This is a genomic window from Blastococcus aurantiacus (assembly GCF_900102425.1).
Classification (GTDB): domain Bacteria; phylum Actinomycetota; class Actinomycetes; order Mycobacteriales; family Geodermatophilaceae; genus Blastococcus; species Blastococcus aurantiacus.
Map to the genome: position 1 here is coordinate 505,986 of NZ_FNBT01000002.1, position 54,949 is coordinate 560,934.

General features: G+C 74.6%; 56 protein-coding genes and 3 tRNA genes (2 of these 59 only partly in view). 16 read left to right on the forward strand and 43 right to left on the reverse strand.

All coding sequences use genetic code 11. The features are described 5' to 3' along the window. From BLS70_RS05925 to BLS70_RS05975, 11 genes are all read right to left on the reverse strand, one after another. Positions 1-1,107, reverse strand: partial view of a glycosyltransferase gene (locus BLS70_RS05925; protein ID WP_091764696.1) — the 5' portion only. 93 nt of this gene lie to the left of the window's left edge; 1,107 of the gene's 1,200 nt are visible here — the first part of the coding sequence; its start codon is at positions 1,105-1,107; its stop codon lies off the left edge, out of view. Positions 1,108-1,112: 5 nt separating this feature from the next. Next, positions 1,113-1,841: a hypothetical protein gene (locus tag BLS70_RS05930; protein ID WP_091764697.1), complete on the reverse strand. Its 729-nt coding sequence runs from the start codon at positions 1,839-1,841 to the stop codon at positions 1,113-1,115. After that, entirely contained in the window at positions 1,838-2,584 is a 747-nt protein-coding gene (locus BLS70_RS05935; protein WP_091764698.1) for a CDP-alcohol phosphatidyltransferase family protein, read from the reverse strand. The genes BLS70_RS05930 and BLS70_RS05935 overlap by 4 nt, the downstream gene beginning before the upstream one ends. Continuing rightward, positions 2,581-3,810, reverse strand: a complete 1,230-nt coding sequence (locus BLS70_RS05940) for a DUF1972 domain-containing protein (protein WP_091764699.1) — start codon at positions 3,808-3,810, stop codon at positions 2,581-2,583. The genes BLS70_RS05935 and BLS70_RS05940 overlap by 4 nt, the downstream gene beginning before the upstream one ends. Before the next feature lie 150 nt (positions 3,811-3,960). Beyond that, positions 3,961-5,457 carry a sugar transferase gene (locus tag BLS70_RS05945; RefSeq protein WP_091764700.1) on the reverse strand — a complete coding sequence of 499 codons (1,497 nt, stop codon included), beginning with the start codon at positions 5,455-5,457 and terminating at the stop codon, positions 3,961-3,963. A gap of 196 nt (positions 5,458-5,653) precedes the next feature. Next, a complete protein-coding gene (pth, locus tag BLS70_RS05950; RefSeq protein WP_369406216.1) occupies positions 5,654-6,313 on the reverse strand; it encodes an aminoacyl-tRNA hydrolase in 660 nt (219 codons plus the stop codon). After that, positions 6,310-7,023 (reverse strand): 50S ribosomal protein L25/general stress protein Ctc, encoded by a 714-nt coding sequence (locus tag BLS70_RS05955; RefSeq protein WP_091764702.1) that lies wholly within the window; start codon positions 7,021-7,023, stop codon positions 6,310-6,312. Before BLS70_RS05955 ends, pth begins: the two co-directional genes overlap by 4 nt. 129 nt (positions 7,024-7,152) lie before the next feature. Next, positions 7,153-8,181: an adenylyl-sulfate kinase gene (gene cysC, locus BLS70_RS05960; RefSeq protein ID WP_255362257.1), complete on the reverse strand. Its 1,029-nt coding sequence runs from the start codon at positions 8,179-8,181 to the stop codon at positions 7,153-7,155. 33 nt (positions 8,182-8,214) lie between these two features. Beyond that, complete coding sequence (locus BLS70_RS05965) at positions 8,215-9,195, reverse strand: ribose-phosphate diphosphokinase (protein ID WP_091764703.1); 981 nt, start codon at positions 9,193-9,195, stop codon at positions 8,215-8,217. Beyond that, entirely contained in the window at positions 9,192-10,709 is a 1,518-nt protein-coding gene (gene glmU, locus BLS70_RS05970; RefSeq protein ID WP_091764704.1) for a bifunctional UDP-N-acetylglucosamine diphosphorylase/glucosamine-1-phosphate N-acetyltransferase GlmU, read from the reverse strand. Before glmU ends, BLS70_RS05965 begins: the two co-directional genes overlap by 4 nt. 29 nt (positions 10,710-10,738) lie before the next feature. Next, a tRNA-Gln gene (locus BLS70_RS05975) sits at positions 10,739-10,811 on the reverse strand. 237 nt (positions 10,812-11,048) lie between these two features. Between BLS70_RS05975 and BLS70_RS05980 the strand changes: the two genes are divergently transcribed. Both BLS70_RS05980 and BLS70_RS05985 read left to right on the forward strand, forming a co-directional pair. Next, positions 11,049-12,032, forward strand: a complete 984-nt coding sequence (locus tag BLS70_RS05980) for an acyl-CoA desaturase (RefSeq protein WP_091764705.1) — start codon at positions 11,049-11,051, stop codon at positions 12,030-12,032. A gap of 53 nt (positions 12,033-12,085) precedes the next feature. Continuing rightward, positions 12,086-12,694 carry a TetR/AcrR family transcriptional regulator gene (locus BLS70_RS05985; RefSeq protein ID WP_091764880.1) on the forward strand — a complete coding sequence of 203 codons (609 nt, stop codon included), beginning with the start codon at positions 12,086-12,088 and terminating at the stop codon, positions 12,692-12,694. 7 nt (positions 12,695-12,701) lie between these two features. On the opposite strand, the gene BLS70_RS05990 is transcribed toward BLS70_RS05985, so the two are convergent. The 7 genes from BLS70_RS05990 to BLS70_RS06020 form a co-directional block, all read right to left on the reverse strand. Continuing rightward, positions 12,702-13,628, reverse strand: coding sequence for a 4-(cytidine 5'-diphospho)-2-C-methyl-D-erythritol kinase (locus BLS70_RS05990; RefSeq protein ID WP_176946302.1), 927 nt, complete (start codon positions 13,626-13,628; stop codon positions 12,702-12,704). After that, positions 13,625-14,524 (reverse strand): 16S rRNA (adenine(1518)-N(6)/adenine(1519)-N(6))-dimethyltransferase RsmA, encoded by a 900-nt coding sequence (gene rsmA, locus BLS70_RS05995; protein ID WP_218122297.1) that lies wholly within the window; start codon positions 14,522-14,524, stop codon positions 13,625-13,627. Before rsmA ends, BLS70_RS05990 begins: the two co-directional genes overlap by 4 nt. Further along, a complete protein-coding gene (locus tag BLS70_RS06000; RefSeq protein ID WP_091764707.1) occupies positions 14,485-15,582 on the reverse strand; it encodes a resuscitation-promoting factor in 1,098 nt (365 codons plus the stop codon). The genes rsmA and BLS70_RS06000 overlap by 40 nt, the downstream gene beginning before the upstream one ends. Positions 15,583-15,885: 303 nt before the next feature. Further along, positions 15,886-16,725, reverse strand: coding sequence for a hypothetical protein (locus BLS70_RS06005; RefSeq protein ID WP_091764708.1), 840 nt, complete (start codon positions 16,723-16,725; stop codon positions 15,886-15,888). Positions 16,726-16,780: 55 nt separating this feature from the next. Continuing rightward, positions 16,781-17,665 (reverse strand): TatD family hydrolase, encoded by an 885-nt coding sequence (locus tag BLS70_RS06010; protein WP_091764709.1) that lies wholly within the window; start codon positions 17,663-17,665, stop codon positions 16,781-16,783. Then, the gene (metG, locus tag BLS70_RS06015; protein ID WP_091764710.1) at positions 17,662-19,458 is read right to left on the reverse strand and encodes a methionine--tRNA ligase; all 1,797 of its coding nucleotides are present in this window, start codon (positions 19,456-19,458) and stop codon (positions 17,662-17,664) included. Before metG ends, BLS70_RS06010 begins: the two co-directional genes overlap by 4 nt. Positions 19,459-19,507: 49 nt before the next feature. Then, a complete protein-coding gene (locus BLS70_RS06020) occupies positions 19,508-20,173 on the reverse strand; it encodes a hypothetical protein (RefSeq protein ID WP_091764711.1) in 666 nt (221 codons plus the stop codon). A 197-nt stretch (positions 20,174-20,370) separates the two neighbouring features. On the opposite strand from BLS70_RS06020, the gene corA reads away from it, so the two are divergent. Then, the gene (corA, locus tag BLS70_RS06025) at positions 20,371-21,510 is read left to right on the forward strand and encodes a magnesium/cobalt transporter CorA (RefSeq protein WP_255362258.1); all 1,140 of its coding nucleotides are present in this window, start codon (positions 20,371-20,373) and stop codon (positions 21,508-21,510) included. Between the two features lie 85 nt (positions 21,511-21,595). Here the strand turns inward: corA and BLS70_RS06030 are convergent, their stop codons facing one another. Beyond that, on the reverse strand, positions 21,596-22,468 hold the full coding sequence (locus BLS70_RS06030; RefSeq protein ID WP_091764712.1) for a type IV toxin-antitoxin system AbiEi family antitoxin: 873 nt from the start codon (positions 22,466-22,468) through the stop codon (positions 21,596-21,598). Between the two features lie 144 nt (positions 22,469-22,612). After that, a complete protein-coding gene (gene rsmI / locus BLS70_RS06035) occupies positions 22,613-23,452 on the reverse strand; it encodes a 16S rRNA (cytidine(1402)-2'-O)-methyltransferase (RefSeq protein WP_176946304.1) in 840 nt (279 codons plus the stop codon). Between the two features lie 55 nt (positions 23,453-23,507). Here rsmI and BLS70_RS06040 point away from each other — a divergent pair, with 55 nt between their 5' ends. Together BLS70_RS06040 and BLS70_RS06045 are read left to right on the forward strand one after the other, a co-directional pair. Then, complete coding sequence (locus BLS70_RS06040; protein WP_091764713.1) at positions 23,508-25,031, forward strand: dolichyl-phosphate-mannose--protein mannosyltransferase; 1,524 nt, start codon at positions 23,508-23,510, stop codon at positions 25,029-25,031. A 50-nt stretch (positions 25,032-25,081) separates the two neighbouring features. After that, on the forward strand, positions 25,082-25,876 hold the full coding sequence (locus BLS70_RS06045; RefSeq protein WP_091764714.1) for an enoyl-CoA hydratase/isomerase family protein: 795 nt from the start codon (positions 25,082-25,084) through the stop codon (positions 25,874-25,876). Positions 25,877-25,918: 42 nt separating this feature from the next. Here BLS70_RS06045 and BLS70_RS06050 read toward each other — a convergent pair whose 3' ends face one another. The 6 genes from BLS70_RS06050 to BLS70_RS06075 form a co-directional block, all read right to left on the reverse strand. Next, positions 25,919-28,684, reverse strand: a complete 2,766-nt coding sequence (locus tag BLS70_RS06050; RefSeq protein ID WP_091764715.1) for a PQQ-dependent sugar dehydrogenase — start codon at positions 28,682-28,684, stop codon at positions 25,919-25,921. 258 nt (positions 28,685-28,942) lie between these two features. Continuing rightward, a tRNA-Ala gene (locus BLS70_RS06055) sits at positions 28,943-29,016 on the reverse strand. 107 nt (positions 29,017-29,123) lie between these two features. Further along, a complete protein-coding gene (locus tag BLS70_RS06060; protein WP_255362260.1) occupies positions 29,124-29,819 on the reverse strand; it encodes a SepX/GlpR family protein in 696 nt (231 codons plus the stop codon). Positions 29,820-30,008: 189 nt separating this feature from the next. Next, on the reverse strand, positions 30,009-30,626 hold the full coding sequence (locus tag BLS70_RS06065) for a GNAT family N-acetyltransferase (protein WP_091764717.1): 618 nt from the start codon (positions 30,624-30,626) through the stop codon (positions 30,009-30,011). Between the two features lies 1 nt (position 30,627). Further along, on the reverse strand, positions 30,628-32,019 hold the full coding sequence (gene glp, locus BLS70_RS06070) for a molybdotransferase-like divisome protein Glp (protein ID WP_091764884.1): 1,392 nt from the start codon (positions 32,017-32,019) through the stop codon (positions 30,628-30,630). Positions 32,020-32,143: 124 nt separating this feature from the next. Further along, positions 32,144-33,064, reverse strand: coding sequence for a UTP--glucose-1-phosphate uridylyltransferase (locus BLS70_RS06075; protein ID WP_091764718.1), 921 nt, complete (start codon positions 33,062-33,064; stop codon positions 32,144-32,146). 26 nt (positions 33,065-33,090) lie between these two features. Here BLS70_RS06075 and BLS70_RS06080 point away from each other — a divergent pair, with 26 nt between their 5' ends. Both BLS70_RS06080 and BLS70_RS06085 read left to right on the forward strand, forming a co-directional pair. Further along, entirely contained in the window at positions 33,091-33,681 is a 591-nt protein-coding gene (locus tag BLS70_RS06080; protein WP_091764719.1) for a 5-formyltetrahydrofolate cyclo-ligase, read from the forward strand. 86 nt (positions 33,682-33,767) lie between these two features. After that, positions 33,768-35,291, forward strand: coding sequence for a carboxyl transferase domain-containing protein (locus BLS70_RS06085; RefSeq protein ID WP_091764720.1), 1,524 nt, complete (start codon positions 33,768-33,770; stop codon positions 35,289-35,291). Position 35,292: 1 nt separating this feature from the next. On the opposite strand, the gene BLS70_RS06090 is transcribed toward BLS70_RS06085, so the two are convergent. From BLS70_RS06090 to chrA, 3 genes are read right to left on the reverse strand one after another with little or no spacing between them, the layout of a single operon-like run. Then, positions 35,293-35,778: a MarR family winged helix-turn-helix transcriptional regulator gene (locus BLS70_RS06090; protein ID WP_091764721.1), complete on the reverse strand. Its 486-nt coding sequence runs from the start codon at positions 35,776-35,778 to the stop codon at positions 35,293-35,295. A 40-nt stretch (positions 35,779-35,818) separates the two neighbouring features. Beyond that, positions 35,819-36,112, reverse strand: coding sequence for a hypothetical protein (locus tag BLS70_RS06095; protein ID WP_091764722.1), 294 nt, complete (start codon positions 36,110-36,112; stop codon positions 35,819-35,821). Between the two features lie 28 nt (positions 36,113-36,140). Continuing rightward, the gene (gene chrA / locus BLS70_RS06100; protein ID WP_218122298.1) at positions 36,141-37,520 is read right to left on the reverse strand and encodes a chromate efflux transporter; all 1,380 of its coding nucleotides are present in this window, start codon (positions 37,518-37,520) and stop codon (positions 36,141-36,143) included. A gap of 168 nt (positions 37,521-37,688) precedes the next feature. Between chrA and BLS70_RS06105 the strand changes: the two genes are divergently transcribed. The 3 genes from BLS70_RS06105 (at position 37,689) to mscL (ending at position 39,207) form a co-directional block, all read left to right on the forward strand. Beyond that, positions 37,689-38,006 (forward strand): FmdB family zinc ribbon protein, encoded by a 318-nt coding sequence (locus tag BLS70_RS06105; RefSeq protein WP_091764724.1) that lies wholly within the window; start codon positions 37,689-37,691, stop codon positions 38,004-38,006. 91 nt (positions 38,007-38,097) lie between these two features. After that, positions 38,098-38,715 carry a Flp pilus assembly protein CpaB gene (gene cpaB / locus BLS70_RS06110; RefSeq protein WP_091764885.1) on the forward strand — a complete coding sequence of 206 codons (618 nt, stop codon included), beginning with the start codon at positions 38,098-38,100 and terminating at the stop codon, positions 38,713-38,715. 39 nt (positions 38,716-38,754) lie between these two features. Then, positions 38,755-39,207 carry a large conductance mechanosensitive channel protein MscL gene (gene mscL / locus BLS70_RS06115; RefSeq protein WP_218122299.1) on the forward strand — a complete coding sequence of 151 codons (453 nt, stop codon included), beginning with the start codon at positions 38,755-38,757 and terminating at the stop codon, positions 39,205-39,207. Here the strand turns inward: mscL and BLS70_RS06120 are convergent. After that, positions 39,204-39,902: a YbaK/EbsC family protein gene (locus BLS70_RS06120; RefSeq protein ID WP_218122300.1), complete on the reverse strand. Its 699-nt coding sequence runs from the start codon at positions 39,900-39,902 to the stop codon at positions 39,204-39,206. The two genes, mscL and BLS70_RS06120, sit on opposite strands and share 4 nt — an antisense overlap. Positions 39,903-40,019: 117 nt before the next feature. Between BLS70_RS06120 and BLS70_RS06125 the strand changes: the two genes are divergently transcribed. Together BLS70_RS06125 and BLS70_RS06130 are read left to right on the forward strand one after the other, a co-directional pair. Further along, positions 40,020-40,376: a VOC family protein gene (locus tag BLS70_RS06125; RefSeq protein WP_176946305.1), complete on the forward strand. Its 357-nt coding sequence runs from the start codon at positions 40,020-40,022 to the stop codon at positions 40,374-40,376. Further along, positions 40,373-40,780, forward strand: a complete 408-nt coding sequence (locus tag BLS70_RS06130; protein WP_255362261.1) for a PaaI family thioesterase — start codon at positions 40,373-40,375, stop codon at positions 40,778-40,780. The genes BLS70_RS06125 and BLS70_RS06130 overlap by 4 nt, the downstream gene beginning before the upstream one ends. Before the next feature lie 12 nt (positions 40,781-40,792). Here BLS70_RS06130 and BLS70_RS06135 read toward each other — a convergent pair whose 3' ends face one another. The 9 genes from BLS70_RS06135 to BLS70_RS06175 form a co-directional block, all read right to left on the reverse strand. Beyond that, complete coding sequence (locus tag BLS70_RS06135) at positions 40,793-41,695, reverse strand: MSMEG_6728 family protein (RefSeq protein ID WP_091764726.1); 903 nt, start codon at positions 41,693-41,695, stop codon at positions 40,793-40,795. Between the two features lie 31 nt (positions 41,696-41,726). Continuing rightward, the gene (locus BLS70_RS06140) at positions 41,727-42,032 is read right to left on the reverse strand and encodes a biopolymer transporter Tol (protein WP_091764727.1); all 306 of its coding nucleotides are present in this window, start codon (positions 42,030-42,032) and stop codon (positions 41,727-41,729) included. After that, positions 42,029-42,880, reverse strand: coding sequence for an NAD-dependent protein deacetylase (locus tag BLS70_RS06145; RefSeq protein ID WP_176946306.1), 852 nt, complete (start codon positions 42,878-42,880; stop codon positions 42,029-42,031). The genes BLS70_RS06140 and BLS70_RS06145 overlap by 4 nt, the downstream gene beginning before the upstream one ends. Before the next feature lie 38 nt (positions 42,881-42,918). Then, positions 42,919-43,365, reverse strand: a complete 447-nt coding sequence (locus tag BLS70_RS06150; protein WP_091764728.1) for an SRPBCC family protein — start codon at positions 43,363-43,365, stop codon at positions 42,919-42,921. 22 nt (positions 43,366-43,387) lie between these two features. After that, a complete protein-coding gene (locus BLS70_RS06155) occupies positions 43,388-44,401 on the reverse strand; it encodes a hemolysin family protein (protein WP_091764729.1) in 1,014 nt (337 codons plus the stop codon). Continuing rightward, positions 44,398-45,783, reverse strand: coding sequence for a hemolysin family protein (locus BLS70_RS06160; protein WP_255362276.1), 1,386 nt, complete (start codon positions 45,781-45,783; stop codon positions 44,398-44,400). The genes BLS70_RS06155 and BLS70_RS06160 overlap by 4 nt, the downstream gene beginning before the upstream one ends. A gap of 155 nt (positions 45,784-45,938) precedes the next feature. After that, positions 45,939-46,433 (reverse strand): DUF4396 domain-containing protein, encoded by a 495-nt coding sequence (locus BLS70_RS06165; protein ID WP_091764731.1) that lies wholly within the window; start codon positions 46,431-46,433, stop codon positions 45,939-45,941. A gap of 41 nt (positions 46,434-46,474) precedes the next feature. Beyond that, entirely contained in the window at positions 46,475-47,653 is a 1,179-nt protein-coding gene (locus BLS70_RS06170; RefSeq protein ID WP_176946307.1) for a serine hydrolase domain-containing protein, read from the reverse strand. 170 nt (positions 47,654-47,823) lie between these two features. After that, a tRNA-Arg gene (locus BLS70_RS06175) sits at positions 47,824-47,899 on the reverse strand. Between the two features lie 179 nt (positions 47,900-48,078). Between BLS70_RS06175 and BLS70_RS06180 the strand changes: the two genes are divergently transcribed. From BLS70_RS06180 to BLS70_RS06190, 3 genes are read left to right on the forward strand one after another with little or no spacing between them, the layout of a single operon-like run. Further along, positions 48,079-48,399: a GNAT family N-acetyltransferase gene (locus tag BLS70_RS06180; protein WP_091764733.1), complete on the forward strand. Its 321-nt coding sequence runs from the start codon at positions 48,079-48,081 to the stop codon at positions 48,397-48,399. 34 nt (positions 48,400-48,433) lie between these two features. After that, entirely contained in the window at positions 48,434-49,243 is an 810-nt protein-coding gene (locus BLS70_RS06185) for an Fpg/Nei family DNA glycosylase (RefSeq protein WP_091764734.1), read from the forward strand. Between the two features lie 40 nt (positions 49,244-49,283). Continuing rightward, positions 49,284-50,132, forward strand: coding sequence for a glycoside hydrolase family 25 domain-containing protein (locus tag BLS70_RS06190; RefSeq protein ID WP_091764735.1), 849 nt, complete (start codon positions 49,284-49,286; stop codon positions 50,130-50,132). A 22-nt stretch (positions 50,133-50,154) separates the two neighbouring features. Here BLS70_RS06190 and BLS70_RS06195 read toward each other — a convergent pair whose 3' ends face one another. Continuing rightward, positions 50,155-50,463, reverse strand: coding sequence for a putative quinol monooxygenase (locus tag BLS70_RS06195; protein ID WP_091764736.1), 309 nt, complete (start codon positions 50,461-50,463; stop codon positions 50,155-50,157). An 83-nt stretch (positions 50,464-50,546) separates the two neighbouring features. On the opposite strand from BLS70_RS06195, the gene BLS70_RS06200 reads away from it, so the two are divergent. Beyond that, positions 50,547-51,947 (forward strand): FAD-dependent oxidoreductase, encoded by a 1,401-nt coding sequence (locus BLS70_RS06200; RefSeq protein ID WP_091764737.1) that lies wholly within the window; start codon positions 50,547-50,549, stop codon positions 51,945-51,947. 25 nt (positions 51,948-51,972) lie between these two features. Here the strand turns inward: BLS70_RS06200 and BLS70_RS06205 are convergent, their stop codons facing one another. The 3 genes from BLS70_RS06205 to BLS70_RS06215 all read right to left on the reverse strand — a co-directional run. Next, positions 51,973-53,052: an inositol monophosphatase family protein gene (locus BLS70_RS06205; protein WP_255362262.1), complete on the reverse strand. Its 1,080-nt coding sequence runs from the start codon at positions 53,050-53,052 to the stop codon at positions 51,973-51,975. A 52-nt stretch (positions 53,053-53,104) separates the two neighbouring features. Further along, the gene (locus BLS70_RS06210) at positions 53,105-53,965 is read right to left on the reverse strand and encodes a tetratricopeptide repeat protein (protein ID WP_091764739.1); all 861 of its coding nucleotides are present in this window, start codon (positions 53,963-53,965) and stop codon (positions 53,105-53,107) included. 104 nt (positions 53,966-54,069) lie between these two features. Next, positions 54,070-54,949, reverse strand: partial view of a TIGR03557 family F420-dependent LLM class oxidoreductase gene (locus tag BLS70_RS06215; RefSeq protein WP_091764740.1) — the 3' portion only. The gene runs 101 nt beyond the window's last position; 880 of the gene's 981 nt are visible here — the last part of the coding sequence; its start codon lies beyond the right edge, outside the window — the gene reads right to left on this strand; the stop codon is at positions 54,070-54,072.

Here is a 54,949-nt window from a genome sequence, read left to right on the forward strand (position 1 = left end):
GGCGGCGTCCTCGAGCGCGGCCGCGCGCGTCGCCCCCCAGTCGCCGGTCACCGCCTGGACCGCGTCGGCCCACTCCTCGGGGCGCGCCGGGTCGACGGCCCGCACCCCGGCGTACCCGGCGGTGGCCTCCCGCAGCCCGCTGTGGTCGCTCACGACGAGCGGGCGGGCGGCCAGCACGGCCTCGACCGCGGTGTTGCCGAAGGACTCGTCCCCGACCGAGGGCACGAGGACGACGTCGGCGTCGGCCAGGTGCGGCCAGACGTCGCTCCGGAAGCCGACGAAGTCCACGCGGTCGTCCAGGCCGGCGGCCGCGATCGTGGTCCGCAGCTCGGCCTCGAACCACTCGTAGCCGGTGAACACCGACCCGAGGAGGACCAGCCGGGCGTCGACCCCGCGGCGGACGAGCTCGTCGAGCGCCGCGACGGCCACCTGCGGTCCCTTGCGGGGCGAGAGCCGGCCCACGTAGAGCAGGTGCAGCGGTCCGGTCAGCGTCTCCCGGACCGGCCGGAGCACCGGCGGTCCCGGGACGACGTTGTGCACGACCGTGCTGCGTCGCGCGGTCCGCGGGGCGACCTCCGCGAGGACGTCACGGGTGAAGCCGCTGTTGGCCACCACGCGGTGGGCCAGCGCGGGACCGAGCGCCAGGCCGCGCCGCAGCAGCCGGGGCAGGGACTGCTCCGCCTCGTGGACGTGGCACAGCGACCGCCGCCCCGCCACGCGTGCCAGCAGTGGCCACGACGGCAGGGTGAGGGTGTTGACGTAGACGCCGGCGGCGCCGTGCCGGCGGATCAGGCGCAGCGCCGGGACCAGCCCGCGCAGCGCGTCCGCGACCAGCCGCGCCAGGCCGGCCGGCCGGAGCGCGCCGTTGCGCAGGACGGGCATCCGGCACCGCACCACCCGCGCACCCAGCGCCTCGAGCTCCGCCGTCAGCGGACCCGGCCCCGGGAGCGCGACGGTCACGTCGAAGTCGGCGACCAGTGCGGCCACCGACCCGAGCAGGACGCGGTCGGCCCCGTAGAGCTCCGCTCCCGGGTGCACGACCAGGACCGGCGGCCGCGCCGGCCCGGCGCCGCCGGAGCCGCGACCGCGGTGGGAGCTGGCGGACATCGGCGTCAGGCGGCCCGGCCCGTGAACAGCACGCGGGGCGCACCGGCCCGGTAGCCGACGTCGACGGTGACGGTCTCCCGGGCGCCGGACGGGACGCTGAAGACGTAGACCCCCTCGGCCTCCTCGCCCGGGGCGAGCCGGCCGGTGAAGGGCCTCGAGGACGAGTCGTCGAGCGGCGAGGCCGGAGCGGCGTCGGTTCCGTAGGACAGGTTCACGGCCACGCCGTCCAGGGAGATCTCCTGGTCGCCGTCGTTGAGGATGCGCACGGTCACGCGCAGGGCCGGCCCCGCCACGTTGCCCGGCCCCTGGCCGCTGCCCTGGACGGCCTCGATCGCCGGGAGGGTCACCACGGTGCCGTCGCCGACCGGCCCCTGCGCCTCGAGCCCCACGGGCTCCAGCGCCGGGGGCAGCTGGTCGTCGGGTCCGGCGACGGGGGTCTCCGGAGCCGGTGCGGTCGTCGGCGCGGCGGTCCCGGTCGGCGTGGTCCCCGCGTCCGTCGACTCGGCCGTCGACGGTGCCGTCGACGGTGCGCTCGACCCGGCGGCTGCCGGGGTCCGGTCCGTGTCGTCGCCGCGGGTCAGGGCGAGCACGACCACCAGTGCCGCCACGAGCAGGGCCGCGCCGGCCGCGAGGAGGAGGCGGCGCCGGTCCCACCGGGCAGGGGGTGACGGCTCCGGCCGCCCGGCCTCCGGTCCGGATGCGACTCCACTCGTGCGTGCGTCGGTGGAACTCATCGCGGCAACCTCTCCATCTCGCGGAACCACTTGACCGAGGCGAGGACGAGGAACGCCGCCATCGCGAAGAACAGGAACGCGTACACCGACATGAACAGCGCCGGTGCACCGAAGAGGACGAAGACGCAGCAGAGCAGCCCGTAGTCGGTCGGCAGGACCAGCAGCGACCGGGTGACGCTGGCGCGCTCGCCGGTCGCCTGCGCGCGGGTCACCACCCCGTGCTGCGCACGCAGGGCCTCGTTGAGCATGGTGCCGAAGTAGAGCACCGCATCGACGACGGCGTAGCCCAGCGGCACCAGCAGCAGGGTCGTGTCGACGGTCTCGAAGCGGTACATGCCGATGACCACCGCGAGGTGCAGGCTGGAGGACTTCACGGCGTCGACCATGTGGTCGAGCCACTCCCCGGCCGGGGACCCTCCACCCCGCAGGCGGGCCAGCTGCCCGTCCGCGGCATCGAGCGCGTACCCGACGACCAGGCACGCCGCGACCGCGACGGCCATGGGCCACGACGGACGGACGAGGGCCACCAGGCCGATGCCCGTCGCGGTGAAGCCGGCGCTGATCGCCGTCACCGCGTTGGGGGTCAGCCCCGCGTGGAACGCCAGCGCGGCGAAGAGGCGCCCGAGTCTGCGGTTGACGAAGCGGGAGTAGGCGGGCGCACCGACCGCGCCCTTCTGCGCTCCGGCCAGCCGCGCGAGGGTCGCCCGCAGCGTCTCGTCGGCCGGGAGGGTCACCGCGGTCACTGCTGCGCTCCGGGGAACCGGATGACCGAGGCGTCCGCCGCCTCGGCCACCGGCCGCGGTCGGGGCTCCGGGATGCGCAGGGGTGCGGGTGCCGTGGGGTGCATCCGGCGGCCGCTGGGGCGCCGGGTGGGGAAGTCGCGACGGGCCAGGGCCTGCGCGAGCTTCTCGTAGCCGGTGGCCACGGCGTCCCAGTCGTAGTTGGCGGCCAGCTCGCGGGCCCGCCGCCCGGCGGACCGGATCCGCCGCGGCTCGGCCTCGGCGGCCTCGACGAGCGCGGCCACGTCGGCCGGGCTCCCGAAGTAGCGCCCGGCCTCGGCGACGACCTCGCGGTTGAAGTCGCAGTCGAATGCCAGCACCGCCGCGCCGGCGCCGATGGCGCGCAGCAGGGAGGGGTTGGTGCCCCCGACGGAGTGACCGTGCAGGTAGGTGTAGGAGTTCGCGTACAGCTGGTCGAGCTGCACCTGGTCCCAGACCCCGCCGAGGAAGCGGACCCGGCCGTCCGCCGCGGCGTGCACCCGGGCCGTGTACTCGTCGGAGTACGGGGCGGAGCCGACCACGACGAGCGGCTTGGTGGCGGAGCTGCGGGCGTACCCGTCGACGATGAGCTCGACGTGGTTCTCCGGCTCGAAGCGGGCGACCACGAGGTGGTACTGACCGGGCTCCAGCCCCAGCTCGGCCAGCCGGTCGGACCCGGGCTCGATCAGGGGGGCGCCGTAGGTCAGCAGCGTCGTCGGTGCCCCGAACTCGTGCCGGTAGTAGTCGGCGATGCCGACGGCGTCGGCGATGAGCGCGTCCGACCAGCGCACGGCCAGGGACTCGGCTCCGCGGTAGTACCGCTGGCCGACCGGGCCCCACTTGGCGCGCTTCCACTCCAGCCCGTCCACGTGCGTGGCGACGGGGATGCGGGCGGCGCGCAGCATCGGCAGCAGCGGCGAGTTGGCGGCGTTGAACACGAAGGCCGCGTCGGTGCGGTGGGCGAGCAGGTGGCCGACCGACAGCGCCGAGTGGCTCAGCGTCTCCAGCGCCCGCTTGCGGGCGGCGGGCAGGTGGACCAGCTCCATGCCGAGGTGCCGGCCGGGCCGGGCGGCGTCCCCGCGCTCGGTGCGGCAGTAGACGACGACGCGGTGCCCGCGGTCGGCCAGCCGCCGGCCGACCTCCTCGACCGCGGTCTCGAAGCCGCCGTACCGGGCCGGGACGCCCCGCGTCCCCAGCATGGCGATGCGCATCGTCGATCCGTTCGTTCGCTGGTCAGCGACCAGCAGGGCCGCTGCGGCGCGTGGTCACGCACCGCCGATCCAGGATCGCGGCCCGCGGCTCCGAGGGCGCCGTTCCGCCGGACGCCGTCCCCCCTCCGGATGACCTCCGAAAGGGGTGGGTCAGTACGCCCCGGACCGGTTGAGCACGGCCCGCGTGGTCTTCCAGAGGATGAGGAAGTCCAGGGCCAGGGACCAGTTCTCCACGTAGCGGAGGTCGAGCCGGACGGCCTCCTCCCACGGCAGGTCGCTGCGCCCCGAGATCTGCCACAGCCCGGTGAGGCCGGGCTTCACCAGCAGCCGTCGGCTGACCGAGGAGTCGTAGCGCGCCACCTCCGCCGGCAGCGGCGGCCGGGGACCCACGAGCGCCATGGAGCCGCCCAGGACGTTGAACAGCTGCGGCAGCTCGTCGAGGGAGAGCCGGCGCAGCCAGCGGCCGACCGGGGTGACGCGCGGGTCCTCCCGCATCTTGAACAGCAGTCCGTCGGAGATGTTGCCCGCACGGACGGCGTCGAGGCGCTGGTCGGCGTCGACGACCATGCTGCGGAACTTCAGCATCGTGAAGGACCGTCCGTTGATGCCGATCCGCTCCTGGCGGTACAGCGCCGGGCCGCGGCTGCCCAGCCGGACGGCGAGCGCGATGCCCAGCAGGACCGGGGAGAGCACCAGCAGCGCCAGGGCGGCGGCGCACCGGTCGACGGCACCCTTGACCATCCGGCGCCAGCCCTCGAAGCGGGGCTGCTCGACCGAGAGCAGGGGCAGACCCTCGAAGGGCCGGATGTGCAGGCGCGGGCCGGCCACCTCGATCAGACCCGGGGCGACGAGCAGCTCCACGCCGCTGCCCTCCAGGCGCCACGACAGCTGGCGGAGGTACTGCGCCGCCGTCTCGCTGGCGGAGGTGACGGCGATGGTGTCGGCGCCCAGGCGGGCCGCCATCGACACCACGTCGTCCAGCCCCTCGACCGGGACGTCGGCCAGCCCGGCCACCCGGGTCCGGTCGGCGGGGGTGACGCAGAAGCCGACGACGTCCAGACCCGCGTAGTGCTCGCGGCGCAGCCGGTCGGCCAGCTCCATGACCGCACCGCCGCGGCCGACGACGACCACGCGCTTGGTGCAGCGGCCGCGGGCCCGCAGCCGGCGCAGACCGCACCGTGCGGCGTAGCGCCACGCCAGCGTGGTCACCGCCAGGGCGGGGATGCCGACGACGACGAGCGCCCGGCTCAGGTCGAGGTCGGCGGCGTAGGAGACGAAGCCGGCGAGGGCGAGCAGGACCAGACCGGCCCGCCCGACGGTGCGGTACTCGTCGCTGCCGGTGCCGAACATCGGCTCGGTGTAGGCACCGCAACCCCAGAGCAGCAGCGGCCAGGCGACCACGAGGGCGACGGCGGCCCAGAACAGGGACGGCACCGGCGGCAGGCCCTCGGGGCGGGTGACGACGACGAGGGTGCCGACGACCGCGGCGGCGAGCGCCTCGACGACAGCGAGGGTGAGCGCGTAGTTGCGCACCCAGGAGGCGGTGGCCCGGCGGTCGAGCGCGGGGACGCGCTGAGCCTCCTGGCTCCCGCGCGGGACCGGGATCCGGTCCAGCCCCTCACCCACTGCTGCCCTGTCGACCAACATGTCCACTCCCCCGTTACGCAGCGTGTTCGGACCGATACGGGGGATGGAGCTCGAAGGCTCCGAACAGGACGTTCTCCCCCGAGTGCGGTCCTTGCGCAGGAGCAACACTCACAGTCCGTGACCGTCAGGGTCAACACGGAGCGCGACCGTTCACCCTTTCGGGAGGCACCGACGCCCCGCTCACGGAGCGCGACGGTCAGGTGCGGGGGTGGACCTCGTTCTGCGCGGCTTCCAGGCCACGGGCGAGGAGCAGCTCGGTGGCGTCGGCCGCCTCGACGAGGAGCAGGTCCAGCTCCTTGCGCTCGGTCGAGGAGAAGTCCTTGAGCACGTAGTCGGCGGGGTCCTGGCGACCCGGGGGCCTGCCGATCCCCACCCGCACGCGCAGGTAGTCCTTGGTCCCCGTGGAGCGGGTGATCGAGCGCAGGCCGTTGTGCCCGCCCTCGCCGCCTCCGCGCTTGAGCCGCACCACGGCGAAGTCGATGTCGAGCTCGTCGTGCACGACGACGAGGTCGGTGGCGGGCAGCTTGTGGTAGTCCAGCAGCCCGCGGACGGGACCACCCGACTCGTTCATGTAGGTCAGCGGCCGGGCCAGGACGACCCGGCGGCCGGCCAGCCGCCCCTCGCCGCTGACCGCGCGGGAGCGGGCGCCCTTGCCCGGCGAGAGCCGGATGCCGGCCCGCTCGGCGAGCACGTCGAGCACCATCGCGCCGACGTTGTGCCGGTTGCCGGCGTACCCGGGCCCGGGGTTGCCGAGCCCGACGACGAGGAACGGGCCCTCGCCCGGAGCGGACGCCGCGGGGGCGCCGGCAGTGCCGGCGCCCCCGCGGGTCGTGCTGTCGGTCAGCGGATGCCTCAGTTGTCCGCGGACTTCTCGGCCGAGTCCATCGACTCGCCGCTGCCCTGGGCCGACGGCTCGGGGACGACGTCGCCCTCGCCGGTGCCCTCGGCGGCGGAGTCGGACTCCTCGCGCTCGATTCCGGCCTCGGCCTCGGCCTCGGCCAGCTCGGCCTCCAGCGCCTCGGCGGTCGGGGCGCCCAGGAAGCCGATGACCATCGCCTCGGGGTCGGTGATCAGCGTCGAGCCCGAGGGCAGGACGAGGTCACCGGCGGCGATGTTCTGACCGGCGCTGCGCCCGGTGATGTCGACCTCGATGCTGTCGGGCAGCTTCGTGGCGTCGGCCTCGATGGAGACGGTGTTGAGCTGGTGGTTCGGGATCGCGTCGGGGGCCGGCTCGCCCACGATGACGATCGGGACCTCGACGGTGGTCTTCTCGCCGCGACGGACGAGCAGCAGGTCGGCGTGCTTGTGCTGGCGGGTCAGCGGGTCGCGCTGGATGGCCTTGGTCAGCGCGAGCTGCTCGTTGCCGTCCAGGACGATGGTCAGCAGGGCGTTACCGCCACCGTTGCGCAGGGCCGCGGCGAACTCGCGGGCGGGCAGCGACAGGTGGACGACGTCCTGGCCGTGCCCGTAGAGGACGGCGGGGACGCGGCCGGCGCGGCGGGTGCGACGGGCGCTGCCCTTGCCGAACTCGGTGCGGGTCTCGGCCTCGAGACGGAAGTCAGCCACGGTGGTGTGCTCCTAGCGAAGAGGGTCTGCGTGCGTGCCGGCGACCGACCGCAGCGCACCCCGCGGGGGCACACGCACGTCGATCACGGAGCAGTCGGACTGCTCCCTCGCCGGGCAACGGGAGCCAGATTACCCCAGGTGCGCGAGCACCTGACGGGCGCACTCGTCGACGGTGCGGCCGCGCGTCTCGAGGGTCACCTCGGCGTCGACCGGGACCTCGTAGGGGTCGCTGATCCCGGTGAAGGCGGGGATCTCCCCGCGGCGGGCCTTCGCGTACAGGCCCTTGCGGTCGCGTTCCTCGCAGTCGGCCAGGGACGTCGCCACGTGGACGAGCACGAAGCTGCCCGGGCCGGCCTGGCTCTCGGCCTCGTGGCGGACCGCCCCGCGGACCGAGGCGTAGGGCGCGATGGGCGCGCACACCGCGATGCCGCCGTGCTTGGCGATGCGGGCGGCCACCCAGCCGATCCGCTCCACGTTGGTGTCCCGGTCCGCGCGCGAGAAGCCCAGGCCGGCGGACAGGTGGTGGCGGACCTCGTCGCCGTCCAGCAGCGTGACCCCGCGCCCCTCCTCCACCAGGAGCTCGACGACGCGGGCGGCGATCGTCGACTTGCCCGCGCCCGACAGCCCGGTGAAGAACAGCACCCTGCCCGCCGGGGGGCCCTCGGGCCCGGAGCCGACCCGGCTGCCCAGGAGCGTCGCGCCGTAGGCCGCGGCCAGGGACGCCCAGCTGACCTCGGGGGCCGCGGCGGTCACCGGCACGAACACCAGCTCCACCTCCCGGCCGCTGCCGCGCACCGCCGCCCACGCGGCCGCCGCCGCGGACATCGACGCGGAGTCCGCGGGCGCACCCGCGACGGGGACCAGCGCGAGCACGCGCGCGGGGAGTTCCCCGGCGTCGGCCGGCGGGTGCCCGACCCAGGCGACGGGATCCGTCCACCCCCGCCCGGTCAGCCCTGCGGCCACGTCCGCCGGGGACCGCCAGCGCGGGACCTCGACGACGGTGAGCCGACCGTCCTCGCGGACGGCGACGAGCACGCCCTGGGCGTCCTCGTAGGCCTCCGCCGTCGGGAGCCCGGACACGGCCTCGGCCAGCCCGAAGGCGTGACGGGCCAGCGCCGCCACCTCGGCGTCATCGAGGCGGGACCGGGTGTCAGGCACGGGCGGGTGCCGATCGGGGGCGGGTGCCGGTGCTCAGCTGGCGCCGTCGAACAGCGAGGTCACCGAGCCGTCCTCGAAGACCTCCTTGATCGCCCGGGCGAGCAGGGGGGCGATCGACAGGACGGTCAGCTTGTCGAAGCGGCGGTCGTCCTCGATGGGCAGCGTGTTGGTGATGATGACCTCGCTGACCTTGCTGTTCGAGAGCCGCTCGACCGCGGGGCCGGACAGCACGCCGTGCGTGGCGGCGACGATCACGTCGGCCGCACCGGCGTCGAAGAGGGTCTCGGCCGCCTTCACGATCGTGCCGCCGGTGTCGATCATGTCGTCGACCAGGATGCAGACCCGGCCCTCGACCTCGCCGACGACGCGGTTGGCGACGACCTCGTTGGCGACCAGCGGGTCGCGCGTCTTGTGGATGAAGGCCAGCGGGGTGCCGCCGAGCTTGTCGCTCCACCGCTCCGAGACGCGGACCCGCCCGGAGTCCGGCGAGACGACGGTGATGTCGCGGTCGCCCCAGCGCTCCTTGACGTGGTGGATCAGCAGGTCGAGGGCGAAGAGGTGGTCGACCGGGCCGTCGAAGAAGCCCTGGATCTGCGCGGTGTGCAGGTCGACGGTCATCAGCCGGTCGGCGCCGGCGGTCTTGAAGAGGTCGGCGACCAGGCGGGCCGAGATCGGCTCGCGGCCGCGGTGCTTCTTGTCCTGCCTGGCGTAGGGGAAGAACGGCGCGACCACGGTGATCCGCTTGGCCGAGGCTCGCTTGAGCGCGTCGACCATGATCAGCTGCTCCATGAGCCACGTGTTGATCGGCGCGGTGTGGCTCTGCAGCACGAAGGCGTCGCAGCCGCGGACGGACTCCTCGAACCGGACGAACAGCTCGCCGTTGGCGAACTCGTAGGACGCGGTCGGGGTGGGGGTGACCCCCAGGTGCCCGGCGATCTCGGTGGCGAGCTCGGGGTAGGCCCGGCCGGAGAAGAGCATCAGGCTCTTGTTGGTGGTCTGCCGGATGGCGCTCATCGGGTCTGCTGTCCCTCGTCGTCGTCGTGCGCCCCGGTGTTCTCGGGGGCATCCGCCCGCCGCTCGGCGGCTGCGGCGGCCTCCGCGGCGGGAGTACCCGGCCGTCGGCGCCGGACCCAGCCTGCCACATTTCGCTGGGGCCCCCGCGCCACGCCCATGGCGCCCGGCGGGACATCGCTGGTGATCACCGACCCGGCCGCGGTGTAGGCGCCGTCCCCGATGGTGACCGGCGCCACCAGCATCGTGTCCGAGCCGATCCGCGCGTGGTCGCCGATGGTCGTGCGGTGCTTGTCCACCCCGTCGTAGTTGACGAAGACGGTGGCGGCACCGATGTTGGCGCCCCGGCCGATGGTCGCGTCACCGACGTAGGACAGGTGCGGGACCTTGGACCCCTCCCCCACCTCGGCGTTCTTGGTCTCCACGAACGCGCCCACCTTGCTGCCGCGGGCCAGGCGGCTGCCGGGGCGCAGGTAGCTGAACGGCCCGACGGTGGCCTCCGGCCCGATCACCGAGCCGAGGCAGTGCGAGCGGAGCACCGTCGCGCCCGCCTCGACCACGCAGTCGGCGAGGGTGGTGTCGGGCCCGACGACGGCGCCCGCGGCGACGGTGGTCGCGCCCAGCAGCTGGGTGCCCGGGTGCAGGACGGCGTCCGCCTCGGCGCTCGCGGTGACGTCGACCCAGGTGGTCTGCGGGTCGACGACGGTGACGCCGGCGCGCATCAGGTCGTCCAGCACGCGGTCGTTGAGGGTGCGCCGCCGCTCGGCCAGCTCTCGGCGGTCGTTGCAGCCCAGGACGTCGTCGGGGTCGTCGGCGCGCACGGCGGCGGTCGGCGCCCCGCCCTCGACCAGCGGCGCGAGCGCGTCGGTGAGGTACTGCTCCCCCTGCGCGTTGGACGTCCCGAGGCCGGCGAGCACCCGGCGCAGCGTGCCCGCGTTCGCGACGTACACGCCGGCGTTGACCTCGCGGATGGCGCGCTGCTCGTCGGTGGCGTCCCGCTCCTCGACGATGGCCCGGGGGGCACCGCGCTCGTCCCGGACGATGCGGCCCAGACCCGTCGGGTCCTCGACCTCGGCGGTGAGGACGGTGAAGACGCTGCCGGCGGCGTCATGAGCCGCCACGAGCGCGGCCAGCGTGCGGGCGGTCAGCAGCGGCGCATCCCCGTTGACGACGAGGACCGAGCCGTCGAGGTCGGGCACGGCGGCCAGCGCCACCTCGGCCGCGTGGCCCGAGCCCAGCTGCTGCTCCTGCACGACGGCGAGGGCGCCGGGGGCGATCTCGGCGAGATGCGCCTCGACCTGCTCGCGGCCGGCGCCGACGACGACGGCGGTGGTGCCGGCGCTCAGCGGCGCGGCCGCGGCGAGGACGTGCCCGAGCATCGAGCGGCCACCGAGGGTGTGCAGCACCTTCGGCGTCGACGAGCGCATGCGGGTGCCCTGACCAGCGGCCAGGACGACGACGCCGGCGACGGCCGGTTGCCCTGCGGTACGGGACGCGGACGGAACCTGGCTGGCCACGGAACTCCTCGACGGTGACGGCACGACTGCTGGGGGACTCGGACTCGAACCGAGACTGCACGGCTCCAAAGGCCGGCGGGCTGCCGATTACCCCATCCCCCACCCACGGCGTCGGCGGGCGGCGTCGCGGAGGTGCCCGCGCGGGACCGGCACCCGGTGCGAGCCTAAGGGCCGGGCACCGCAGCCGGACAGCACCGGTTACCCCTGCGGGTGCACGCGCACCTCCGCCGTCTCCGTTCGCGGACCTGCCTACGCTGCCGTAGGTTGTGCCCCACGCAGCCCGGAGCACGCCGGTTCAGACCGCGCCCGAGGCCGATTCCACACAGCCCAGGAGTTTCCTTGTCCGCTCCCGCACTCACCCGGCCCACGGCTCCTCCCCGCGCCGAGCCCTACGCCGGGCTCCCGGCCAACGCCATCGGCCGGCGCAAGAGCACCCTCGAGATCGTCACCCTGTACGTGATCGTGCTCGTGCCGTTCATCGCACTGGCCGCCGTCGTCCCCGCGGTGTGGGGCTGGGGCATCTCGTGGCTCGACATCGGCCTGGCCGTCGGCTTCTACTACCTCTCCCTGCTCGGCGTGACCGTGGGCTTCCATCGGCACTTCACGCACGCGTCCTTCAAGAGCAAGCGGCCGCTGCGGCTCGGCCTGGCGATCGCCGGGTCCATGGCCATCCAGGGGCCGGTCAACCAGTGGGTCGCCGACCACCGCCGGCACCACGCCTTCGCCGACCGCGCGGGCGACCCGCACTCCCCGTGGCGCTACGGCACCGACCTGCGCTCGCTGCTCAAGGGCATGTTCCACGCCCACCTGGGCTGGCTGTTCGACCGCCGCAAGACCAACCAGGAGCGGTACGCCCCCGACCTGCTCAAGGACCGCGGTCTGGTCTTCGTCAGCCGGACGTTCGTGGTGTGGGCCTTCCTCAGCCTGGCGATGCCCGCCCTCCTGGGCGGGCTGATCACCGGCAGCTGGGCCGGCGCGTGGTCGGCGTTCTTCTGGGCCGGCCTGGTGCGCGCGGCCCTGCTGCACCACGTCACCTGGTCGATCAACTCCGTCTGCCACGTGGTGGGCAACCGGCCGTTCGTGTCCCGCGACCGCGCGACGAACTTCTGGCCGCTGGCGATCCTCAGCGGCGGCGAGTCCTGGCACAACCTCCACCACGCCGACCCGACGTGTGCCCGGCACGGCGTGCTGCGCGGCCAGATCGACATCAGCGCCCGGGTCATCTGGGTGTTCGAGAAGCTCGGCCTGGCCTCGAACGTCAAGTGGCCCGACCCGGTGCGTCTGGCCGCAAAGCGCCGCGTCGAGGCTCCGGCCGCGTCCTGAAGGAGGACGCCGTCGAGCCGGCTTCCGCGGCACCGCCCCGGCCGCGCGTGCGGATGACCGGTGCCCAACGCCGGCAGCAGCTGCTCGACGTCGCCCGGGAGCTCTTCGGCCGCCGTGGCTTCGAGGCCACCTCGATCGAGGAGATCGCGGCGCACGCCGAGGTCAGCAAGCCGGTGGTCTACGAGCACTTCGGTGGCAAGGAGGGCCTCTACGCCGTCGTCGTCGACCGGGAGATGCAGCGTCTGCTGGGCCGGTTCACCTCGGCGCTGTCGGACCCTGGGCACCCCCGCGAGCTGCTGCAGCGGGCCGCCCTGGTCCTGCTGGAGTACATCGAGTCCGACACCGACGGCTTCCTCGTGCTCACCCGGGACGCGCCGGTCACCAGCGGCGTGGGCAGCTACCCCTCCCTGATCGGCGAGGTCGCCCGCAAGGTCGAGCACATCCTGGGCGACCACTTCGGCGCCCGCGGCTACGACCGGCGGCTGGCGGCGCTGTACAGCCAGGCACTGGTCGGCATGGTGGCGCTCGTGGGCCAGTGGTGGCTGGACACCCGGTCGCCGGACAAGCGGGACGTGGCCGCGCACCTCGTGAACCTGGCCTACAACGGCCTGTCCCACCTCGACGACCGGCCCGGCCTCGTCGAGGGCCCCTCCGGCAGCTGAGTCCAGCTCAGCCCACGAGGCGTGCGCCCGGCACCGGCCCGGAGACGATCCGCAGCGTGCGGAACACGCCCTCGCCGGCGAGCGTCGCGGCCAGCCGCACCGCAGCCGGCCCGTCCTCGGCCAGGGCCGCCACGGTCGGGCCCGAGCCGCTCACCAGGGCACCGAGCGCCCCGGCCCCGGTCGCCGCGCGCAGTGCACGCCCCAGCTCGGGGCGCAGCGCGAGCGCCGGTGCCTGCAGGTCGTTGCCCAGCGCCGCGGCCAGCGCCGCGGCCGGTCCGCTGCGCAGCGCCGCGATCACCGGCTCGGCGGGCAGGAGGTCGCTGCCATCGGGCACCCGGCCCGCCGCCCGGAGCCGGTCGAGCTCGGCGTAGACCGACGGCGTGGACAGACCCTCCCCGGCGAGGCCGAGCACGAGGTGCCACGACGGCCCGGCCAGCACCGGAGTCAGCTGCTCGCCGTGCCCGGTGCCCAGGGCGACGCCGCCGAGCAGGCTGAACGGCACGTCGCTGCCCAGCCGGGCGGCCAGCTCGAGCAGGTCGTCCCGGTCGGCGCGCGTGCCCCACAGCGCGTCCAGCGCCACCAGCGCCGCGGCCGCGTCGGCACTGCCGCCGGCCAGACCCGCCGCGGCCGGGATGGACTTGGCGATCTCCAGGTCCGCGTCCGCCGGCACCCCGGCGTGCTCGGCCAGCAGCTCGGCCGCCCGCCACACCAGGTTGCGGCGGTCCGCCGGCACGACCTCGGCGTCCTCCCCCGTGACGGCGAGGGACAGCCCGTCCCCCGGCCGCGCGGTGACGACGTCGAACAGCGAGACGGCGAGGTAGACCGTGCGGAGCTCGTGGAAGCCGTCGGGGCGCAGCGGGCCCACCGCCAACAGCGCGTTGACCTTCGCGGGCGCCCGGGCGCTCACCGCGTCCGCCGGCGCTTCCGGCCTCACGGCGTCACCGGGTCGGTGGCCGCCAGCCGGGCGAAGTCGGTCACCGACAGCTGCTCGCCGCGGGCGCCCGGGTCGATCCCCGCGGCGCGCAGTCGGACCTCCGCCGCCGCGGGACTGCCCGCCCAGCGGGCCAGGGCCGCGCGCAGGCTCTTGCGCCGCATGCCGAAGGCTGCGTCGACGACCGCGAAGGTGGCCGCGCGGTCCCCTGGCGGCGGGGGCCGCCGGACCAGGCTCACCAGGCCGGAGTCGACGTTCGGCTCGGGCCAGAACACCCGCCGGCCGACGTTGCCCGCCCGGCGGACCTCGCCGTACCAGGCGGCCTTGACCGAGGGGACGCCGTACGCGCCGCCGCCGGGAGGCGCGGCCAGCCGCTCGGCCACCTCCGCCTGCACCAGGATCAGCGCCCGGTCCAGGGTGGGCAGCAGGTCGAGCAGGTGGAGCAGGACGGGCACGGCCACGTTGTAGGGCAGGTTGGCGACCAGCGCGGTGGCCGGTGGCCCCGGCAGCTCGGTGAGACGCAGGGCGTCCGCGGTCACGACGTCGAGCCGGTCGGCCAGGTCGGGACGCCGCTGGGCCACGGTGCGCGGCAGCAGGTCGGCCAGCCGTTGGTCGATCTCGACGGCCACGACCCGGTCGGCGGCGGGCAGCAGCCCCAGCGTCAGCGAGCCGAGCCCCGGGCCGACCTCCAGGACGACGTCGTCGGCCCGGAGCTCCGCCGTCCGCACGATGCGGCGGATCGTGTTCGCGTCGTGCAGGAAGTTCTGCCCGAGGGTCTTGGTGGGTCGCAGGTCGAGCTCTGCGGCCAGCTCGCGGATGACCGCGGGGCCCAGCAGCCCGTCGTCAGCGGACGGTCCGGTCAGCGGGGAAGCCCCAGCTTGCTGGCACAGTGCGGCCACGCGCCGAAGCCGCCGCTCGCGGACCGGACCTTCTCGGCGATCGCGATCTGCTGCTCGCGGCTGTTCTGGTGCGGCAGCCCCTGACCGCCGTAGGCCCGCCACGTGCCGGGGTTGAACTGGAGGCCGCCGTAGTAGCCGTTGCCGGTGTTGATCGACCAGTTGCCGCCGGCCTCGCACTTGGCGAGCCGGTCCCACACGCCGCCGTCGGCCACGGCCGGGGGCGCCGGGCGGGCCTTGGTGCCCACCGCGACCTGCTCGGTGACCGGCTCGCGGCCCACGGTGGTGTCGAGCGTCTCGCGGGCGGTCTCCACGCCGTCGGTGATGGTGACGCGGTAGGTGATGGTCTTCTCGCCGTCGACACCCTCGGTCGTGACGTCCCGGTCGCCGACGAAGGCCTCGGGGTCCTGGGTCTCGACGACCTCGTGCGGCACGGGAACGGTCTCGGTGACCTGGTCGATGCGGACGCGGAACACCTGGATCCGCATGTCCTGCGCCAGCGGCTGCTGCAGGTCGACGCTGGCGTGGTCGACCTCGCCCAGCGCGACGCCCTCCTCGGAGAGCAGGTCACCGGCGGTCGCGGCCGTGGTGGTCACGACCCGCTCCTGGCCGTCGGCGACCAGGACGACGTCCTTCGGGGTGATGACCTCGAGGCTCATGCCGTCCAGCGGGAGGCGCTCGCTGCGGCTGGCCGAGAGCACCAGACCGTCGGCGCGCAGACCGAGTTGGTCGAGGGCCTCGTCGACCGACAGCGCGGTCACGTAGATCTCCTGCTCCACGCCGTCGACGCTCAGCTGCAGCGGACGGGCGCGGGTGAGCACGATGGTGTCGCCGTCGCCGACCGGTTCCTCGGCGGCGGGCAGCAGGACGTCGTGAGCGGCCGGCTCCAGGCCCTCCTCGTCCAGGACCTCGGCGACGGTGTCGGCGTAGGTGCCGATGCGCTGGGCCTGCCCGTCGACGGTGAGGACGACGGACTTCTGGGCGATGAAGAACGCCAGCGTCCCGCCCACGAGTCCGAGCAGGACCAGGGCGAAGAGGCTGAAACGGAGCGAGCGGCGCACGGCACATCCAGGGGTCATGGAACCCGGGCAGGAGGAACGGGCAGGCCGCGAGGACGGCACGCCCGTCGAGGTCTTGCGTTCTCCACCCCGGCTTACGGTCACGACACGATAACGAACACGGTGCGTGGGGCAACGGTGCGAGACGAGTGAAGCAGACGGTCGCCATGTCGCTATGTGGACGCGCCGACACGTGGAGTGACGGCCATGCCGCGGTTCCGGCCGCTGCACCGGACAGGAGACGGTCCGGCCCCGGTGAGCAAGCCCACAGGGTGAACCGGGGTCATCCGGGGCAGCAGACCCCGCTCAGCCCGCCAGCGCCCGCGCGCCGGCGCGCACGGGCTTGACCCAGGTCACGAGGAACACCGCGACGGCCACCCCGGACAGGAGCGCCGAGAAGCCACCCGCGACCAGCGCCACCGGCAGCAGGTCGAAGTGCTCCGTGACCCGGTCGCCCAGGTCGATCCCCGCCGTCAGCAGCAGCACGCCCAGCGGCAGCAGGCCGAGGACGCTCGCGGCGGCGGTGACCAGGTGGGCGGTCCAGGTCCGCAGGGCCTCGTCGACGGGCACGTCGGCCCCCGCGGCCGGCAGCGGCCGCCGGACCGCCCGGACGACGGCCAGTTCCGCCAGCAGCCCCGCGGCCACGGGCACCGCCACCGCCGTCCACCCCACGGCCGCGCTCAGCTCCCCGGCCGACCACGACCAGGCGGCCGCGACGACCGCACCCACGACCACCGCGCGGGCCGTCCACACCAGCCAGCCCGAGACCAGCTCCGCCCGGCGCGGCCGCCGCACCGGCTGGGCCAGGGCCCACCGCGGGCGGGGCCGCGTCACCTCGGCGAGCAGCACACCGGCCAGCAGTCCGAGCGCCAGGACCGGTACCCACAGGAAGACCGACGCCTCCCCCAGCGCCACGACGCTGCCGACGATCCCCGCCAGGCCCAGGAACAGGCCCAGCCGGCGCCAGAGGCGACCGTGCGCGGCCTGCGAAGCCAGCGTGGCCGAGCCCTCCGCCGTCGGCTCGGCGAGCTCCACCGAGCCGCCCGCGACCGCGCGCCGGTCCCCGGCCCGGGCCCATTCGCGACCCAGCAGCACGCCGGGGACGAGCACGGCGATGAACAGCACGACGGCGATCAGACGGCCCACGAGATGAGTGTCCCCTTTTTCCCTGTGCGCCCGGAGGGCTTCGTCCCCGGGACTTCTACCAGGACCCGAAGACCCTCTCGGCGGTCGCGGTGAGGGTGGAGCAGAGCTCTTCCAGGTCCGTTCCCGTCGTCTCGGCGAGGGCTCGGACGGTGTGCGGGACCAGCCGGGAGGCGTTGGGGCGGCCGCGGTGCGGCACGGGGGTCAGGAACGGCGAGTCGGTCTCCACCAGCAGCTGGTCCGGCGGGGTGAGCGCCGCGGCCTCGCGCAGGTACGCGGCGTTGCCGAACGTCAGGGTGCCGGCGAACGAGAGCACGAACCCCCGGGCCACGCAGGACTTGGCGAAGACGGCGTCCCCGGAGAAGCAGTGGAAGACGGTGTGCTCGGGCGCGCCCTCGTCGTCCAGCACGCGGAGGATCTCCTCGTGCGCGTCCCGGTCGTGGATGACCAGGGCGATCCCGTGCTCCTTGGCGATCCGGATGTGCGCGCGGAACGACGCCTCCTGTGCGACCCACCCCTCCGGGCCGGTCCGGAACCGGTCCAGCCCGGTCTCCCCCACCGCCCGCACCCGGGGCAGGGCGGCCAGCCGGTCGATCTCGGCCAGCGCCTCCTCGGTCGCCCGGCCGGCGCCCGCCTCGTTCGGGTGCAGCGCGACGGCGGCGAGCACGCCCGGGTGCCGGGCGGCCAGGGCGGCCGACCAGCGGGACGACGCGACGTCGACACCCACCTGCACCAGCCGGGTCACGTTGACCGCCGCGGCCGCCGCGATCTCGGCGTCCACCGCGGCGTCCGACGCCCACTCGCCGTGCTCGTCGTCGGCCGGCCGCTCCCCCAGGACGATGTCCAGGTGGGTGTGGCTGTCCAGCGCCGGTGCCGGCAGCGGCTCCGGCGACGGCGGCGGCTCGCCCCGCCGGTTCGCGCGGGAGGCGGCCGACCGGCTCATGCCTGGCCGCCCTCGAGACGGGCCAGCTCCTCCTCGACCACGGAGTCGTCGAGCTTCTTGAAGATCGGGGTGGGCGGGCTCAGCGGGCTGCCGGACGGGAGCGGCCGGGACGCCCAGGTCGCCGAGGCGGCGGCGTAGTCGCCGGTGATGATCGGGTACGGCGAACCGTCGTCCAGGTCCTCGGTCTCCACGATCTGCGGGGCCGGGGACCACACGCCCTCGCCCCCGAGCAGCTCGTGCACCTGCTGCGCCGAGTGCGGCAGGAAGGGGGTCAGCAGCGTGTTGCAGTCGCTGATCGCCTGCAGCGCCGTGTGCAGCACGGTGTCCCGGCGGGCCGGGTCCTCCTTGAGCTTCCACGGCGCCTGGTCCGAGAGGTACTTGTTGGCCTCGCCGACCACCCGCATCGCCTCGGTCGCCGCGGCCTTCTGCCGGTTGCGGCCCAGCAGCTCGCCGATCGGCCCGAACGCGGACGACGTCGTCGCCAGCAGCGCGCGGTCGGCGTCGGTCAGCTCACCGGGGGTCGGCACGGCCCCGACGTTCTTCGCGGCCATCGACACCGTCCGGTTGACCAGATTGCCCCAGCCGGCGACGAGCTCGTCGTTGTTGCGGCGCAGGAACTCCGCCCAGGTGAAGTCGGTGTCCTGGTTCTCCGGGCCGGCGACGGCGATGAAGTAGCGCAGCGCATCGGCGTCGTACCGGGCGAGGAAGTCGCGCACGTAGATGACGACCTGTCGGCTGCTGGAGAACTTGCGCCCCTCCATCGTCAGGAACTCGCTGGAGACCACCTCGGTGGGCAGGTTGAGCCGACCGAGCGAGCCCGGGGTGCCGCCCGTGTCGCCCTCGCCGTTGTAGCCGAGCAGCTGGGCGGGCCAGATCTCGGAGTGGAAGACGATGTTGTCCTTGCCCATGAAGTAGTAGGCGTCGGAGTCCGGCGTCTGCCACCACTGGCGCCACGCCTCGGGGTCCCCGGAACGGCGGGCCCACTCGATCGACGCCGACAGGTAGCCCACGACGGCGTCGAACCAGACGTAGATGCGCTTGTCGGGCCGGTCGCGCCAGCCGTCCAGCGGCACGGCCACGCCCCAGTCGATGTCCCGGGTGTAGCTGCGCGGCTTGAGGTCCTCGAGCAGGTTGACGCTGAAGTTCAGGACGTTGGAGCGCCAGTTCTTGCGGGTGGCCAGCCAGTCGCCGAGCGCGCGGGTGAACGCCGGCAGGTCCAGGAAGTAGTGCTCGCTCTCGACGAACTTCGGCGTCTCGCCGTTGATCTTGCTGACCGGGTTGATCAGGTCGGTCGGGTCGAGCTGGTTGCCGCAGTTGTCGCACTGGTCGCCGCGAGCACCGTCGTACCCGCAGATCGGGCAGGTGCCCTCGATGTAGCGGTCGGGCAGCGTGCGGCCGGTCGAGGGGCTGATCGCGCCGAGCGTCGTCTTCGGGAAGACGTAGCCGTTCTTCAGCAGGCCCAGGAAGATCTCCTGGCTGACCGCGGCGTGGTTCGCCGTCGTCGTCCGGGTGAAGAGGTCGTAGCTCAGCCCGAGCGACTGGAGGTCGCCCACGATGATCCGGTTGTTGCGGTCGGCGATCTCCCGGGGCGTCACGCCCTCGGCGTCGGCCGCGACGGTGATGGGGGTGCCGTGCTCGTCGGTGCCGCTCACCATCAGCACCCGGTTGCCGTTCATCCGCTGGAAGCGGCTGAAGACGTCGGAGGGGACTCCGAAACCGGAGACGTGGCCGATGTGCCGCGGGCCGTTGGCGTAGGGCCAGGCGACCGCGGTCAGGATGTGGCGATCACTCACGGCTCAACAGTACGGAGGCCCGTCCACCCGGTTTCCCGGGCTCTCGGGGTCAGGGCTGGTAGACGGTGGTGGAGGCGGTCTCCCCGGTGCGCACCGGGTTCTCGACCGGGCCGAGCAGCGCGACCGCGCCGAGGGCGAGGCCGATGAGGGCCAGGGTCGCCGTGGCCAGCACTCGGTGCGTCGTCGCCGGGTCGGGACGGCGCTCGGCGGGACGGGGACCGGCCGCGACCCAGGCCACCGCCGACGGCGACCCCGCCAGCAGCAGCTTCGCCACCGGCAGCGCGGCGGCGAGCGCGAGGAGGACGGGGAGGGACAGCCCGGACGGCAGCGCGACGGGGGTGGCGGGCAGCAGGACGGCGGCGGCCGCGACCAGGCCGAGTTCGGCGACGGCGACCCCGGTCAGCAGCCGGCGGCCGGAGCCGTCGATCACCGCGGCGCCACCGGCTGCGACCAGGACGATCCAGGCGGCCAGGCCCAGGAGCCCGAGCGCGACGGCCGGGCCGGCCGGACGCGACGGCGCGGTCAGCGCGGCGTCCAGCCCGTGCAGCGCGACGGCGAGGAGGGCGACGGCCTGGACGATCCCGGCCAGCCCGGCGAGGAGGGCGGGTACCGGCGCGTGGCGGAAGGTCGTCCCCGGCGCGACGGTGCGGCGCGAGGGCAGCACGAGGCGCGGTCGCGCGAACGTGTCGCGGACGTCGAAGACGCTGATCGCCAACTGGGGACTCCTGACCGGTGCGGTGCTGTCCCCGATCAGCTCGGCCCGTTCCCGCGCGCGCTGTAGGGCCGCAGCTGCGTTCCACCCGGTCGGGTGAGGTCATCCGGCGCGCAGGCGGGACCCGGCGGTCCTCGTCGGCGTGCGGCGGGCGGGCGCGCCTAGGCTCCGCAGTGGCCCGGACCCGAGGAGATGCCCCGATGAGCAGCGCCGACACGTCGTCCGCACCGTCGACCCCGCCGCTGCCCGACCGCGCCTCGACCGCCCCCGGCCCGGAGAGCACGCGCCCCGGCCCGCGCCCCCGTCCGGCCGGGCGGGAGCCGCGCATGGCCACGCGGAAGGAAGGCGTCGGCGCCGTCGTCGACTGCGCCGTCTACGTCGACGGACGCCGACAGGCGCCGGTCGAGCCGGAGGAGGCGCTGCGGGCCGCCGAGGCGAGCGGGGGCTTCGTGTGGCTCGGGCTGTACGAGCCGACCGAGGAGGAGTTGGGTGCGCTGGCGGAGCAGTACGACCTGCACCCGCTGGCCGTGGAGGACGCCGTCTTCGCCCACCAGCGCCCGAAGCTCGAGCGGTACGACGACGCCCTGTTCATGGTGCTCAAGACCGCGACCTACGTGGAGCACGAGGAGCTCACCGCGAACAGCGAGGTGGTCGACACCGGTGAGGTCATGGTGTTCCTCGGGCCGCACTACGTGATCACCGTGCGGCACGGGCACCACGGCGAGCTGGGCGACCTGCGGCACCGGTTGGAGGAGCAGCGCGACCTGCTGTGCCTGGGCCCCGCCGCCGTCCTCTACGCCGTCGCCGACCTGGTGGTGGACACCTTCGTGGACGTCGCCGGCGCCGTCGAGGACGACGTCGACGAGCTCGAGGCCTCGGTGTTCAGCCCGTCGCGCACCGACGACGTCGGCCGGCTCTACCAGCTCAAGCGCGAGCTCATGTCGCTGCGGCGCGCGGTCTCCCCGCTGGAGGTGCCGCTGCAGAAGCTGGCCGAGCGGGAGATCGACGTCGTGCCGGGTGGGATCCGCTCCTACTTCCGCGACGTGCTGGACCACGCGATCCGGGTGCGCGACCAGGTGGCCGCACAGGACGAACTGCTCACCTCGATCCTGCAGGCGTCGCTGGCGCGCACGCAGATGGCCGACAACGAGGACATGCGGAAGATCTCCGCGTGGGCCGGCATCATCGCCGTCCCCACCGCGATCGCGGGCATCTACGGCATGAACTTCGACCACATGCCCGAGCTGGAGTGGCGCTTCGGCTACCCCATGGTGCTGCTGGTCATCGCGCTGGCCTGCTTCCTGCTGCACCGCGGCTTCAAGCGCAACGGCTGGCTCTGACCCGGGCAGTTGGCCGCCGGGCCCTTTGTGCACGAACTGTCGTCCCGACCGGTCCGACGCAACATCTGGTGCACGAACTGAACCCTCAGCCCGCCAGAGCCGCGCGGACCGTCGCCCGGAGGCGTGCTGGGTCGTGCAGGTCCGCCGCGGTCACGAACACGACGCGCCATCCGGCCTCCTGGAGCCGGTTGAGGCGCCGTCGGTCCTGCGCGAACTGCCCCTTCTCCCCGTGCCAGGCGCCGTCGTACTCGAGCGCGACCTTGAGCTCCGGCCAGGCGAAGTCGACCCGCGCCACGAAGCTGCCCCGATGCCGGATCTCGTACTGGGCCACCGGCTGCGGTAGGCCACCACCGCGGAGGAGCAGCCGCACACGTGTCTCCGGTGGCGACTCGGCGAGCCCGTCGGCCAGGGCGCACACCGCGCGCACCCGCGGGGGCGCTGCCCCGGGTGCCCCGGCACGCTCCCGGAGTGCCTCGAGGTCGATGCCGGTGACCCGGACCAGCCAGTCAGCCGCCACGACGGCGTCGTCCCGCGGCAGTGCACGGGCCAGGCGCAGCACCGTGGCCTCCGGCGTGCTGACCCGCACACCTGCGTGGACGCGGACGTCCGCGTCGAGCAACACGGTCCGACGCACGACCAGACCGGGATGCCGCCGGGGATGGGCGCCGGGCGGAAGCGTGAGCTCGACCTCGTCGCCCACCCCCACCAGGTCGACGCCCCACAGGACAGCCGCGCTGGCGCCGGTCACGACCGCTCCCGGCACGAGAAGCGATGCGGCCGCCCGGGCGCGCAGCCGGTGCGTATCGGGGACCGCCGCCTCCACGTAGACGTCGCGGAAGAGGCGCCGCCAGGCCGGCCCGCGGAGCTGCCCGTGAGTGAGCACGCCGGTGCTGACCGCCCAGCTGCCCAGGAAGATCTGTCCACGCAAGCTGGGCGGGACAGCGTGACGAGCAGGCATCCGGCCACCGTGCTCGTCCGCCCTCGGGCGAGGCCGTCAGCCGTCCACCGAACACGTTTCGTGCACAGATCGTCCCGGTCGCCACCGCGAGACGACCGAATGTGCACCTCCTGCGAGGAGGGCGGGCGGTCAGGTGGGGTGGAGCTAGGAGCCCTTGGCGGCGACGACGGCGTCGTAGACGGCCCGGCGCGGCATGCCGGTGCGCTCGACGACCGCCCGGATCGCGTCCTTGCGGGTCGCTCCGGACGCCTCCTCCGCGGCCACCTCCGCCGCGAGATCCGCCGGCGTGAGCTCCACCGTCCGCTCCGGCGCCCCGCCCACGACCAGCGTGATCTCGCCCTTCACGCCCTCGGCGGCCCACTCCGCCAGCTCGGCCAGCGGGCCACGGCGGATCTCCTCGTAGGTCTTGGTGAGCTCCCGGCACACCGCGGCCTGCCGGTCCGCGCCCAGCACCGCCGCGGCGTCGGCCAGCGCGTCGGCCAGCCGGTGCGGCGACTCGAAGAACACCATCGTCCGCCGCTCGTCGGCCAGCCCGGCGAAGCGCGACCGGCGCTCCCCCGCCTTGCGCGGCAGGAAGCCCTCGAAGCAGAACCGGTCCACCGGCAGCCCGGAGACGGCCAGCGCCGTCGTCACCGCGGACGGTCCGGGCACCGACGTGACGGCGATCCCGGCGTCGATCGCCGCGCGCACCAGCGTGTAGCCCGGGTCGGACACCGAGGGCATGCCGGCGTCGGTGAGCAGCAGCACGGTGGCGCCCTCGGCCAGCGCGCTCATCAGGCCCGGCAGCCGCTGCTGCTCCACCGACTCGTGGAAGGTCACCACCCGGCCGGTGAACGTCACGCCGAGGTCGGAGGCCAGCCGGTGCAGACGGCGGGTGTCCTCGACGGCCAACACGTCGGCGGTCTCCATCACCGAGCGCAGCCGCGGGCCGACGTCCCCGGGCTGCCCCAGGGGCGCCCCGCCCAGCACCAGCCGTCCCGTCACGCGGGGAAGCCTGTCACGCCCGGGGCGGCCGGTTCCGGTCACTACCCTCACCTGCATGGCGGTGCTGGCACCCGAGCAGGAGGAGCGGGAGCCGGACCAGCAGCCTCCCGTGCCGGTCCGCCGCCGGCGGCCCTCCCGCCCGCGCTGGGACCGCACACCCCCGCTGCCCGGCGACACGAGGCTGTCCTGGCTGCTCACCGCCGCGCTCGGGGTGCTGACGCTGGTCAGCCGCCTGGTCGGGATCGGCTACCCGAAGGAGTTGCTGTTCGACGAGGCGTACTACCCGCCCGAGGCGGCGGAGCTGCTGCGCTGGGGATACGAGTACAACCGCGGCTACACCTTCATCGTCCACCCGCCCCTCGGGAAGTGGCTGATCGCCACCGGCCAGGCGGTGTTCGGAAACGACTCCTTCGGCTGGCGGTTCCCCAGCGCGGTGGCGGGCACGATCGCCGTCGTCGTCCTGGTCCGGCTGGCCAGGCGGCTGACCGGCTCGACGTTCCTCGGGCTGGTCGCCGGGCTGCTGCTGGCTCTCGACGGCTTCTCCTTCACCCTCGCGCGCATCGGCCTGCTCGACGTCTTCCTGCAGGTCCTCGTCGTCTCCGCCGTCGCCTGCCTGGTCGTCGACCGCGACCGGGTGCGAGCCCGCATCGGCGCTGCCGGCGAGCGGGCGGCCGAGGGGTTCCGGCTGGGGCCGCGCGGCTGGCGCATCGCCGCCGGGTTCCTGTTCGGCTGCGCGTGCGCGGTGAAGTGGAGCGGCATCTGGTTCCTGGCGTTCTTCGCCATGGCGTCCCTGCTCTGGGACCTCGCCGCCTGGCGGAACGCCGGCGCCCGGCGCCCGACCCGGAAGACCGTCCGCTACTCCCTGCCCGGGGCGGTGTGGGCGCTGGGCGCGGTGCCGGTTCTCACCTACCTCGCCAGCTTCACCGGCTGGTTCCTCGGGGAGACCTCGCAGGGCAAGGCCTGGGCCCAGCAGAACCCGGACACCGCGTTCGCCTTCGTCCCTGACGCGCTGCGCTCGCTGTGGCACCAGCACGCCGAGTGGCTGCGCTTCCACAACGGCCTGTCGACGCCGCACCCGTGGGAGTCGGGCCCCTGGTCGTGGCTGGTCAACGGTCGGCCGATCCTGCTGTGGAACCCGCAGGACATCACCGACGACGCGGGCGAGCCGGTGGTCCGCTACATCCTCATGGTCGGGACGCCGACCCTGTGGTTCCTCTTCGTGCCGGCGATGGCGTGGCTCGTCTGGCGCAGCGTTGCCCGGCTCGACCCGGCCGCGGGGGTGGCGGTCACCGCGCTGGGCGCCGGCTGGGGAACCTGGCTGATCAACACCGACCGGACGATGTTCATCTTCTACCTCGCGCCGGCGCTGCCCTTCCTCGTGCTGGCCGTCACCCTGCTGCTCCAGGACGTGCTCGGCCCACCCGGGGGCAGCCCGCGTCGCACCGTCGGCCTCGCGGCGGTCTGCCTCTACGTGGCCGTCGTCGCGGTCACCTTCGCGTTCTTCTGGCCGGTGCTCACCGGCGAGCCGCTCAGCAACGCGGAGTGGCTGCGCCGGATGTGGTTCCCCTCCTGGTTCTGACCTGCGCGCCTACGGTGACCTGACCAGCGGCACCCGAAGGGACGACGACGATGACCGACGCGCAGCCCCGCCCGCACGTGCTCACCGCGCTCGACGGCGACGTCTGGCGGATCACCCTGGATCGCCCGGAGACGGGCAACGCCCTGACGCCGGCCCTGGCCGCCGAACTGCTCGCCGCCCTCGAGGCGCGGCCGGAGCGCGCCCGGGTCGTGCTGCTGCTCGCCAACGGCCCCCGGTTCTGCGTCGGCGGCGACATCGGCTCCTTCGCCGGGGCCGACGATCCGGGCGCGTTCGTGGGCCGGCTCGCCCACGACTGGCACCGGGTCATCCGCGCCGCCTTGTACAGCCCGGTCCCGGTGGTCGCCGGCGTGCAGGGCGCGGTCGCCGGGGCCGGGGTCGGGCTCATGGGCGCCTGCGACCTGGTGATCTGCGCGCGCACGACGAAGATCCGGCCCGCCTACGGCGCCATCGGCTTCTCCCCCGACGGCGGGACGTCGTGGGCGCTGAGCCGGTCCCTCGGAGCCCCGCGCGCGCTCGACCTCCTGCTCAGCAACGGGGTGCTGACCGCCGCCGAGGCCCACCTCACCGGCCTGGTCGCCCGGCTGGTCGAGGACGAGGACCTGCGGGCCACCGCCGAGTCGGTGGCCGTGGAGATCGCGAACGGCCCCGTCCGCGCGATGGTGCGCACGCGGGCACTGGTGCGCAGGGCGGCCACCCGCACCCTCGAGGAGCAGCTGGACGACGAGGCGCAGCTCATCGCGGAGTCCGCCGCCGATCCGGAGGGCCGGGAGGGTGTGCGGGCCTTCGTCGAGAAGCGGCTCCCGGACTTCCGCAACGCCCGCTGAGCGCACCCGGGGCCGGCCGTCGCCGGCCGGCCCCGGAGCCGCTCAGTAGCGCCGGTCGACCACCCGGCCGGTGGCCGTGGTGAACGTGATGTAGCCACGCTCGAAGTTGACCCGCCGGCCACCTGCGATGCCGAACTCGTCGCTGGTCGGGTAGCCCAGGTACGAGGTCTCCCAGCCGAGCGCGGCCCAGCGGTCACGGATGAGGCCGTGCACCTCGTGCGCCCCCGTCCGCGGCGACCAGTACACCGAGCCGCCCTCGAAGTGGTTGAACCGTCCGATCCGGTCGGGCGTGGGCAGCTCGTTGGTCCTCGGGAAGCCGAGGAAGCCCGCCTCCCAGCGGTGATCGCCCCACTTGGCGTAGATGGCGCCCAGGACGTTGTGCGCCCCGGGGCCGGGCGCCCAGTAGATGCCGCCGTTCTCGAAGGAGTTGAACCGCCCGCGCCCGTTCGGGGTCGGCAGCTCGTCGGTGCGCGGGTACCCGTGGGGGCTGCGCTCGTAGCCCAGGCTCCGCCACACCTTGAAGATCTCACCGTGCACCTCGTGGGCACCGGTCTGCGCCGTCCAGTAGAAGTGCGCATCGTTGCGGGTGAACGCGTTGAGACGACCGCGTCCGTCCGGTGTGCGCATCTCGTCGGTGCGCGGCGCGCCCCAGACGCCCTCGGCCCCGGTGGCGTCGAACGCCCGCAGGATCGCGCCGTGCACCTCCTTCGCGCCGTGCACCGGCGTCCAGTACATGCGTCCGGTGGCGTAGTCACGGGCGCGCAGCGAGGTGTCGCCGCGCTCGGGTGCGACCGGCGCCCCCAGCACGGCGCGCACGGCCGCGTCCGAGGAGTACCGCAGGTCGATGGGGGTCACGTACTCGGCCCGCAGCGTCAGGTCGGCGTCGGGCATGACCAGCTGCCGCTCGCGCGGCTGCCCGTCGCTCCAGCGCGAGAAGCGGGCGACGCCGTCCCCCGCAATCGCGGGCGCGCTCAGCGAGACGCGCGCCCCGGCGGTCACCTGGGCCGTGGCCCGAGGCACGCCGTTGACCGTGACCGGGCTCGGCGTCGTCGAGGCGATGGTGAGCGTCCGCAGCTGCGGCAGGGCGAGGAAGATCTGCTCGGCACGGACGCCGAACGAGTCGGTGGCGCTCGCGGTGATCTGCAGGCGGGTGTCGTCGCCGTGGTCCTCGAACGGCACGTCGTAGGCGCCGCCCGTGAAGGATTGCCCCGGGTGGTCGTGGCAGTAGCCACCGCTGCAGTGGACGAGGACGACGCTCCAGGTCACCGGCAGCGGGCCGTCCTCGACGTCGACCGCCGACGCCGACAGCCGCACCCGCTCCCCCACCACGTACCGCTCGCTGCTCGGCGGGGCGGTCAGGGTGAGCGTCGGGACGCGGTTGCCGGGGACGACCGTCAGCGTCGTCGTCCCCGTCGCGCCCTGGGAGTCGGTCACCGTGAGCCGCGCCGTCAGCGGCTGGGTGCCCGTCCCCCCGTAGGCGTGGGAGACCCGCACGCCGGTCCCCCTCGTGCCGTCGCCGAAGTCCCACGCGTAGGTCATCGTGTGGCCGTCGAGGTCGACGGACCTGCTCGCGTCGAAGGTGAAGGAGCGCGCCGAGGCCGGGTCGTTGGTGATGACCGCCTCCGCCGTCGGCGGGCGGTTGCCCGCGGCGTAGACCAGCCGCTTGAGCCGCGAACCGCCGATGTCGGCGTAGACGATGTCGCCGTTCTCCGCCGCGGCGAACTTGACCGGCAGCCCGTTCTGGACGCCGAACCCGGCGGCCTCGGGCTGCCGCACCAGCCGGCCCTGGGCGTCGTAGCGCAGGGTGTACACCCGCTGGGAGGCGTAGTCGCCGAAGAAGTAGGCGCCGCGGTACTGCTCCGGGTAGGAGGCACCCGTGTACACGATGCCGCCGGTCACGCTCGTGCCCAGCGGCCCGTGCACGTACGTGTGGAGCGGCGCGGTGTTCGTCTTGCCGGCGCAGCCGGCGAGGTCGCGGTACCCGGGGGTCGGCCCGTTGCCCTCGAAGCACGGCCAGCCGTAGCTGGCTCCCGGGCGGACGAGGTTGATCTCCTCCCAGACGTTCCAGCCGACGTCACCCACGATCGGCGCGCCGGTGCCCGGGTCGAGGCTGAAGCGGAACGGACTGCGGAAACCGCTGGCGTAGACCCGGCTGCGCCAGGACGAGGGCGCCGCGGCGTCGTAGTAGGGGTTGCCGACCACGCCGCGGCCGTCGGGCCGGAGGTGGAGCAGCTTGCCGTAGCCGGTGTTGACGTCGAGCGCGCGCAGGGCGAGCGGGTCGACGAACCGGAAGTCGGCGGAGTCGCCCACGCTCACCCACAGGGTGCCGTCCGGAGCGGCCACGATGCCGGTGATCGTGTGGACGTCGGACCCGGCGGCCAGGTCGAAGATGACCCGCTCCGGAGCGAGCGACGTGGGCGTGGTGCCCAGCACGGTCGCGGCGCTGAGCCGCATCGTCCACTGGTTGTTCACCATCAGGGTGCGAGCGAGGTAGATCACCTTCGACGTCGCGTAGTCATGGGCGACCGCGATGCCGTTGAGGCCGAGGTCCTGCACCGTGACCGTCGGCAGGTTGGCGAGCGTCCGGACCGTGGCGCCGTTCGCGGACACCCAGGCGACGCGGCCGTTCTTGCCGGTCGTGAAGTAGCTGCCGTCGGGGGCGTAGGCGAAGTCGGTGAGCAGCGAGTCCTGGCCGCTGGGCATGTCGCGGACGGCGAACCCCGGCGGGAGGGACGGCGCGGCCTGGGCGGTCCCCTGCGCCACCACGAGCCCCGCCGCGACCATCGCGGCCACGACCACCAATCGCATGGTCGCGACGAGTGCGCCGCCCCGTCCTCCGCGCTGTCGCGCCGCATCCGCCCTGTTCACGGGGGGATGGGTAGCAGCCGGACCCGGCCGATCACAATCGGTATCCGGCCGTTGCGGTCCGGAAGTCGATCTCAGGGGCGGCGCGCCTGAGAGTCGTCACCGAGGGTGCCCGGACGGCGCCAGTTCCGGCGACGCATCGTCCCGGAAAGCACGAACGCCGCCGGGCGGATGCCCGACGGCGTTCGTGTCCTGCTGGGGTGGAGCTGAGGGGAGTTGAACCCCTGACCCCCTCGATGCGAACGAGGTGCGCTACCGGACTGCGCCACAGCCCCTTCGAGCCCGACTTTACCGTGCTCTGCTCATGTCGCCACCACCGGGTGGCCCTCCTGCAGGGGCCCGCCGCGAGCCTGCGAGCGGTGGGGGGCAGGAGGGTCCTTCCTCAGAGGTTGGCGACCCGGCGCGGCTGGTACTCGTCGATGTCGGCGAAACCGATGTCGTCGTCGTCCAGGCCGACGACGGCGCTGTGCTGCCAGCCGGCCGGAGCCGGGGTGCGGGCAGCCACGACGCGACCGCGGAACTGGGCCACCGGCGCCAGGGGCACGCTCGGGTGCGGGAGGCTGGGCAGGACCTCGGCGGCGACGGTCTCGTGCACCTCGGGCGCCGGGCGCGGCGCGGGCGCCGTCCGCGGCTCCGGGAGGGAGGAGGTGCGCAGCGCCTCGCGGGCGGCGGCCCGTGCCGCCCGGCGGGCGGCGAGCCGCTCGCGGCGGGCCACCTTGCGCAGCACCAGCACGTACCCGACGACGGCGAGGTCCAGGACCAGCTGTGCGACCCACAGCCACGGACTGAAGGCCACCGCGCCGACCAGGGAGACGACGGCGAGCGCGACCAGGCCGCCGAGGGTGCGGCGGCGCAGCGCGTGCACGTCGACCTTCAGCTCACCGCTGGTGAACAGCGCCTCGCGGTCGATGGGCACCCGCTCGGTCTCGGCGTGCACGACGGGGCTCGTCGCACGACGCCGCTGCAGCGTCCGACCCGAGTCGGCACGCACCGTCCGGCCGTCCTGCGCGTCGCCGCGGGTCACCACCATGGGGACGAGCACGACGAACCAGAGGACGACCAGAGCTGCCAGCAGCACGCCTGATCCCATTTCGAACACCACCCGTCACATGAGTCACTCGCGAGGGCGAGGTTATGCAGATGGCCGCCACGTTCGAGGGAGGCGCGCGGCGTGTCGCTGATCAGTCGTGTGACTGGTGTGACGAGGTGGCGGCGTGTCGACACGGGTCAGGCGGTGACCTGTCCGGCGCCGTGCTATCGGCCGGCCTCACGGCTCGGCGCGCGAGCGCCAGCGGGCGAGCGCACCGCCGGGCAGGTCGTCGGCCAGCAGCGCGTACGCCAGGTGGTCGCGCCACTCCCCGTCGATGTCCAGGTAGCGGCGCAGGACGCCCTCCCGGGTGAAGCCCAGCCGCTCCACCAGACGCTGGCTGGGCTCGTTCTCCGGCCGGATGTCGGCCTGCAGCCGGTGCAGCCCCATCGCGCCGAAGGCGTGATCGCAGACCAGGGCCACGGCGAGGGACCCCATGCCGCGGCCGGCGACCCCGCGGTCGATCCAGTAGCCGAGCCAGCCCGACCGCATCGCCCCGCGCACGATGTTGTCCACGGTCACCTGACCGGCCAGCCGGCCCTCGACCCGGATCGCGAGCGGGACCGTGACCCCTGTCCGCGCGCGGCGCGCCAGGGCCCGCCGCATGGCGCGGTAGGCGGCCGGGCTGTGCCGCACCGGCCACGGCTGGGTGGCCGTGGGCTCCCACGGCCGCAGCCAGCTCTCGTTGGCCGTGCGCAGCCGGCTCCACTCCGCGGCGTCCCGACGGCGCAGCGGGTGCAGCTCGACCGGCCCCCAGCTCAGCTGCGCGGGCCAGCCGGGGTGCGGGGCGGGTTCCAGCTCAGCCGCCGAGCAGCAAGGGCATGACCGTGACGAGCGCGCCGGCGGCCACCCCGGTGACGTCCTCGTCCACGACGATCAGGCAGTTCGCGCGCGCCATGCGGGCCAGCAGCGCCTCGGTGCCGTTGCCCACGGGCTCGACGACGTATCCGCCGTCGGGGTGGCGCATGACCGTGCCGTGCAGGTACTGGCGGTAGCCCAGCGGCGAGACCAGGGGCTGGCCGGCGACCGCCTGCACGGTGCGGCGGAACAGCTGGCGCTTGCCCAGCATCAGCCGGATGGCCGGGCGGACGAACACCTCGAAGGCCACCAGGGCGGCGACCGGCTCCCCGGGGATGCAGATGACCGGCACCTGGTCGCGGCCCAGCCGGCCGAAGCCCTGCACGGGACCGGGGTGCATGGTGACCTGGCGGAAGTTCATCTGGCCCAGCTCGGCCAGCACCTCCTGGACCATGTCGAACCCACCGGGGGCGAAGGTGCCGGCGATGAGCACCAGGTCGCTGCGCAGCAATTGGCTCTCGAGGACCTCGGTCAGCCGGCGGCGCTCGGTCGGGAGGATCCCGGAGCGGTAGGCCTCGGCGCCGGCGTCCCGGGCGGCCGCGGCGAGGGCGTAGCTGTTCACGTCCACGACCTGCCCGGGCGCGGGCGCGGTGCCGACGTCCACCAGCTCGGTGCCGGCGCACAGCACGGCGATGCGCGGACGCGGGCGCACCGAGACCCGCTCGCGGCCCACCGCCGCCAGCAGGCTGATCTGGGCCGGGCCGATCGGCGTGCCCACCTGCACCGCGGGATCGCCGGGGGCGACGTCGTCACCGGTGCGGCGCACGTACCCGCCGGTCGGGGGGCCGGCCAGGACCTCGACGCGCACCGTGCCCTGGTCGGTCCACACACCGGGGACGACGACGTCGGCGCCGGTCGGGAGCATCGCGCCCGCGGACACGCGGAAGGCCAGTCCGGGCCCGATGGACGAGGGGACGCCGGCGCCCGCGACGCTCTCCCCCACGACCGCCAGGGAGACCGGTGCGTTCGGCCGTGCGCCGGCGACGTCCTCGGCCCGGACGGCGTACCCGTCCAGCGCGGCCTGGTCGAACGCGGGCAGCGCGCGCTGGCTGATGACCTCCTCGGCGCACAGGAGCCCCTGCGCGTCCAGGACGGCGAGCTCGATCGGGTCGGGCTGCGGGACGCTGCTCAGGATCTCGTCGAGGTGCCGCTCCACCGTGCAGATCACCGACAGCGGTACCGACTCCGCCGGGGGCAGCGGGACCGCGCCCTCCGTGACGGAGCGGGGCGTGGGCACCGGCGGGATCTCGCCCGGCGGCCGCGCGGGGCCGTCGACGAGCTGGGTGTCCCGGAAACCGGGTGTCCTGCCCGTGCCGTCGTCCTTGCCGGTCATCCCCACCACCACCGTTCTGCCGTGCCGTCCGCCGTTCGGCGGCACCGGCCTGCGGTGCGCCGCCCGCCCCGATCGGGAGCCGGCGCGGTACCCCGCGGCCCGATGGTGCCCTTGCCGGGCCCGGTCAGGACGACGACGCGCCCTCGGCGGGCAGCTCGTTGACGAACTGGTGCAGCCAGGTGCGCAGCGCGGGACCCAGGTCGTCGCGCTCCACGGCCAGCCGGATGACGGCCTTGAGGTAGTCCAGCTTGTCGCCGGTGTCGTACCGGCGGCCGCCGAAGACGACCCCGTGGACCGGCTCGCCGCGCTCGACCAGCGTGGCCAGCGCGTCGGTCAGCTGGATCTCCCCGCCGCGGCCGGGCCGGGTCTCGCGCAGCACCCCGAAGATCTCCGGTGCCAGCACGTAGCGGCCGATGATCGCCAGGCTGCTGGGCGCCTCCTCGACCGGGGGCTTCTCGACCAGACCGGTCACGGCCACGACGTCGCTGCCGTCGGTGCTCGGGTCGACGGCGACCGCGCCGTACTTGTCGATGTTCTCCATGCCGACGTCCAGGAGGGCGATGACCGAGCCGCCGTGCTCCGCCTGCACCGCGAGCATCTGCTCGAGCAGGTGGTCGCGGGCGTCGATGAGGTCGTCGCCCAGGAGGACGGCGAAGGGCTCGTCCCCCACGAACGCGGCCGCCTGCAGCACCGCGTGCCCCAGGCCCCGCGCCTCGCCCTGCCGCACGAAGTGCACCTGCGCGACCTCGGTCGAGGAGCGGACGGCCGCCAGCCGGCCGGCGTCGCCCTTCTTCTCCAGCGCCGCCTCCAGCTCGGGGGTGCTGTCGAAGAAGTCCTCGATCGCGCCCTTGTTCCGGCCGGTCACCATGAGCACCTCGGGCAGACCGGCGCGCGCGGCCTCCTCGACGATGTACTGGAGCGCGGGCCGGTCCACGACCGGCAGCAGCTCCTTGGGCACGGCCTTGGTGGCCGGCAGGAACCGCGTGCCCATCCCCGCCACGGGGATGACGGCCTTCCGTGCAGGTCGGGCGCCCTGGCTCGTCATGGCCGCAGCCTAACTAGCCTGCCGCCATGACTCCTGGTCGAGATCCGGTCGCCGCCAAGACGGCGCTCCGCGGCCGGGTGCTCGCGACCCGGCGGGCGCGCCTCCCCGCCGAGCGGACGGCGGACTCGGCCGCGATCGCCACGGCCCTGCTCGAGGGCCTGGTAGGCGCCCGCACGATCGCCGCGTACGTCCCGGAGGAGACCGAGCCCGGGCACGGCCGGCTCCCCGCGGTGCTCACCCGGCTGGGCGCCCGCGTGCTGCTGCCGGTGGTCGCCCCCCGGGGGCGGGAGCTCGCGTGGGCCGTCGACTCAGGCCGCATGGCCCCGGGGCGGTTCGGCCTGCTGGAGCCGGTCGGCCCGCGGCTGGGCGCCACGGCGGTCGGGACGGCGGAGGTCGTCGTCGTCCCGGCGCTGGCGGTGTCCCGCGACGGCGTGCGGCTGGGGCGCGGTGGCGGCTACTACGACCGGGCGCTGCGGCTGGCCCGTCCCGACGCCGTCGTCGTGGCGCTGGTGTTCGACGGGGAACTGCTCGACGAGCTGCCCGCGGAGGCGCACGACCACCGGGTCACCGCCGTGGTCACCCCCTCGGGCGGGTGGCAGGAGATCGCCGCCGGGTGACGTCCCCGGGGGCGGTGTCGCCCGCGCGACCGCTGGCGGGAATCATCGGCGGACCCCCGTGCCCGACCCGTCGAACGGAGCTCCGCATGCCCTCGCCCTCGCGGCTGGATGCCCGTGCGCTGCGCGATCTGGTGCTCGACCCGGGGTCGTGGCGGTCGTGGGACTCCCCCATCCCGGAGCGGGACGTCGCCGAGGACTACGCCCGCGAGCTGGCGGCCGCGGCGGAGAAGACCCGGCAGGACGAGTCGATCATCACCGGCGAGGGGCTGCTCCGCGGCCGGCGCGTGGCCGTCGTCGCCGGGGAGTTCGGCTTCCTCGCCGGCTCCATCGGGGTGGCCGCGGCCGACCGCCTGATCGCCGCCGTCGAGCGGGCGACCGAGGAGGGGCTGCCGCTGCTGGCCGCACCCGTGTCGGGCGGCACCCGCATGCAGGAGGGCACCGTGGCCTTCCTGCAGATGATCGGCATCACCGCGGCGATCGCGCGGCACAAGCAGGCCGGCCTCCCCTACCTCGTCTACCTGCGCAACCCCACCTTCGGCGGGGTGCTGGCCTCCTGGGGCTCGCTCGGGCACGTGACCATCGCCGAGCCCGGCGCCTCGATCGGCTTCCTCGGCCCGCGGGTCTTCGAGGCCCTGTACGGCGAGCGCTTCCCCGAGGGCGTGCAGACCGCGGAGAACATGGCCGAGCACGGGCTCATCGACGCCGTCGTCCCCCACGAGGAGATCGCCGAGGTCGCCGACCGGGCGCTGCGGGTGCTCGCCGCCCGGCAGACCTGGCACGTGGACGTGGCCTCGGCCGACCGACCGGGTCCGGACGACGGCGCCGACGACGACGCCGGCGAGCCGCGCACCGCCTGGGACGTGGTGACCGCGTCCCGGCGGGCCGACCGCCCCGGTGTGCGCCGGCTGCTGCGCACCGCGGCCACCGACATCGTGGGCCTGTCCGGCACCGGTGCCGGCGAGAAGGACCCGGGCCTGCTGCTCGCACTGGCCCGCTTCGGTGGAGCGCCCTGCGTCGTCCTCGGTCAGGACAGGCGGGGCCAGTCGACGGCGGCGCCGCTGGGCCCCGCGGCGCTCCGGGAGGCGCGCCGCGGCATGCACCTGGCGCAGGAGCTGCGCCTCCCGCTGGTCACCCTCATCGACACCCCCGGCGCGGCGCTGTCCCGCGAGGCCGAGGAGGGCGGGCTGGCCGGGGAGATCGCCCGCTGCCTGCAGGACCTGGTGATGCTGCAGGCGCCCACGCTGGCGGTGCTGCTGGGGCAGGGCACGGGCGGCGGCGCCCTGGCGCTGGTGCCCGCCGACCGGGTGCTCGCCGCGGCCAACGGCTGGCTGGGGCCGCTGCCGCCCGAGGGCGCCTCGGCCATCGTGCACCGCGACACCGGGCACGCCGGCGAGATGGCGCAGGCGCAGGGGGTGCGGGCCACCGACCTGCACCGGGCCGGGATCGTCGACCGCGTCGTCCCCGAGCGGCCGGACGCCGCCGACGAGCCGACCGAGTTCTGCCTGCGCCTGGGCCGGGTGCTCGGCGAGGAGCTGGCCGGCCTGCTCGGCCGGGACGACACGGAGCGCTTCCGCACCCGGCTGCACCGGTACCGCCACCTCGGCCGCTAGATCAGCCCGGCCCGTCCTCCAGCCGCAGGTCGTGGTCGGGGTCGAGCCGTTCCAGCACTGCCTCGAGGGTCTGCCCGAGCTGCCGGGTCTGCTCGGGGGTCAGCGGGTCGAACACCGACTCCCGGACGGCGTCCACGTGCCCGGGGGCCAGCGTCCGGACGACGTCCCAGCCGGCGTCGGTGAGGACGGCGAGGTTTCCGCGGCCGTCCTCGGCCGAGCGCTGCCGCCGCACCCAGCCGCGCTCCTCGAGCCGGCTCACGGTGTGCGACAGCCGGCTCTGCGACTGGTTGGACCGGCGGGCGAGGTCGCTCATCCGCCGGCTGCGGTCGGGCGCCTCGGACAGCATCGCCATCACGACGTAGGCGGCGTGGCTGATGCCGGCGTCGCGCTGCAGCTGGGCGTCGAGGGCGCGGGGCAGCAGCTCGGAGACCGAGAGCCAGGCCCGCCAGGTCCGCTGCTGGTCCTCGTCCAGCCACCGCTGCGCCACGGCGCGACCGTACTGGGCGGCCGATCCGCATCCGGCACGGTCACGGCCGGGGGTTCACCCGGGTCCACCCCCGCTCGTCCCGTCGGCCGCCCAGCGCTGCCCGGCACCGTCGGCACACCTCCCGCACCTCCTCCGCGTGCCGGCCGCTCTCCGGCTGGACGTCGGCCCACGTGACGTGCGGGAAGCGCCTCAAGCGGGACCGGTGCAGCGAGAGACCGCAAACCGTCTCGTTGCGACCGGGCTGCCAGCCGTGCACCTCCCCCGCCGGGTAGCGGACACCGTCGTCGGGGTCGATCCACTGGTCCGCGGCGGCCACCGCGCTCCCTGCTGCCATGGCCGCCCCGTACCCGCCCGGCGGCCGGTCAGGCCAGCGGCAGCCCGGCCAGGCCGGCGGCGAGGCCGAGCAGCGCGCAGACGCCCAGGGTGCGCAGGACCGACCACCTGAGCCGGAACAGCAGCACGGCCGCGACGAGGGCGATGACGAGGGGCACCGCCCGCAGCGTCGTCAGGTCGGGCAGCTCCAGGGCGAGCGGCCCGCCGTCCACCGCGACGGTGTCGTCGAACAGCGTGTGGACGGCGAAGTAGACGCCCAGGTCGGCGATGACGCCTACCACCGCGGCGGTGATGCCGGTGAGCGCCGCCGACAGCGACCGGTTGCCGCGCAGCCGCTCCATGTACGGGGCACCGAGCAGCACGAACAGGAAGCTGGGCACGAAGGTGACCCAGGTGACCAGCAGCGAGGCCAGCACCGCGGCCACCCAGGGGTCGAGGTCGCCGGGGTCGCGGTAGGCACCGAGGAACGCGACGAACTGGACCACCATGATCAGCGGCCCGGGCGTCGTCTCGGCCAGCGCGAGCCCGCGCACCATCTCCCTCGGCGCCAGCCAGCCGTAGACCTCCACCGCCTGCTGGGCGACGTAGGCCAGCACCGCGTAGGCCCCGCCGAAGGTCACCACGGCCGCGCCGGAGAAGAACAGTCCCTGCTCGGTGAAGACGCTCCCGGTTCCGGTCAGCAGCGCGGCCGCGGCGATCGGCAGCCCCCAGACGAGCAGCCCGACCAGCAGGACGCGCAGCGTGCGGCGGGTGGACGGCGCCTCGTGGTGCAGGACGTCGTCGGAGATGACCGGCGGCGGGCCCGCGTCCGGGCCGTCGCCGGCCGACGGGTGCGGGAGCGCGGCGGGCCGCCACCGGCCGAGGGCCCAGCCGGTGAGGCCGGCCACGGCCACGACCACCGGGAAGGGGACGCCGAACACCGCCAGGGCGACGAAGGAGGCTACCGCCAGCGCGACGAGGAACCGGCTGTCGAGGGCCTTCCTCCCCACCCGGATCACGGCCTGCACGACGATCGCCAGGACGGCTGCGGCCAGCCCCGTGAACACGGCGGTGACGACGGTGGTGGTGCCGAACTCCACGTAGATCGCCGACAGCGCCAGGAGCGCGACGACCCCGGGCAGGACGAACAGCCCACCGGCGACCAGCCCGCCTCGGGTGCCGTGCAGCAGCCAGCCGACGTAGGTGGCCAGCTGCTGGGCCTCCGGGCCGGGGAGGAGCGTGCAGTAGTTGAGGGCGTGGAGGAAGCGTCGCTGGCCGATCCACCGCTTCTCGTCGACCAGCGCGCGCTGCATGACGGCGATCTGCCCGGCCGGCCCGCCGAAGGTCTGCAGGGAGATCAGGAACCAGGTCCGCACGGCGGCACCGAAGGGGACGCCCTCCTGCTGCGGGCTCTCCTGCGGCCGGTGCACGCGCGCATGCAACCAGGTCGCGTCGGGATGTCCCGCCCCGGGGCCGCAGACAGGTGACGCTGTCCGGCGGTCGTGGACGGGCGGCGGCCGGATGGCGCATCATTGGCAGTCGCCGGGCGAGAGTGCCAGCCCGGAACCCACCTCCGCTCGACCAGGGAGCCCAGCACCGTGCCCACCTACCAGTACGCCTGCACCAACCCCGAGGGGAAGCACGAGTTCGAGGTGGTGCAGTCGTTCACCGACGCAGCGATCACCGAGTGCCCCGAGTGCGGTGCGCCGGTGCGCAAGGTCTACGGCTCCGTCGGCGTCGTCTTCAAGGGCTCGGGCTTCTACCGGACCGACAGCCGCAAGACCTCCACCGCCTCGGAGAGCGCGTCGTCGAGCACCTCGTCGTCGGACAGCTCATCGTCCGCCTCCACCCCGGCGGCCCCGGCCGCCAGCAAGCCGGCCTCGACCTCCGGCAGCGGGGCCAAGGCCGCCAACTGAACGAGGGGTGGGCCCGTCCACAACCGGCGGGCGCGTCCACAACTCCCCGGCCCCGGCCCTGCCGGGCCGGCCCGCCGACCAGGCTCGGCGCATGCCGCGCATCCGCCGTCCCCGCTCCCCCGCGCTCCTGGCCCGCCGGGCCGCCGCCGCCCTGCTGGCGGCGGTCGCGCTGGTGATGGCGCTGCGCCCGGGCCCGGCCGCCGACGCGGCGGCACCGCAGTTGCAGCCGGTGGTGGTCGCGGCGCGTTCGCTGGACGCCGGCCGGGCTCTCGCCGCCGCTGACCTGGCGCTCGGCCACTACCCGCCGGGAACCGCCCCGGGCGGGGTGGTCGCCGAGCCGGACCTGCTGGTCGGCCGGGTGCTCGCCGGCGCGGTGCGGGCCGGCGAGCCGATCACCGACACCCGGTTGGTCGGCCCCGGCCTGACCAGCCTCCTGCCCGACGGGCAGGTCGCGGCCCCGGTGCGGCTCGCGGACCTCGCCGTGGCCGGGCTCGTGCGCACCGGCGACCGGGTCGACGTGCTCGCCACCGAGCCCGGCGCCGGTCGGGCCGAGACGCTCGCACCGGGCGCGCGGGTGCTGGCCGCCGGCGGGTCCGGCGACGACCCCACCGCGGGGCTGCTGCTGGTGGCCGTGGACGACGCCACCGCCGCGCGGCTCGCCGCAGCCGCGACCACCGCGACGCTCACCGTGAGCCTGCCGCCGCCCTGAGCCCCTGCGTCCTCGTCCGGCGCGGCCGCACGATGTTGGATGGCGCGCATGATCAAGGGCTTCAAGGACTTCCTGCTCCGCGGCAACGTCGTCGACCTCGCCGTCGCCGTCGTCATCGGCGCCGCCTTCACCGCGGTGGTCACCTCGTTCACCACCTCCTTCCTCGAGCCACTCATCGGGCTCGTGGGCGGCGGCGGCGTCGACGGCGGTGTGTTCGAGGTCGACCGGCAGAAGTTCACGTGGGGCAGCTTCGTCAACCAGCTGATCACGTTCGTGCTGACCGCGGCGGTCGTCTACTTCGTGGTCGTCACCCCGATGAAGAGGCTGATGGAGCGGCGCGCCGCAGGCGAGGAGCCCGGTCCGGCGGCACCCACCCAGGTCGAGCTGCTCGTCGAGATCCGCGACCTGCTGCGCGCCCAGCAGCAGAAGAAGGACCCTCTTGCCCCCCACCACTCGCAAGCTCGCGGCGGGCCCCTGCACGAGGGCCGCTAGTCGCTGCCCCAGTGCGGCGGCCGGTCCTCCAGGTAGCGCCGGTCGCTGTCGGAGAGCTCGGCCGGGCGCTCGCCCCAGCCCACGTCGCTGTCGTCACGCGCCCGCCGGGGAGCCGCCTGCGGCGCCGGAGCAGGCGGGGCCTCGTCGGCCAGCGGCTGCCCGAGCCCGTCGAGCACCTCCGCCGACGGCAGGGCGGCCAGCACCGCGCCGGGGACGGCGAGCTTGCTCCCGCGGGTGCCCGAGCCGATCACCACGAGGTCGGCGGCCGCCACGGCGGCGTCGACCAGCACCGGCCACGACGTCGGCAGCCCCACGGGCGTGATGCCGCCGTAGGCCATCCCGCTCTCGGCCACGGCCACGTCCTGCGGTGCGAACGACGCCTTCCGGGCGCCGAGGTGCCGACGGGCCAGCCCGTTGACGTCGGCGCGGGTGGTGGCCAGCACCAGACAGGCGGCCAGCGTGGTCTGCCCTGCGCGGCGGGCCGCCACCACCACGCAGTTCGCCGACGCCTCGAGCGGCACGCCGTAGGCCTCGGTGAAGGCTGCGGTGTCGGCCAGCTCGTCGTCGATCCCGGCCACCCATGCCGGGCCGGCGAGCTGGGACAGCGCGGCCGCCACCGGGGCGCCGAGCAGCTCGGGGTGCTCGGCGGCGGGCAGCCAGGTCAGTGAGCCCAGAACGGGCGGGGTGGGGGCCACGGACCGATCCTGCGCCACACCGTCGAGGCGCCGCAGCGGGGGTGGTGGCCCGATCGGCGCGGTCCACGGCCGGGAACCGGCTGGAGACCGTCCGGTCCGGACGCCAGGATGGGCGCCATGATCGGTCAGCTGCACTCCGTCGTGATCGACGCGCCCGACGCGCACGCCCTCGCGCGCTTCTACGCCGACCTGCTGGGGATGGAGGTGAAGGGCGAGCCCGGGGACGACTGGGTGGTGGTGACCGGTGCGGGCTACCGCATCGCCTTCCAGCAGGCTCCGGACCTGCGACCGCCGGACTGGCCCGATCCGGAGCGGCCGCAGCAGTTCCACCTCGACATCCGCGTGGCCGACATCGCCGAGGCCGAGCCGAAGGTGCTCGCCCTCGGCGCTCGCCGGCTGCCCGGTGAGGGCGGGGACTTCCGCGTGTACGCCGACCCGGTCGGCCACCCCTTCTGCCTGGTGTGGGACGCGTGAGCGCCGACCAGCCGCCGACCCCGCCCGCCTTCGTGGCCGCCATGGGCTTCCGGACGGGCGAGGCGAGCGGCACCCGCGTGACCGGCACCGCGGAGTTCGGCCCGGAGCAGCACACCCCGTGGGGCGTCGTCCACGGCGGCGTCTACTGCGCCATCGTCGAGACCGCGGCCAGCATCGGCGCCAGCAGGGCGGTGCAGGACCAGGGTCAGTTCTCCGTCGGCGTCAACAACAACACGGACTTCATCCGCTCGATGGTCGAGGGGCGGGTGGACGTCGTCGCCGAGCCGGTGCAGCAGGGCCGCACCCAGCAGCTGTGGCAGGTGACGCTGACCCGTGCCGGGGACGGCAAGCTCGTCGCCTGGGGTCAGGTGCGGCTGCAGAACGTGCCGCTGCCCGGCAGCTAGGCCACCGCCCGATCAGTCCACGACGGCAGCGTCGAGGACGACGCGGAAGAGCGCACGAGGGTCCTGCAGCGTGGCGGGCGGGAGCGCGGCCGACCGCGGCACCACCCGCTCCCAGCGGGCCGGCCGCCGGTGCGGCAGCAGTTCCCGCCCCTGGAAGAGGTAGTCCCCGACCACCTCCCCCAGCAGCAGGCCGGCACCGTGCTCGATCGGCAGCGCGACGCGGTCGCCGGGTGCCATCTCGTCGAGGAAGGCCGACAGCTGGCGGAGGTCCTTGGCCGGCCGGCGCCCCGAGAGCTCTTTGGAGAGGACCCGCAGCTCCTCCGGGGAGAGCCCCGTCGCGTCGACGTCGATGCCCGACTGGGTGCCCAGGCCGATCACCCCGGCGGCCAGGCAGGCACCCAGCTCGTTGTGCGCCCGCGGCCGCACGACCCACACGCCGACGCCCTCGGGGGCCGGTGACGGCGGCACGTCGTCGGAGCCGGGCCACTTGTACGGCAGGTCGTCGGGGTCCCCGGGGAAGCGGGGGCGGTAGAAGTCCGGGTCCTTGGCCAGCAGATTGGACCGGTGGGAGAGGTGCAGCTCCTCGTCGCCGACCCAGCTGGGGAGCAGCCCGGCGGCGGCCGCCTCCGCCTGCGTCATCGCCGCGGCGTCCGGGGCGAACTCGGTGATGAGCGTCTCGGTGGTGTCGGCGAAGCCGCGCTCCCGCCAGACGCGGACCATCGCCAGCGAGTAGACGACCAGCCCCGCGGTGTGGCCGCGCCACATGGCGACCACCGGGTGGTTGGCCCAGCCGTAGTCGGGCAGCTCCAGCGCGCGCAGGACCTGCAGGCACTCCACGCGCTGCTTGCCGAGCCGCGGGTTGTCCAGGAGACGGGCGGACTCGGTGAAGTCGGCAACCGGCAGGAAGGTCTGCATCGCTCCCGATGCTGCCCCTGCGGCCGCGGGATCAACCGTCGAGATCGCGGAGCGCGGTCTCCCAGCGCTCCTCCCGCTCCGCGTCGGACTGCTCCCACCAGGCGGTGCCGCGCTCCCCCAGCCCGGTCTTCGCCAGCTGCACCCGCGCCCGGGCGGCGGCCACCGCGGCGTCGTCCCCGGCCGCCGACGCCCGCCGCACTCCGGAGCGACCGACGCCGAGGTGGTGCAGCAGCTGCGCGCGCACGTCGTCCGGCAGCGCCGGGTCCGCCGTCCGCCAGCGCCGTCCGTCGACGACGACGTACCGGCCGTCGTCGGTGCGCTCTACCTCGCGGGTCATCCGGCCAGGCGCGCGGCCAGCGCCGGCAGCACCTCGCCCAGCGGCGCGTCGACCCGGACGTCGGCCCGGGCGTCGCCCCGGGTGGGCCCCACGGTGCAGATCGCCACCGGGACGCCCAGTTTCGCCGCGTGCAGGACGAACCGGTAGCCGCTCATCACCGTCAGGGACGAGCCGAGCACCAGCAGGCTGCCGGCCCGGTCGACCAGCGAGAAGCAGTGGTCCACGCGGTCGCGGGGCACCGTCTCCCCGAAGAAGACGACGTCGGGCTTGAGCAGGTCCTCCCCGCACGCCAGGCAGCCCACCATCGTGAACCCGTCGAGGACCTCGTCGGGCAGCTCGGCGTCGCCGTCGGGGTTGATCTCGTCGGCCCGCGGCCCGAAGTCCGGGTTGACCGCGCGCAGCCGCTCGTCGAGCGCCTCCCGGCCGGCGACGTCCCCGCACCCGAGGCACACCGTCCGGTCGAGCCCGCCGTGCAGCTCGACGACGTCGCGGGCTCCCCCGGCCTGGTGCAGCCCGTCGACGTTCTGGGTGATCAGCCCGGCGAGCAACCCGGCGCCCTGCAGCTCGGCCACGGCCCGGTGCCCGTCGTTCGGGCGGGCCGCCCGCATCTGCCGCCAGCCGACGAAGCTGCGCGCCCAGTAGCGGTGCCGGCCGCGCGGGTCGCGGGTGAAGGTCTGGTAGGTCATCGGCGTGTGCCGGCGGAGGCTGCCGGTGGCGCCGCGGTAGTCCGGGATGCCCGAGTCGGTGGACAGGCCGGCGCCGGAGAGGACGACGACGTCGCCGTCGGCCACCAGGTCGGCCAGGGCGTCCAGCGCGGTGCCGGTCGCGGCGGACGGTGCGAGGGTCACCCGCCCATGGTCCCTGCGGATCGGCGCCCGCGCCCGGATCAGCCGGCGGCGAGCTCCGCGTCGAGGCGGTGCAGGAGATCGACGTAGACCCGACCCAGGCCCTTGGGCGCGAAGGTGCGCTCGAAGAAGCCGCCGATACCGCCGGCGCCGTCCCACGTCGTCCGCACCTTCACGGTGGAGCCGCCGGTGCCCTCGGCCAGCACCGTCCAGGTGGTGACCATCGAGGAGTTCCGGTCGGTCTCCACCAGGGTGCCGAGCGCGGGCTCGGTGACGTCGATCAGCTGGTCGCGGACGCGCTTGGAGGTCGCGGCGAACCTCCAGTGCACGACGGTGCCGGCGCCGTGGCCGCCGCTGTCGACGCGGTACTCGCTGAACTGCACGGGCAGGATCCGCGGTCGGACCGTCTCGTAGTCGGCCAGCGCCTGGCTCACCTGCTCGGCGGATGCGGAGATGATCTTCTCGGCGTGGACGACGACCTGGCTCATGAGGTCATCTTCCCCCGCGCGGTCAGGCGGCCGTCACCTCGCCCTGCGGGAAGAGCCGGCGCAGCACGTCGGCCAGCGTGATGACGCCCACGACGCCACCATCGGCCGTGACGAGGGCGAGGTGGTTGCGCGTCTCGCGCATGGCCTTGAGAGCCGCGTGCACGGTGGTGCCGGCGTCCAGACCGAACACCGGCCGGGCGAACCCGGACACCGGGGCGTCGTCGGGCGCGGCCAGGGTGTCGCGGACGTGCACGACCCCGACGATCCGCTCGCCGTCGCGGGTGAGGATGCGCAGATGGCCGGTGCGCCGGGTGGCCGCGCGGACGTCGCCGGCGGTGGCGTCGACCGGTACCGCGGCGAGCGCCTCGCCCGGGTCGACCAGTTCGCGCACCGTCAGCTGCTCGAGCTGCAGCACGCCGGAGATCTGCTCGGAGAACGACGCGTCGAGCGCTCCGACGTTCGCCGAGTGCTCCACCAGGTGCCGCAGCGCGTCGGGGCTGTGGCCCACGGCGAGCTCGTCGACCGCGTCCACGCCGGCCCACCGCAGCAGCCGGTTCGCCGCGGCGTTCAGCGCCCGCAGCACCGGCCGGAACAGGGCCATGAACGCGCGCATCGGCAGCGCGAGGAGGGTGGCCGAGCGCTCGGGGTGGGCGATCGCCCACGACTTCGGCGCCATCTCCCCCACCACCAGGTGGATGAACGTGACGATCAGCAGGGCCAGGACGAACCCGGCGACGTCGGCGGCCACCGGCGGGAGCCCCCAGTCGTCGAACACCGGCGTCAGCCAGTGGTGCACGGCCGGCTTGCTGATCGCACCGAGGGCCAGCGTGGCCGCGGTGATGCCCAGCTGCGAGCCGGCCAGCAGCAGGGTGAGCTCGGCGGAGTTGCGCAGCGCGGCGCGGGCCGCGCGGCTGTCGGGTGCGGCCTCCTCCAGCCGGTGCCGCTTGGCCGCGAGCGCGGCGAACTCCACCGCGACGAAGAACGCGCTCAGCGCCACGATCGCGCCGGTCGCGGCGACGACCATCCAGGGGCTCATCGGGGGGTCTCCTCGGTGCCGACGACGCCGGCCGCCCGGTCGGGCAGCTCCAGCCGGACGCGCGCGGGCACGTGCCGCTCCACGTCCAGCACCTCGACGCTGAGCAGCCGCGGCTCCGGGTCGTCGGCGTGCACCAGGTCGCCCGGGTCCGGCGGCAGCTCGATCGTGAGGCGGGTGCCCGGCTCGGGCAGGGTGCCGGCTGCGGCGATGACCAGGCCGGCGATGGTCTCGTAGTCCCCGCGGGGCAGGTCGACGGCCAGGGCCCGCTCGACCTCGTCGACGTGGACGTCGCCGGCCATCTCCCAGATGCCGTCGCCCTCGACCGGCACGTAGGCGGGATCCTCGTCGTCGTGCTCGTCGGTGATCTCCCCGACCAGCTCCTCGGCGAGGTCCTCCAGCGTGATGACACCGGCGAAGCCGCCGTACTCGTCGATGACGCAGGCGAGCTGGTTCCCCGAGTCGGCCAGCTCGCGCAGCGCGTCGGGCAGCGAGGTGAAGGTGGAGACGACGAGGCACGGGCGGGCCACCGCCGTCACCGGCGCGTCGTCGGGCGCCGTCGTGGTCAGCAGGTCGGCCAGGTGGGCGACGGCGACCACGTCCCCGTTGTCGGTGTCCAGCACCGGGTAGCGGGAGTGACCCTGAGCCATCAGCTCGCGCAGCTCGCCGACGGTGTCGGTGGTGGCCACGGTGCCCACCCGCGGCCGCGGGATCATCGCGTGCTCGACGTCGCGGTTCGGGAAGTCGAGGATCCGGTCGAGCATCATCGACAGCTCGGCCGGCAGGTTCCCGCTCTCCCGCGACTCCTCCAGGATGTGCTCGAGGTCGCGGGCCGTGGCGGCGTGCTCGACGTCGTGCACGGGCTCGATCCGCAGCGCCTTGAGGAGCAGGTTCGACGCCTGGTCGAAGACGCGCACCAGCCAGCCGAACAGCCGGAGGTAGAGCACGGTCGACGTCGCCAGCCAGAGCGCCACCGGCTCTGGCCTGGCGATCGCCAGGTTCTTGGGGAAGAGTTCCCCGAACAGCATCTGCACCAGGGTGGAGAACAGCAGCGCCAGGACCGCGCCGCCGCCGACGGCCACCCCGGCCGGGACGGCGACGCCGCCCAGCAGCGCGCCGATGGACTCCCCGATCAGCGGCTCGGCGACGTAGCCGACCAGCAGGCCGGTGACCGTGATGCCCAGCTGCGCGCCGGAGAGCATGAACGAGGTGCGGCGGGTCACGGTCAGCGCGCGGTCGGCCGCGGCGTCCCCGGCCGCGGCGCGGGCGGTCAGCGCCGACCGGTCGACCGCCATGTACGCGAACTCCTGGGCCACGAAGTAGCCGGTCACCGCGGTGATCGCGAGCACGACCAGCACGCCCAGCAGGAGGGAGAGCACTTCCATCACCGGCCACGCACCCCCTCACCGGTGGAGGGAGTCGTGGCCCGGGGACTGTGACTGGTGCTCATGGCTCTCTTCGACGAGGGTGCGTGCGCCGTCCGGCGGCACTCCCCGGACCCAACGGCCGAAACCCGCGCCGCGTTCCGGGATTCCCCGGATCAGTGGTGGGCGTGGTCGCCGCCGTCGTGGAACCGGTGGACGACGGCGTGTCCCTTGCCGCGGCCGATGAGCCAGCGGTTGACCGGGACGGTGACGACGAAGGCGACGGCGAGCGCGAAGGCCAGCGCGCCCCAGAAGAGCCAGCTGCCCAGTCCCGCGTCCATCGCTCCGGGCACCAGCAGCATGACCGCGTTGTCCACGATCTCCATGACGGTGATCGACACGGTGTCCGCCGCGAGCGCCACCGGAATCGCGGCGCCCAGGGCCAGGCCGGAGCGCATGACCGGGCCGATGGTGAACGCGTAGCCGAAGACGAAGGCCAGCGCGACGGCGAGCACGATCGTCTGCGCGTCCGACCAGCCCAGCGCGGTCCCGATGACCATGCCGAGCACCTCGCCGATGGCGCAGCCGGTCAGGCAGTGCAGCGTGGCGCTGATCGCGAGCCGGGTGAGGGCTGCACCGGACGGTCGGTCGCTGTGCGTGGAGTGGTCCATGCGGACGGGAACACTACCCCAGGGGGGTATATTCCCTCGGGTCACCGAGCCGCCGTCACCGCGGCCTCGACCGGCTCGTACAGCTGCGCCGCCAGCTGCCCGCCGAGCTGCGCCTCGGCCTCGAGCACGAGGTAGGCGCCGAAGCCGCCGTCGAGGTCGAGCCACGGCACGGTCCCGTAGGCGCCGGCGTCGGTGATGCGCTCGCTGCCGTCGCGCTCGACCCACCAGCCGAAGCCGTAGCCCGTGCCGGTCATCGTCACCCCGTCGTACGCCTCGCCGATCCGGTCGGTGTGCATCCGCTCGACCGACTCCGGCTCCAGGACCTGCGTGTCGCCGCACCGGCCGTCCCGCAGGTGCATGAGGAGGAGCTCGGCGTAGTCGACCGGGTCGATGAAGAGCCCGCCCTCCATGTGGGGGTTCTCGGTCTCCGGCAGCAGGCTCGTGTCGCCGTCGAAGTCGGCCGGGTAGGAGAACCCGCCACTGCCGAGGACGGTCCAGTGGTTGCTGTAGCCCATGGACTCGACCCCGCACGGCTCGATGTAGGTCTCCTCGAGCAGCTCCGACCAGCTCTTCCCGGACACGGTCTCGGCCACGGCACCGGCGATCTGCCACTGCACGCCGCCGTAGCGGAACTCGGTGTCGGGCGGCGCGATGTCGGCGTCGTCGTCGGGCGTCGTCCAGGCGGTGGCCGCGCAGTCCTCCATCTCCGCCGTCGGCAGGAACTGGCAGACGTAGGGCCCGTACGCCGGCTGCGGGAGCAGGCCCACGAAGCCGGAGCTGCTGGACAGCAGCTGGGCGACGGTGACGTCGGGGTTCTGGCCCGCCGCCCAGTCGACGTACTCGGCGATCGGCTGGTCGAGGTCGAGCTCCCCCTGGTCGGCGAGCCGCACGAGGACGCCGGCGGTGACCATCTTCGACGCCGAGGCGACGAGCGAGACCCGGTCGGCGTCGAAGTCGCCGAAGTACTGCTCGCCGACGATCCCCGCGTCCTCGTCGACGACGACCAGACCGGCGCCATCCAGGCCGCTCTCGGCGAGGAAGGCCTCGACGATCGGATCGACCTCCGAGAAGTCGTACTCGCGGGCGTCGGCCTGCTGCGTCTCCGCCGCCGGGGCCGGCTCGTCGCTCGTGCACCCCGAGGCCACGACAGCCGCGAGCAGGACGAGAGCGCCGGTTGCGCGCAGGGCGCGGGTGCGGGTGCGGGTGCGGGTGGAGGTCACGATGCCTCTTTCGCCGTGGAGGGGCAGATCCGGGACCGAGCCGGACCTGAGCGGGGACACCATGGCACGGAGGAGCCCCGACCGCCCAGCGCCACTCGGAAGCCGGGACGCCGGTCTCCGGGGGCGAGCCGCTCGGGAGGAGACGGACCGCCGGCCCGTAGGGGCACTGCTGGTGCCCCCGGCAGGATTCGAACCTGCGACACACGGTTTAGGAAACCGATGCTCTATCCCCTGAGCTACGGGGGCCTCGGCGCGCCGGGCGCGCTCGGGACCGCGCCGCAGAGGCTATCCGGTGGCGGTCGGGGAACCGCCGCCCGACCCGAGTCGTCGTATCGATGAGAGACGAAGCGGTTCCCAGGCGTTACCGTTCTGGGGCACACGTCGAGCTCCGGCAACGGCGCCGGAGGTGACGGAAGGTGGATGCAATGGAGACCTCTGTGGTCGACGTCCCCGAGCGGGGACGGTTCGAGATCCGGCAGGGCGAGCGCGTCGTCGGACTCGCCAGCTACCACGTCGACAACGGCCAGATGACGCTCCCGCACACCGAGGTCGATCCCTCCATGGGTGGCCAGGGCATCGGTACGAAGCTCGTCGACGGCGTCCTCACCGCCGCTCGCGAGCGCGGCCTGACCGTGCTCCCGTACTGCTCGTTCGTGCGCCGGCACATCCTGCAGAACCCGCAGTTCCTGGACCTCGTCGCCGACGACGACCGGCCGCACTTCGGCCTGGAGACCGCCGACCGCTGAGGCGCCGGCCGACCGCGCCACCTACGCTGCCCGGATGCCCGAGGGCCACACCCTGTACCGCCTGGCGCGGGAGCAGTCCACGCTCTTCGCCGGCCGCCCGGTCCACGTCACCAGCCCGCAGGGCCGCTTCGAGGCCGGCGCGGCACTCCTCGACGGACGGGTGCTCGACGAGGTCTTCTCCTACGGCAAGCACCTGTTCGCCCGCTTCGGCAGCGACCACCTGCACGTGCACCTCGGGCTGTACGGCACGTACCTGACGGGCACCGGCGCGCCGCCGCCCGCGAAGGGCGCCCTCCGGATGCGCTGGGAGGCCGACGGGCCCGACGGCCTCGGGGTGTGGACCGATCTGCGCGGCCCCACCGCCTGCGAGGTGCTGCCCGACCCCGAGGTCGCGGCGATCCTCGACCGGCTCGGCCCCGATCCGCTGCGGCCGCGGGCCGACGGCGGCCGCGCCCACCGCCGCATCGCCGCCAGCCGCACCGCGATCGGCGCGCTGCTCATGGACCAGTCCGTCCTCGCCGGCGTCGGCAACGTCTACCGGGCCGAGATCCTCTTCCGGCACCGGGTCTCGCCGTTCCGTCCCGGCAGGGCCGTCGACGAGGCGCTGTGGGCGCAGATGTGGGCCGACCTGGTCACGCTCATGAAGGCCGGCGTCCGCATGGGGCGCATCGTGACCACCCGGCCCGAGGACCGCACCCGCCGGAGCGGCGCGGTACGGCGGGAGGACGCGCACTACGTCTACCGCCGCACCAGCCTGCCGTGCCGGATCTGCGGGACCGAGGTCCGCACCGAGGTCATGGTCGGCCGCAACCTCTACTGGTGCCCGACCTGCCAGGCCGTCTGAGTCCTCCACGGGACGGCCCCTCCCCGGTACGGTCGCGTGCATGACGGGGGACACGGGCGGACGCCTGCGCGCGACAGCTGTCGTGACGCTGACCGCTGCGGCGACCCTCCTCGCGGGGCAGACGCCCGCCGGCGCGGCCCCCACCGAGTTCGACGTCCCGCTCAGCCCGGTCGGCGTCGACATCTCCCACCCGCAGTGCGACGCCGAGCTGCCCGACGCCCGCGCGTTCGCCGTCGTCGGGGTCAACGGCGGGCGGACCACCGACCCGAACCCGTGCCTGGCCGAGCAGCTGGAGTGGGCCTGGGAGTCCAACGGCTCGGTGCCCGAGCAGCCGGTGGTCCAGCTGTACCTGAACACCGCCAACCCCGGCCAGGTCTCGTCCCTGGTCACCACCTGGCCGTCGGACGGCGAGACGCCCTACGGCGAGTGCGACGGCGACAACACGGCCGCCTGCTCGTGGCGGTACGGGTGGGAGCGGACCCGCGACAGCGTCACCGAGTTCTTCCTGCCGGCCGCGCGGGACGCCGGGGTGGACAGCCTCGCGTCCAGCTACCGATGGTGGCTCGACGTCGAGACGATGAACACCTGGCAGTCGGGGTCGGACGACGCCCTGGCGCGCAACCGGGCGACGCTCGAGGGCATGACCGCCTACCTGGACTTCCGCGGCGCGGACGTCGGCCTGTACTCCACGGGTCAGCAGTGGGCGGAGATCGTCGGCTCCGTGCCGTCCGACAGCCCCCTCGCCGGACTGCCCAGCTGGCTGGCCGGGTCGGTGACCGTCGCACAGGCCGTCGCGGCCTGCGAGCTGCCCCCGCTGGTGCCCCGAGGCCGGGTCGACCTGACCCAGTACGTCCCCGACGACCTCGACCGCAACCACTCCTGCGGCTGAGGACGCCGGGCCCGCACTCGGGTCAGACGGCGCCCTTGTCGGCGTCGCCGGCCGGCAGTGGGGTGAGCCGGCGGATGTCCGGGGCGGCGGCGAGCTTGCCGGCCAGGGCGGCGCCCAGGGTGGCCAGCGGCTCCGCCTTGCCGTGCACCTTCATCGCCTCGGCACTCTCCCACCGCTCCACGAAGACGAAGACGCCGTCGGCCTCGTGCAGGGCGTAGCGCTCGCAGCCGGGCTCCTCGTGCACCTTCGGGACGGCGGCCAGCAGCGCCTCTCGCACGGCGTCGACCGCATCGGGCTTGGGGGTGAGGGTGGCGACGACGACGATGGACATGGAGGGGCCTCCTCGAGCGACGATGACGGGAAACCGGGCGCGCGCTCTGGTGGAGCGCCCCCGGCGGGGTCAGGATGCCAGTCATGGTCGCCGACGGCTCCGCCGCTCCCCCGTCCGAGCGCCGCCCCCTCCGAGTGGCGATCATCGGTGCCGGTCCGGCGGGCATCTTCGCCGCCGACGCGCTGACCCGTCAGGACGACGTCCCGGTGGCCATCGACCTCATCGACCGGCTGCCCACCCCGTTCGGCCTGGTCCGGCACGGCATCGCGCCCGACCACCCGAAGATGCGGGCCATCCGGGAGACCCTGCACCGCAGCCTCGACCAGCCGCTGGTCCGCTTCGTCGGCAACGTGGACATCGGCGTCGACCTCTCCCTGGAGGAGCTGCGCGCCCACGTCGACGCCGTCGTCTACACCTACGGCGCGGCGCTGGACCGCCGGCTGGGCATCGAGGGCGAGGACCTCCCCGGCAGCCTCGCGGCCACCGACGTCGTCGCCTGGTACACCGGGCATCCCGACGTCGACCGGAAGCGGGTCGAGTCCGCGCTGGCCGACGCCCGGTCGGTCGTCGTCGTCGGCGTCGGGAACGTCGCCCTCGACGTGGCGCGGGTCCTGGCCCGCGCGCCCGAGGAGCTCGAGCCGACCGACATGCCGCAGCACGTCCTGGACGCGCTGGCCGCCGCACCGGTCGAGCAGGTGACGGTGCTGGGCCGCCGCGGTCCCGCGCAGGCCAGCTTCACCACCCAGGAGCTGCGCGAGCTGGACGACATGACCGCCGCGACCGTCCTGGTCGACCCGGCCGACCTCGAGCTGGACCCGGCCTCCGAGGAGCGCGCCGCCGCCGACCGGGTGGTCGGGCGCAACCTCGGCGTGCTGCGCGGCTGGGCCGGGCACGCGCTCGAGGCCGGTCGGATCCCCCTGCGGCTGCGCTTCTACAGCCGCCCGGTGCGGCTCCTCGGCGACGACCGCGTCACCGGCCTGGAGGTGGAGCGCACCGCGGTCGACGGCGACGGCCGCGCCGTCGGCACCGGGGAGCTCGAGGTGCTGCCGGCCGACCTGGTCGTCCGCTCCGTGGGCTACCGGGGCACCCCGCTGCCCGGCCTGCCGGTCGACGAGCGCAGCGGCACCGTTCCGCACGACGGCACCGGCCGGGTGCTGCGCGACGGGGAGCTCGCACCCGGCGAGTACGTCGCCGGGTGGATCAAGCGCGGCCCCAGCGGCGTCGTGGGCACCAACAAGCACGACGCCCGCGAGACGGTGGAGGCCCTGCTGGCCGACGCGGCCGACGGCACGCTGGCCGTCCGCGGTGGCACCGACGACCTGGTGACCACCCTGCAGGCGCGCGGGGCGCAGCCGGTGCTCCTGGAGGACTGGCGGGCGATCGACGCCGCGGAGGTCGCGCTCGGCGCCAGCCGAGGCCGGGCGCGCACCACCATGCACGAGCGCGAGGCCCTGCTCGCCGCGATCCGGGCCGCCACCGCATGAGACGGCGGCCGATCGAGGCAGTGGGTCAGGCGACCGCGTCGAGCAGGGTGCGGGCCAACGCCTCGTCGGCGGCGGCGACGAAGCGGATCCGTGCGCCGGTGTCCGGCTCGAGCACCACCGGCGCGCCGTCGGCGGTGAGGGCCGCACCGCCCGCGGCCAGCAGGACGGCGAGCCCGCCGGCCACGTCGTGCACGTGCGTGCCGGTGCGGTCCACGTCGTGCCAGGCCGCCGCCGCGCCGTCGGCGACCAGGCACAGATCGACCGCCGTGCAGCCGGTGATCCGCACCCGCCGGGCGGCCCCGGGCACCCCGACCGAGCCACCGTTCGGCGCGCTGGGGACGACGACGGTGCTCCCCGCGCGCGTGCGCACCGGCACGCCGTCCCGCGCCGCCCCGCGGCCCTCGTCGGCCGACCAGCGCCGCCCCGAGGAGAGGTCGCAGACCAGGCCCGCGACCGGTCGGCCGTGGTGCACCAGCGCGGCCGAGAAAGCCCACGGCGGCAGACCGGCCAGGTAGTTGCGGGTCCCGTCGAGGGGGTCGATGACGATCCACGGCATGCCGTCGGGCACCTGCCGGTCGGCGCTCTCCTCGCTGAGCACCGGCACCCCCAGCGCGGCGAGCACCTCGACCGCCGCGGCGTGCGCGGCGTCGTCCGCGGCCACCCCCGGGCTGCCGTCGTCCTTCGTGCGCGTGCCGCCGACGTCCCGGGCCAGGGCCACGGCCGTCTCCACCCGGGTGGCCGCCAGCGCCGCGAGGTGGGCGAACCGGACCGCCAGCGGAGCCGACTCCGGCAGGGCCGGCACCGCTACGCACCGGTCGTTGGCCAGGTGTCGCACGCGGTCGCACCCCCAGTCGGCGGCCGCGGCGAGGACGTCGGGATGGTCCAGGGGGACGCCGGTCCGGCGCACGACGACGGCCTCGGCGGTCGCGTCGTGGGCCCACCGCCGGCGCAGCAGCACGACCTGCCCCTCGCTGCCGATCAGCACCCGGGCGTCGGGCTCGACGATCGCGGGGGCGAGTGCCGGCGCCGGGAGCCCCAGCGCGTCGGCCACTGCCCCGAGGTCGGGACGCGTCGCGGTCCGGAGCGCGGGAGTGGCCGAGGTCACGTCGCCAGTATCCGACACCACCGGAACGGATCCGTACCGGGGCGTGGGCGGCTCAGCCCAGTTCGAGCCCGCGCAGCGTCTGCGCGGCCAGCTGGTCACCGGCCTCGGCGCCGAGCCGGAACTGCTCGACCGCGCCGTCGAAGTCGCCGCGGTCGGCCAGCAGCACGGCCAGGTTCTGGTGGCAGTAGACGTCGCCGGCGGCGATGCCCGCGCGGAACGCCTCCTCGGCGGCCTCCTCGTCCTCGAGGTCCTCCCGGTAGAGGTTGCCCAGGGGCAGCCAGGCCACCTGCTCGCCGAGCTTGGCGCCGCGCTCGAGCACCGCCCGCGCCTCGACACCCCGGCCGCTCTCGCGCAGCAGGTGCGCCAGGTCGGTGCGCGCCGCCGGGAAGTGGTCGGCACCGGCGCGCAGGTCGTCCTCGAGCGCCGGGTCCAGGGTCGTGCAGAACCTCCAGCAGGCGACGACGCCGGCCGCCTCGGGGTCGCCGGCCGCGGCGATCTCCTCGGCGACGGCGAGGGCCTCCTCGCGCTCGCCCTGCTCGCGGAGCAGGAACGCCAGCTGCAGGCCGCCCTCGAGGTCACCGGCGTCGACGGCGCCGCGGTAGGCCCGCATGGCGCCGGCCAGGTCGCCGAGGTCCTCGAGCACGAGGCCCAGGTTGCGCCAGGCGTCGGCCTCGCCACCGGCCAGGGCCACCTCGTAGGCGTCGACCGCCTCCTGCCACCGACCCTGCGCGGCGAGCGCGTTCCCGAGGTTGAACGAGGCGACGGTGTCACCGGCCTCCGCGGCGCGGCGGAAGCACGCCTCGGCGTCCGCGTGGCGGCCGGCGTCGGCGAGGTCGCAGCCGAGGTCGACCAGTGCGTCGCCGTCCCCGGAGGCCCGCAGCCGCCGGAGGCGCCTGTCGAGGTCCTCGGTCATGCCGCCGATCTTCGGGGGCGTCCGGGCTTCCGCGCGCCGCCCGCAGGGGTGACCTCACCCCAACGGGAGGGTCACGGGCGGGTCATGGGCGGGTGAGAGGCGAGTCAGCTGCCGAACGCCTCCCGCCACGCCGGCAGGAGCGTGCTGCGGGTCCACTCGAGGTAGGGCTCCTGCTGATCGCCGCCGATCTGGACGAGGGCCAGGTGGGTGAAGCCCGCGTCGGCGTACTCCCTGGCCCCCTCGATCACCGCCGCGACGTCGTCCCCGCACGGGATGCTGCTCTCGACGTCCTCCTCGCGGACGAACTGGCTGGCCGCGTCGAAGGCCGCCGTCCCCGGCAGCTCGGCGTTGACCTTCCAGCCCAGGCCGAACCAGCGGAACAGCGTGTGGGCCCTGGTGACCGCCGCTGGCTTGTCCGTGCCGAAGCTGATCGGCATCTGCGCGATCTTCGGCTTGCCCGCTCCCCCGGCGGTCTCGAACGCATCCACCAGCTCGGCCAGCGGGTCGGTCGCCACCAGCACGTCGGCCAGCTCGCCGGCGATCGTGGCCGCCTGCTTCCCGCCCGCCGCGAACCCGATCGGCACCCGCTTCTCCGGCAGGTCCCAGAGCTTGGCCGACTCGACGTCGAAGTGCTCGCCGCGGAAGTTGGTGTAGCCCTCGCCGTCGAACAGGTCCCGGATGATCTGCAGCGCCTCCATGATCATCTCGTGGCGGACGTCGGCCGGCGGCCAGCCGGCGCCGACGACGTGCTCGTTGAGGTTCTCGCCGGCGCCCAGGCCGAGGGTGAAGCGGCCGTCGGACAGGATCTGCAGCGTCGCCGCCTGCTGCGCCACCACCGCCGGGTGGTACCGGAAGATCGGGCAGGTCACGTAGGTCATGAGCGGGATGCGGCTCGTGGCCTGCGCCACGGCACCGAGCGAGACCCACGCGTTGGGCGAGTGCCCCATCTCGTCCAGCCACGGGAAGTAGTGGTCGCTGCTCACC

Excerpts from the sequence above, each read along its gene's own strand:
- BLS70_RS06080 (WP_091764719.1), top strand. The coding sequence starts at position 33,091 with ATGACTCCTGGTCGAGATCCGGTCGCCGCCAAGACGGCGCTCCGCGGC.
- BLS70_RS06180 (WP_091764733.1), top strand. The coding sequence starts at position 48,079 with ATGGAGACCTCTGTGGTCGACGTCCCCGAGCGGGGACGGTTCGAGATC.
- BLS70_RS05945 (WP_091764700.1), bottom strand. The coding sequence starts at position 5,457 with ATGTTGGTCGACAGGGCAGCAGTGGGTGAGGGGCTGGACCGGATCCCG.
- mscL (WP_218122299.1), top strand. The coding sequence starts at position 38,755 with ATGGCGCGCATGATCAAGGGCTTCAAGGACTTCCTGCTCCGCGGCAAC.
- BLS70_RS06030 (WP_091764712.1), bottom strand. The coding sequence starts at position 22,468 with ATGCCTGCTCGTCACGCTGTCCCGCCCAGCTTGCGTGGACAGATCTTC.
- BLS70_RS05930 (WP_091764697.1), bottom strand. The coding sequence starts at position 1,841 with ATGAGTTCCACCGACGCACGCACGAGTGGAGTCGCATCCGGACCGGAG.
- BLS70_RS05965 (WP_091764703.1), bottom strand. The coding sequence starts at position 9,195 with ATGAGCGCCATCCGGCAGACCACCAACAAGAGCCTGATGCTCTTCTCC.
- BLS70_RS06155 (WP_091764729.1), bottom strand. The coding sequence starts at position 44,401 with ATGAGCCCCTGGATGGTCGTCGCCGCGACCGGCGCGATCGTGGCGCTG.
- BLS70_RS06135 (WP_091764726.1), bottom strand. The coding sequence starts at position 41,695 with ATGCAGACCTTCCTGCCGGTTGCCGACTTCACCGAGTCCGCCCGTCTC.
- BLS70_RS06140 (WP_091764727.1), bottom strand. The coding sequence starts at position 42,032 with ATGACCCGCGAGGTAGAGCGCACCGACGACGGCCGGTACGTCGTCGTC.
- BLS70_RS06045 (WP_091764714.1), top strand. The coding sequence starts at position 25,082 with ATGACCGACGCGCAGCCCCGCCCGCACGTGCTCACCGCGCTCGACGGC.
- corA (WP_255362258.1), top strand. The coding sequence starts at position 20,371 with ATGAGCAGCGCCGACACGTCGTCCGCACCGTCGACCCCGCCGCTGCCC.
- BLS70_RS05985 (WP_091764880.1), top strand. The coding sequence starts at position 12,086 with ATGACCGGTGCCCAACGCCGGCAGCAGCTGCTCGACGTCGCCCGGGAG.
- BLS70_RS06085 (WP_091764720.1), top strand. The coding sequence starts at position 33,768 with ATGCCCTCGCCCTCGCGGCTGGATGCCCGTGCGCTGCGCGATCTGGTG.
- BLS70_RS05940 (WP_091764699.1), bottom strand. The coding sequence starts at position 3,810 with ATGCGCATCGCCATGCTGGGGACGCGGGGCGTCCCGGCCCGGTACGGC.
- BLS70_RS06040 (WP_091764713.1), top strand. The coding sequence starts at position 23,508 with ATGGCGGTGCTGGCACCCGAGCAGGAGGAGCGGGAGCCGGACCAGCAG.
- glp (WP_091764884.1), bottom strand. The coding sequence starts at position 32,019 with ATGACCGGCAAGGACGACGGCACGGGCAGGACACCCGGTTTCCGGGAC.
- BLS70_RS06075 (WP_091764718.1), bottom strand. The coding sequence starts at position 33,064 with ATGACGAGCCAGGGCGCCCGACCTGCACGGAAGGCCGTCATCCCCGTG.
- BLS70_RS06185 (WP_091764734.1), top strand. The coding sequence starts at position 48,434 with ATGCCCGAGGGCCACACCCTGTACCGCCTGGCGCGGGAGCAGTCCACG.
- BLS70_RS06125 (WP_176946305.1), top strand. The coding sequence starts at position 40,020 with ATGATCGGTCAGCTGCACTCCGTCGTGATCGACGCGCCCGACGCGCAC.
- BLS70_RS06195 (WP_091764736.1), bottom strand. The coding sequence starts at position 50,463 with ATGTCCATCGTCGTCGTCGCCACCCTCACCCCCAAGCCCGATGCGGTC.
- cpaB (WP_091764885.1), top strand. The coding sequence starts at position 38,098 with ATGCCGCGCATCCGCCGTCCCCGCTCCCCCGCGCTCCTGGCCCGCCGG.
- BLS70_RS06165 (WP_091764731.1), bottom strand. The coding sequence starts at position 46,433 with ATGGACCACTCCACGCACAGCGACCGACCGTCCGGTGCAGCCCTCACC.
- BLS70_RS06160 (WP_255362276.1), bottom strand. The coding sequence starts at position 45,783 with ATGGAAGTGCTCTCCCTCCTGCTGGGCGTGCTGGTCGTGCTCGCGATC.
- BLS70_RS06190 (WP_091764735.1), top strand. The coding sequence starts at position 49,284 with ATGACGGGGGACACGGGCGGACGCCTGCGCGCGACAGCTGTCGTGACG.
- BLS70_RS06150 (WP_091764728.1), bottom strand. The coding sequence starts at position 43,365 with ATGAGCCAGGTCGTCGTCCACGCCGAGAAGATCATCTCCGCATCCGCC.
- BLS70_RS06050 (WP_091764715.1), bottom strand. The coding sequence starts at position 28,684 with ATGCGATTGGTGGTCGTGGCCGCGATGGTCGCGGCGGGGCTCGTGGTG.
- BLS70_RS06010 (WP_091764709.1), bottom strand. The coding sequence starts at position 17,665 with ATGAGCCGGTCGGCCGCCTCCCGCGCGAACCGGCGGGGCGAGCCGCCG.
- BLS70_RS06200 (WP_091764737.1), top strand. The coding sequence starts at position 50,547 with ATGGTCGCCGACGGCTCCGCCGCTCCCCCGTCCGAGCGCCGCCCCCTC.
- BLS70_RS06095 (WP_091764722.1), bottom strand. The coding sequence starts at position 36,112 with ATGGCAGCAGGGAGCGCGGTGGCCGCCGCGGACCAGTGGATCGACCCC.
- BLS70_RS06210 (WP_091764739.1), bottom strand. The coding sequence starts at position 53,965 with ATGACCGAGGACCTCGACAGGCGCCTCCGGCGGCTGCGGGCCTCCGGG.